Below are 57,671 nucleotides of genomic sequence, written 5' to 3' on the forward strand. Positions count from 1 at the left end.
CGGCGGGGTCGCGCGGGCCCCGGGACGCCACGGCGCGCGCGGCGGCGGCCCTGCGGCGGCGGACCGACAGGTAGGGCAGGCGCAGCGGGACGGCGCGGGTGCCGTAGCTGACGTCGAAGGTCACGGTGGTCATGTCTCAGTCCTCCTGCGGCGGTGCGGCGGGTACGGGGTCGACGGCCATGTCGGGGTTGACCGCGGTGAACATGCGCATCAGGCGGGCCCCGGCGGGGCGCTGCGCGGGGTCGGCGGTGCGCCCGACGAACGGGTCCATCAGCGCGCGCAGCGCGGCGAGCAGCTCGGTCGTCTCGGCCGGGGTGGCCCAGAACGCCGACGTCGTCAGCTGGGTGAGGGAGATGACGCCGGGCTCGATGGCGCCGCTGCCGTCGGCGCGGCGCAGGTGCTCGACGTACCGGTCGGCCTCCCGGCGCAGGGACATCTCCCCGAGCTCGCGCACCGCGCGCACCGACGCGGGGTCCTGCGGGTCGGGCATCATCGTGCGCTCCCGGGTCGCGGGACGCCAGGGGCGCTCGCGGCCGCGGGGTGCGCCGGGCTCGATGTAGCCGGCCTTCGCGAGGGTGCGCAGGTGGAACGAGCAGTTCGCGACGGTCTGCCCGAGGTGGGCGGCGCACTCGGTGGCGGTCGCCTCGCCGGCGTCGTCCAGGTAGGACAGCAGCTCGAGGCGGACCGGGTGCGCGAGCGCGCGGACCCGGGCGGGGTCGGAGACGCGCATCGGGGCGGGCTGCTCGGTGGTCATGACGACACCGTAGGACGCGCAATGGTTCTTGCGCAAGAGATGTTGCGCATCGGGGGGGCTGTGCGCCGGCCGCGCGGACGGGTGGCCCGGCGGGCGAAGAACGGCGCGGATCCTCAGTCCGGCCGTGCCGGCACCGATGACCCCCGCATGCCCCTGTCCCGCCGCGCGTTCCTCGCGATCTCCGCCGCCACGCTCGCGCTGCCCGTCGTGGGCGCCGTGCCCGCCGCGGCCGCCGGGCGCGTCCCCTTCGGCCTGACCGTCCCGTGGGGCCCGTGGGACGCCGCCGCCTGGGCGCGCCGGACCACGACCGTCGGCACCGCCCCGACGTACGCGCTCTGGTACGCCTCGTTCACGGAGGCACCGGACCCCGCGAAGCTCGCGGCGATGTCCGCAGCCGGCGTCGTGCCCGTCCTGACCTGGGAGCCGTGGGACCCCGCGCGCAAGTCCCAGAAGGCGTTCGCGCTCGCACGGTTCCTGGCCGGCGACTTCGACGCGACCGTCCGGCGGTGGGGCGACGCCCTGGCTGCGTACGGCAGACCCGTGCACCTGCGGTTCGCGCACGAGATGAACGCCGGCGGCTACCCCTGGGCCGTGGGCGTCAACGGCAACACCGCGGCCCAGTACGTCGCGGTCTGGCGCCGGGTCCACGACCTGCTCCGCTCCCGCGGCGCGACGCAGGTGGTCCGCGTCTGGTCCCCGAACGTGACGTTCCCCGGGTCCACCCCGCTCGCCGCCGTCTACCCCGGCGTCGAGCACGTCGACGTCGTCGGGATCGACGGCTACAACTGGGGCACCACCCGGCGCGGCGCGACGTGGCAGACCCCGGCCCAGGTGCTCGGACCGACGCTCGCGGAGGTGCGGCGGGTCGCCCCCGGCAAGCGGGTCCTGATCACCGAGACCGCGTCCACCGAGAAGGGCGGCGACAAGGCCCGCTGGGTCACGGACCTGTTCACCTGGGCCGCGGCGCAGGGGGACGTCGGCGGGGTGATCTGGTTCGACGAGAACAAGGAGACCGACTGGCGGGTGGCGAGCTCGCCGGCGTCGCTGGCGGCGTTCCGGGCCGCGGTCGCGGGCTGACCCGAGGGCCGGCCCCGGCGACCGCGACGGTGCACGACGAGCTGCGCCGGGGTTGCCGCGGCGGTCGTCGTCGACTTCAATCCTGGGACACGTGGAGGGGAGTATCCCCCGTCGCGCCGTCGTCACCACGGCTCTCCGACGAGAGCCCGGCGGCCGGGCCCCCGGGCCAGGAGAGACCTCCGGTTACCGAACCGGAGGTGTGCTCGTGGACGTTCCCATCTGGATGTGGCTCGCCGTGCTCGGCGTCATCCTCGCGATGCTGGCCGTGGACCTGTTCGCGCACCGGCGCGCGCACGTCATCGGCGTGCGCGAGGCCGCGACGTGGTCGGCGGTCTGGGTCGCGCTCGGCGTCGGCTTCGGGGCCGTGGTGTGGGCCGCGTACGGCGCTGAGCGTGGCCAGCAGTACCTCGCCGGCTACCTCATCGAGAAGTCGCTCGCCGTCGACAACGTCTTCGTGTGGGCGATCATCTTCACCTACTTCGCGGTGCCCCGGGAGCTCCAGCACCGCGTGCTGTTCCTCGGGGTGCTCGGCGCCCTGGTGTTCCGCGGGGTGTTCATCGCGGCCGGCTCGGTGCTGATCGCGAGCTTCTCGTGGATCCTCTACCTGTTCGCCGCCCTGCTGCTGGTCACCGGCTACCGCATGCTGGCGCAGCGCGACGAGCACATCGACCCGCAGCGGTCCCGCGTCCTGCGGCTGTTCCGCCGGCACGTGCCGATGACGGACGCGTTCCACGGCCAGTGGCTGCTGGTCCGCTCCGGCGGGGTGCTGCTCGCGACGCCGCTGCTCGCCGTGCTCGTGCTGATCGAGGTCACCGACATCGTGTTCGCGGTCGACTCGATCCCCGCGATCTTCGCCGTGACCGACGAGCCGTTCCTCGTGTTCACCGCGAACGCCTTCGCGATCCTCGGGCTGCGGGCGATGTACTTCCTGCTCGCGGACCTGGTGCACCGCTTCGTCTACCTCAAGCTGGGGCTGGCGCTGGTGCTGATCTGGGTGGGGATCAAGATGGCCCTGAAGGTCGACGTCCTCTACATCCCCACGACGATCTCCCTGGCCGTCATCGCGACGATCCTCACCGTCGCGGTCGTCGCCAGCCTCAGGGCGACGCGCGGCACCACACGCCGGGCGGTCGAGAGCCCGGGCGAGCCGCCGTTCCGGGTGGCGTCCGAGGCGGAGACCGCGGCCCTGGAGCCGACCTGGCGGCGCCACGGCCGGGTGCGGGCGCGCGGCTGACGACCGCCGACGGTCCCCGCCCGGTGACCCGGTGCCACCCGGGCGGGGCCCGTCGACCCGCTGGACCGGCGGGTCCCGGAACCGGCGCGTACGGTGAGAGCTCCGCAGCAACGACGCAGGCGTGAAGGAGTGACCGGCATGGACGCATCGACGCCTCAGGACCCCGGGACCAGGACGGGCTCGGCGATCCCGTCCGCGCCGGGCCACCCGGCGAGCCCCGGACCCGACCCGGACGACATCAACCAGTCGGAGCACGACACGCCGCGGGAGGACGACCACGCCGCGGACACCCCGACCGCGAGCCCGACGAGTCCCGGACCGACCCCGGCCGACGTCGACGACCGCCCGTAGTTGCCCGGTCGGGCGCGGCCCGTCCGCTGGTGGGCCCGGCCGTGCCCGTCAGCCGCGCGGACCGGCCGCCCGAGCCGAGGGCGAACCACCGGAAGACGGCGTAGGCCAGTCAGAGGCCACGAGGACGAGCCCCGGGGTCGGCGTACTGCTGCCGCGCGCTCGCCGCGGGGTTGCCCAGAGACGGCGGCAGGCCGCCGGCGCACCCGCGGGCCGGTGCAGCTGGCTGACTACGGATCGCGTGAGATGGCGCGGAAGATCGCCGCGACGTGGCGCAGTCCGTCCCGCACCGGCCGGAGGTGCGAACGTCGACCCGTTGGAGCCGGTCGGAGATCGATGGGCGTCTCGGCGATCCGCAGCCCTGTCTTGTGCGCGTGGGTCACCATCTGGGTCGCGAACTCCATGCCTCCGCCGGCCGCCGGGATGTGAACCAGGGTGTGGCGCGCGAAGCTCCGAAGGCCGCAGTGCACGTCGGTCACGTGCGTGCCGCAGGCCCAGCGGGTGAGCGTGGACAGGACGTGGTTGCCGGCGAGATGGGTCGGCGCCATGGCTGCACGTGATGGACCGGTCACGTCACCAGCTACGGCTACGACGCCGCGGGGCTGCTGACCCAGGTGACGGCGGCGGACGGCGGCGTCACGCAGTTCACGTACACGACGGGTGCCGACGGGGTGCCAGCGAACCTCCTGGCGTCGACGACCGACCCGCTCGGACGGACCACCGTCCACGGGTACGACGCAGCCGGCAACCGGGTCTCCACCACCAGCCCGGGCGGGGGGACGAGCGCGTCCACCTACGACGCCGCGCACCGCGTGCTGTCGCAGACCAGCCCGTCCGGCGCGACCACGGCGTACACCTACGACGCGGCGGGTCGGCTGCTGACGGTGACCGACCCCACCGGGGCGGTCACCGCGCACACGTACGACGCGGCCGGGCACCTCGCCTCCACGACCGACGCGGAGGCCCGGACGACGCTCTACGCGTACGACGCGGCGGGTCGACTCACGACCACCACCGACCCGGCCGGCGGCACCACCACCTCCGCCTACGACGACGCGGGCCGGGTCACCGCCACCACCGACCCGACAGGCGCCACCACCAGCTACGAGTACGACGACGCCGGACGAGTGGCCACGACGACCGACGCGCTCGGCCGCAGCACCACGTCGACCTACGACGAGGCGGGCGACCTGGCGGCGGTCACCGACCCGACAGGCGCGACCACCACGTACGAGCACGACGTGCTGGGCCGGACGACTTCCACCACCGACGCCGACGGCGTGACCACCACGACGGTGTACGACCGGCGAGGCAACGTCGCCGAGACCCGCGACGGCGCGGGAGGCGTGTCGTCGACGGCGTACGACGCGATGAACCGCCCGACCGGTGTCTACGACGCGGACGGGGTCGCCACCTGGTACTCGTACGACCTGGCTGGCCAGGTCGTGGAGGAGCGGCGCAACCGGTCCACCGACACGCACGTCCCGGACTACTGGGAGGACCGCACCACCTACACGTACGACGCCGACGGGCGCCGAACCGGCACCACGGACCCGCGGGGGAACGTGCCCGGCGCCGATCCGGCGGCGTACACCACCACCGTCCAGTACGACGACGACGGTCGGCCTGTGGCGAGCACCGACCCGCTCGGGCGGACCACGGCGGTGACCTACGACGCCGCCGGTCGCCGCCTGACCGCGATGGACCCAGCCGGTGGTGTTACGACGAGCGCCTACGACGCCACCGGGCTGCTCACGTCCGTCACATCCCCCGACGGGTCCACCACGAGCTACGGCTACGACACCGCCGGTCGGCTCGTCGAGCGCACCGACGCGCTCGGGCGCGTCACGAGCTACGCGTACGACGCTGCTGGTCGGGAGACCAGTCGGACCGACCCGCTGGGACGGACGTCGGCAACCGCCTACGACGCCACCGGACAGGTCACCTCGATGGTCGCGCCGTCCGGCACCGAGACGACCGACGACCCCGACGACGGCACGACGGCCTACACCTACGACGACGCCGGGCGGCTGACCGAGCGGTCGTTCTCGGACGGCACGCCGTCGTTCGCGTACACCTACACAGACGCCGGCCGACCCCTCGACGCCGCTCGTGTGCAGTCGGGGGTGACGCTGAGCGCCACCGCGAACCACTACGACGACCTCGGGCGGCTCGTCGGCACGACCCGGACCGGGCCCGGCGCGGTCGACGCCAACTACTCCTACACAGCAGCGGGCCGTCTCGCCGGCGCGTCGTGGTCGTCCGGGATGACGATCTCCTACGGGTACAACTCGGTCGGGCAGCTCATCACCGCCACACCGGGCGGGGTGAGCGGGCTCACCGCGGTCGCCTACGGCTACGACCCCGCCGGCAACCCGATCAGCACGACGCGCGCCGGGTCCAAGAAGACCGTCAGCACGTCCACCTACGACGGGGCGGGCCAGCTCACGGCCCTCACGCACCTCGCCGGCACCACCGTCGTGGCCGACTACGCCCTCGCCTACGACGCACGGGGCAACCCCAGCCACGTCACCGCCTCGGCGGCCGGGCAACCAGCGACCACGTCCTACGCGTACGACGAGGTCAACCGCCTCACGCTGGAGTGCCGGCCCTCCAGCGGCACCGAGTGCACGAGCTCGTCGCCCGCCACCGCGTACGGGTACGACGCGGTCGGCAACCGGATCACGCAGGAGCAGCGGTCGGTGAGCGGGTCGCTGGTGACGACGGACTCGACGACGACGTCGACGTACGACGACGCCGACCAGCTGCTGACGCAGGTGGTGGACGGCGTCACGACCCTGGAGAACACCTGGTCGCAGGACGGGACGCTCGCGTCCAGCGAGACCCATGCCGGGACGCGGACGTTCGGCTTCGACCTGGCTGGCGAGATGGGTGCCGTCGGTCTCGAGGACGGCACCTACGTGGCGTTCACGTACGACGCCCAGGGCAACCGGACCTCGCGCAGCCAGGACGGCGTCCTGGACGTCAGCTGGTCGTGGGACGACGTCGTGGCAGGCGAGTCCGTGCGGGTCGGTGAGGACGCGGCTGCATCCTCGCCGGACAGCGCCTGGCTGCCGGACCCGACCTCGGGCACGGCCGCCCCTCTGGCGGCGAAGCGCGGGTCGACGACGTCGTGGCTGCTGACCGACCCGTTCGGCTCCGCCGCCACCAGCGTGCGGCCGGGTACCACCACCATCACCGGGCGTCAGACCTTCACGGCGTTCGGCCTGGCCCTGGCGCCGGCGACGGGGGAACTGGCCGGGCAGGGCGTGGGGTATCTGGGGCAGTACCTCGACGCGACGGTCGGCGAGTACGACCTGAGGGCTCGGAGCTACGACGCGGCGTCGGGGCGGTTCACGGCGCCCGATCCGGGGGGCGTGCCGACCGGGATGCCGTTCGCGAACGGGTACGCGTACGCGTTCAACAACCCGCTCCTGCTGCACGACATCACGGGCGAGTGGGCCGAGTGCGGGCCCATCGGCAGCGTGTGCGACGGGTCGAACCTCATTCCGGTGTTCAACCGGATGTCGCGGGACTTCGACGACGCCGGCTACCTCGCTCTGCACGCCAGCCTGACGTCGGAGCAGGCCGACGAGATCGGCTACGACGACCTGTCGTACATTCACATCGAGGCGGCGAACCGGCTCGACCATATGCAGGTATGCGCCAACAACCCTGGCCAGTGCGCGGAGCCGTGTCCTGACGAGGGGTATCACGGATGCGTCGCGTGGCGAGCCACGAAGGCCATCGGGTCGTTCGCTCTCGGTCAGTTGGCAGGGGCCGCGTTCGTCGGGCTGGTGGGGCGTGCGTGTGTCGCCGATGCGAGAGCGGCCGCGGGCACGAGTCGAGTGTTCGCTTCTGGGGATGCGCACGTCGGGAGCGCAGCGAATGCAATCGAGGCCGCGCTCCCTGGGCTAGTGGTCAGCGTCAATGGCATGCGCAGGATGTCCGATGGTCTCTCTCGTGAGGTGGACATCGACCTTGGGAACGTCCGGGTGCAAGTCAAGGGGGGCAACGCGCGGGGCCTCTTGGCGCAGATCAACAAGACGCAGAGCACGACCGGGACTCCGACGATCGGATACGCTCCGGAGATCGGGGACGCGGCTTGGCGTAATGCGGCCAACCAGGGCATCGCGATCCTCCGGACTCCAGACGAACTGGTCGCTTACCTTAAGGAGTTTGGATGAAAGGCGGATTCATCATCTCACTAGACCCGAGGCTGTTCAGTCGGAACTCCTCGGTGCTGGCGAGAATTGGTGCGAGGCGGGCTACCGATTACGATGGCGATGATTTCGTTCAACTCGCTGACGAAGAGGGCCGCCTGTTCACGCTGTACGAGCGGGTTCCCCGAGGGGCCGAGTGGGAATTTCGTGAAGGGCCCTTTGTTGCCGCCGCTGGTGTTGAGATTCCGGATATGAAGTTCGTGACCGCCTGCGCGTTCGAGTGCCGCTGGCCCGACCTCGTTGGCCGGGTTGCCAAATTGATCGCTCAAGACGCGGATTCTCCGACCTGGCTTCTAGACGGCGACGGCGTGCTCTGGAATGCCGACGCGGTGGACCCTCGGAAGATGCGCCTGTGACCGTTCTTGCCGAGTGATTGATCGACGATGCGATCTCGCGTGGCCCCAGAGACTCGGCCGGATGCCGCTCGGCCGGCGAGCGCGACCTGAGGCGCGCAACTGCGATCCGGCGTCGGAGCGGTTGACGGCGCCCGATCCTGCGGGCGTGCCGGTCGGGATACCGTTCGGCAACGGGTGCGGGGACTTGTAGAGAACTCCGAAGCACCTGGTCAGAAGCCTCGCAGTCGTGAGAGACGGAACGCACATGGGCGAGATGCGGTTGCGAACACCCCGGCGGGAGGGGTTGGAGACTTGGAGACGACATCTATTCGACGACGCGTGCGGGCAGTTCGCCGTCGTGCTCTGCGGTTCGCGCCCGGTTCTGGAAGAATGAGGCGGTAATCCCGCGATATGTAACATTGTCGGATGAGCAGCTCGCGCATGGCCGCGGGACGGGCGCCTCAGCGGGTCAATCCCGACAAGGGTGGCATTGAGTCGATGGAACTGAGTCATGAGCCGATTCCGCTGAGAGACGGTGGTACGCGCATCGTGCCGCTGTAGGGCCAGTATCGGCATTATCGCCGAGACCGGTGCCGCCGTTCCGCGAAGGAGTAAGTTTCTCGCACATCTTCAGGAGTGCCCGAGGGCACCTCGCCGCGGACACGGCGGCCAACCGGGCACTCATCCAGCGTGTTGCGTCCGAAGGCTACGTCCACGAAGTAAAGAACGGCGTTACGCAGTACCGGCTGATTCTCGAAAGTGGGTCTCAGCGCTGGGCTAAGGTGTACGACGGGCGCATCACCAATGGCGGCGTGAACATCCCGCCTCTTTCTTGAGAGAGTGAGATCAAGATGATTGACGTGCGGCAGGGGTACCTGGCGATGCTCCTATTCGTTTGGGAATATGACGCTCGAAACGAGGGTGCCGCCTCGATATTTGACCTGAAAACAGATAGCATGCTCGATGCGTCCGGCAATAGTTTCGATCCGGCCATGTGGAATGACTGGCTCAACTGCGTATCGAGGGTTCGAGCTGGTGACATACCGGAGGAACTCGCCAGCCGCGGCTAACTCCTTTGCCGGCGTTGCGACCGAAGTCGCGCTCGCCTGCGCGTTCGGCGGGCGGTGGAGGTTCTTGCATGCCAGCCATGCGCCCGAGTCCGATCCTCAACCGGATGTCGCGGGGCTTCGACGACGCCGGGTACCTCGCGTCGCACGCCAGTCTCACGCCGGAGCAGGCCGACGAGATCGGCTACGACGACATCTCGTACATCGGTATCGAGGCGACAACCGGCTAGAGCACATGCAGGTCCGCGCCAGCAACCCCGGGCGGTGCGCGGCCCCCTCTCCCGGTCCTGACGAGGGGTACCAGGCATGCCAGGCGCGCCGCGGAGGGGCGGTCCTGGGCGGGTTCGTGCTGGGCCAGGTGGCTGGAGTTGCGTTGCCCGCGCTCCTCGGGCGGGCCTGCGCCGCCGACACGGGGCGGCCGCAAATAACGGCGTGGCGGTCGTCGCTCGATCGGTGGACGATGTTGTGAGTGGCCTGCCCAGGGGCGCTCAAAGAACGGTGCGCATCGTTCCGGATGAGGCTGTGCTGCGTGCGACATTCGCCGACCTCACAAAGGGTGGCACGCCCGCCGCCTGGAAGAACTACGACGGACAGGGATTTGAGATGACCAACGGCACCCAGATCGGGTTACGCGCGTACTCGCGCTCTGGCGACGCTACTATCGATATCCGCGTACCTGGCCAGAGTGCCATCAAGATTCACATTGGATGAGCAGATGAGAGACCGGTCACCTCAGGAAGACGTCCTCGTGGGAGGGCTCGTTGACTGGGAGTACGCAGCGTCGGTCTACGGCAGCACGAGTCTGAGTGGGCTTCAGAGCCAATCTCTGCGGCGCACGCTGGCGCTGGGGTTGATCGCGGAACTGTTGGTCGACGGGTTGGTCGTGGCCGGGGACGTGGACGAGCAGGGACATCATCCGTGGCCGTGCTCACCCGGTGAGGCGGTCGAGCGGATCACGCGGGAGTGGATGACGGAGTGGAGCAACGACGTCCCGACGCCGGGCGCCATCGTCTGGCTCGCGAACACAGACGAAGGCGACCGCGTCGCCGAGGGTGTGCTAAGACGCGAGGGTCGGTGATCGTTCACCTGGTGTGTCCCGGCTCCACGGAAGCCGGGACACACCAGAGCCTCCACTGAACCCGGGGCGGTTCAGCGCCCGCGGGAAGGCACCCGAAGCGCGGTGGTACGTCGAACTGACACTCCCGTGCGGCCACTCCCACCGGGAGCGGCTCACGTCTTCGGCAACGGACGCGAAGGCCAGCTTCAACCGAGCGGAGCACCTGCGGATGCACCCGCCTGGCAGTCCGGTGTACGACCAGACGTACGCGTGGCGCAACGACGCGGAATCGTCCCACAACGATTTTGTGTCCGAGATCGCCAACAGCAGAAAGGGGACGGTCTGGCGCTCGCCCGGTACGACGGGTAACGCGGGAACTGTTCGCATCATGGATCCGACTCCGCAGTACCCTCATGGGTATGTGAGGTTCTATAATAACTCGAACCAGCCAATCGGGCTGAACGGCAAACCCGGGCCAAATTCGGTCACCCATATACCGCGAAACCCGGACGGTACCTATCCTCTACCGGAGAACTGGGGTCACTGATGGAATTCTCCCTGCAGGGACAGGAGGTGAGTCGACTGTGTTTCGACTACGCAGTTGGAATCGAAACGCTCGAAGGCTCTGAATTGCAAATAGAAACCTCCTTCATGCTGGGCTCCGTCGATTGCGATATGCGTGAAGAAGTGCAGCCGGATCGCCTTGCGGAGACCGGGTTCGCGGTGCTGCGACTGCTACGCCAGCGTGTGACTGCGGCGGATGTCGATGAGACAGGCGCTCTGCGCATACAATTCACTAACGGCCAGGTCCTAGAATGTCCGCCGGATCCGATGTTCGAGGCGTGGACGTACGTATCCGCCTCTGGCGAGCGTAAGATCTGCATGCCCGGTGGTGGAGTCGCAGATTGGCCGGGTGCATCGACGGCCTAGGGGTGGCGCGGCCGGCGAGAGTCGCGAGGGATTCGCTGTCGCTGTCGCTGTCGCTGTCGCTGTCGCTGTCGCTGTCGCTGTCGCTGTCGGCGGGTGGGGGTCCGTACGCGTAGTTCTGCTGCGGGCTTGACGCGACGGGTGACGCCGAGATCGTCGCGGCGCGGGGTGAGGCGGTGTTCGAGATTGTGGGCGCGGGGCAAGGTAATCTGGCGATGCTCCTGTTCGTCGGAAAGTATGACGCGCGGAGTCGTGGCGTTTCTTCGATCTTCGATATGAGAATTGATCTGATGCTCGACTCGTCCTTGCCAAAATCAGTCGTCCTTACGTGTGGGGCTGAACCCGCTCTCCGGCGCCTGAGTCGTCGGCGGTCGCATATGACTCGGAACCTCGCCCGAAGAGCTCGCAATCAACGAGGCGTGGACGTGGCAGGCCATGTCCGAGGCGGCCGCGCAGGCCGGCACGTTGGTCTGCGTTCCTGTTTCCAGGGCAGCGGTTCCGCGGGCGCCCGCTGTGAGCAGCGTGAAGCTGTCGGCCATTGGTGACTCGCGGCTCGTCACCGGTGGGTTCCCGCGAACAGCTGAGCCGCGTGTCATCGCGGTTCGACGAGGCCCATCGGGCGATGTCATGAACTACCAAACCTACGCACCTGACGGCCTGCCACTCAAGCGGGTCGACGTCACCGGGCGATCCCATGGTGGCGTCAAGACTCCGCACGTCGTCGAGTTCGAGCAGCACGTCAACCCAGTTACGGGTGAGGTATTTGAACAACCTCGTTCAACGGTCAGACCGGCCACCCCTGAGGAGCTGATGGGTCTTGAGTGAGTTTGATGCCAATAGTCTGCCCGAGGTCCTGGCGTGGCAATCCAGTTACGACCCGCCTCCGATCGCATCCGCGTTCCTCGAGCAACATTTGTCCGTTGCGTCTGCCGTCTTGTTTGCCGAGCTGATGGCGCCACGGCTGGTCGAGGTCGAGGGTTGCGTGATCATTGCGGCCCTGTACGAGCCAGCCAACCTCGCGCAGTGGCTTGAGTCGGAGGTCGGTGACGTCGCCGCGGTAGAACAGACGATCAACCGTCTGCATCTGTGGGACACGTTCGATCCGAACGGCGAGATCGAGGAGCGGGCGCTCGCGCACCTGGCACGCCTCATAGCCGTGTCGTGGGAGCTCCACGGGCAGAGAGCGTTTCCCGACAGGCACCTGATCGGGCGAGTCGCCGACGACTACGGCCCGACGGTGGTGCTCTACAGCGCATCGCCGAGGGGGTTGGCTCACCCGTAGCGGCTCAAGGCGCGACTACGCGTGGCGCAACGACGCGGAGTCGTCCTACTCCCAGCTCGACGACTGGCTCTACCGCGGGCGCATGGTCGCTCTCACCACCGAGCGTCAGGCGCTGGTGATGCTGTCGTTCGCGGTCACGCACAACGCCGTCGCCGACTGGTACCACCGACGCCGCCAACGCGACGAGACCCCTGGCCTCGCGGCCTGAGGCTCCGAACCGGAGAACGACGACATCAGCCCCCTCGAGGGGCTACCGGCGCATCCCCGCCCCACGCACCGGTAGGCTGAACCCGCGCAGATCGAGCCGTCCGGGCCCGACCCGCGCCGCACGGGGCCGACCAGAACACGCACGGACCTACCCGGGGCGATCCTCGCCGGGTTTCCGACCACGTTTCAGGCCCGGCCCGCGCGCCTGTAGCTCAGGGGATAGAGCACCGCTCTCCTAAAGCGGGTGTCGGCAGTTCGAATCTGCCCAGGCGCACAGCATATTTGCTCAGGTCAGCGCCTGAACCGGTGCGCCGGTGGCGGCTGGGTCGGTGTCCTCTTGGCCGGCCTTGGGTCAGCGTGTGGTCAATGAGCTGTCTCAGCACATGAACGGCCGGCCAAGGACGTGGACGGACGTCCGTGCAAGGCGAGACGCGCGCCCGGTGGCGCGAATCTCTCACAGCGCGGTCGGCCGCTACTGTGGAGTTGCACCCAACCCAGCGCGTCATACAGCTCGGACACGGTGACGACCGCGTGCACCGCTCGCCCGTCGAGGCTCCGAGACGCGCCGCCGGTGATCTTGCTTCACGTCTCGCATCGTCGCGGAAGTTTCATGTGGCGACGATCGCGGGGCGCGGTGACGTAGAGGGCCTGGGATACCGGCGTCGGGGCTTAGTGGTTGCGCCGGCGGAGCATCTCGCAGGCATGCAGTTCGAGAGTGTTCTTGTCGCTGGCGTCCCAGACTTGCGGGTGGCTTCGCACGGTGCGAACGATCGGATGAGGATGCTCTCATTGCTCTATCTGGCTGTGACGAGAGCGCAACACGAGGTGCGCATCTTTGTTCACGAGGACGATGGTGGTGCTCCGGAGGTGCTCGTTCGGGCGGTGGCGATGCGTGTGCTTGAGCAGGATGCTGGCAGTGCGGTCTAGTCGTGCTAGCTGTACTGACCCGGCCGCGTGATCAATCGAGCGGCTATTTTCGTCGCTTCCTGAGTGGCGATCGACAGTGTGAATCCGACGTTCTGTCACAAGTCATGGCCGTAGAGCGGGTTTCTGCCGGGCGGGACTCGCTGGGTCGTGATGCAGCGGGGGCGGACCCGTCGGCGCGGCCGCCGTGCCAGAACCTCATTGCAGGCGGCCCGATCTCGTCCCGAATTTGTGATGGGCGACGGGTGTGAGTAGTTCGAATCTGCCCAGCCGCACAGCGACGGAAGCCCAGGCGGTACGGGCCAGCCCCGCGGTGGGGTTCGCGTCGATCCTGCCGTTCGTCGGTCACCGGATGGTCCGCTGCTGCCCCGGACGTGGACAGGAGCGGCGTCACCCGCCGCGCACGAGGCGCAGCCACCCCCGCCCGCGTCCGGCGGGCGACCCGGCAGACACCTCGCCGCCCCCGGGCGCCCCGTCCTGGTCCACCACGTCGACGCCGGCGTGGAACGCCACCGACCGACGCGTTGGCCCGTCGAGGCCCGCCCGGTCGAGCAGTGCCGCGATCCGCGCCCGCTGGTCGTCCGCGAGCGGTGCCCACGTCCGTGCGGCGCTCACCTCGAGCCAGGTGCTGATCCCGAAGCGCCCGAGCGTGGCCAGCGCCTGGTCGGGGTCAGCCGCGGCGCGCAGGTCTGCCTCGACGCGGTGCCAGCCGCCCGGCGCGCGGTGCACGCGCCACCCGGAGCGCCGGCTCCACACCTGGTCGGACGCCCATGCCGGTTCCGCCGTCGCCGGTGGGGCGCCGAGCCGGGCGAGTGCGCGTGCCGCGGCGGAGCAGATGCGCGTGCTCGGGTCGAGGAGCATCGGCGCCAGGCGCTCGGCGGCGTCGTCGTGCGCAGCGCGGGCGTGGACGGCGGTCACGGCCGCGGCACGCACCCGCGGGCTCGGGTGGCGGAGCCTGGCGACGGCTGCGCGGAGGTCGGCCTCGTTCCCCGTCAGGGCCAGACCGTCCAGGCACGCGGCGGCCATCCGGGGCGACGTGTGCTCGTCCAGCCGACGGCGGTAGTGGTCCGCGACGTCCCAGCCGCGGAGTCGTGCGCGCGACCGGGCCACCTCGCGGACACGGGGCGCCGGGTCGACCAGCGCGACGCGCAGCGCGTCGTCGCCCAGGTCGCGGTCGGGCACGCGGTCGAGGGCGATCAGGCGAGCCTCGACCGACCTGGCACCGAGCAAGCCGGTGAGCACCCCGGGCTCGTCGCGCTCGGACAGCCACTGCGCGCAGCGAGCCTGGAGCCACTGGTCAGGATCGGCCAGGGCGGCGGACAGGAGCACGCCGGTGGTGAGCAGACCCCGGTCGTGCCCCACGTGGAACGCCCACCGTCGGACGCGTCGCCGCCCGGACGCCAGCAGCTCCGGCAGCAGCGCGGGGTCGGTGTCGACAACGGCCACCTCGACCCTCGTCAACGCGTCTGCGGCGTGCTGCCGGTCGGCTCCCGCCAGCAGGACGTCGAGGAGCGCCTCCGCGTCCTCAAGCCGTCGGGGATGCGGCAGCGCCTCCCACGCGCGTGCCCGGACCTCGGGGACGTGGTCGAGCAGCCGCACCGCCAGGGCAGGGACCGCGACGGCGCGTGGGGCGGTGGCGAGGACGTGCACGGCGCGCTCCCGCACCCTGCCGTCCACGTGGAGGCTCGCGACGGCGGCGACGAACCCCGACGGCTCGTTGAGTGCCGCCCGCATCCACCTGCCGTTGCGGCTCACGGGTGCGCTGCCGTCGGGGTGGCGAGCGGTCCGGGCCGCCTGGTCGAGGACGAGCCACGCCGCGCCGTCGAGCCCGGCAAGGGACTCGACACCGGCTTCCCACGCCGCGGCGTCGTCCCGGGAAGCGGCCGCAGCGAGTCCCTGCGCGAGCGCCCGCGCGGCGCAGTGGCTGATCACGGGCTGATCCTGTCAGCAGAAGACCGACCTGTGCGGCCACGCGTCTCGGCTGCGAAGCCCTCGCGGTGCCACACTGCCCGCGTGGTCAACGTCCTGGGTCTCGCCGTCACCGAGTCGTGCGGCGTCTCGGCGCTCGTCCCGACGGTCGACGGCGTGCGGCTCCTCGACAGCGTGGCGGCCTTCGAGGAGAGCCAGGGCTTCACACCCGCCGGGGCGTACGCGGGTCTCGTCCCCGCCCACCTCCGGTGCGGTGACCTGGTCGACTACTACCGCGGCATCGAGCGGGCGCAGGTGCCCGAGGGTGGTCACGTCTGGCTTCTCGGGTGCGACTGCGGTGAGGTGAGCTGCTGGCCGCTGGAGGCCGAGGTGACGCTCACCGAGCAGTCGGTCCGGTGGTCCGGGTTCACCCAGCCGTACCGCCCCGCGTGGTCGTACTCCGGGTTCGGCCCGTTCGTGTTCGACCGGCGGCAGTACGAGCACGCGGTCTCGGAAGCCGCGGCGGCGCTCGGCGCCTGAGCCCGCGGCCCGCACCGGCCACCCCGGCCGCGTCCCGACACCGCACGCACCCCCGCGCGCGATAGGCTCAGCGCTGTCCGGCGGGCGGGCGGTCGTGATGATCGGCCGCGGACCGCCGGGAGCAGGCATGGGCAGCCCGGCGGATCGCCGGAGGCGCCAGGGGGTCGCCGTCGTGGCGGCGCCCGCGTCCGGGCGTGGCGCGCACCTCGGCGGGGTGGGTCCCTCGCGTGGGCGGGTCGCGCGCGGCTCTTCGCTGTGGTCGTGGGACTGGTGGCCGGGAGGTCGCCCAGGCGCGGTGGAGCACGACCGCGGCGCCGGGTCCGTCCCGAGGTCGCCGACGGGGCTCGACGAGCCCGCCGGCCCGGTCGTCGGCGGCTGCGGCGGGCCCACCCGTGTCGCAGGAGCGGCGCGGACGCAGGTGAAGGAGGAGATGTGGCACGAGCAGGTGGACGCCGTTCCGGGCGCGCACGCACCGACGGCGGTGCGGGGCCGAGCTCCGGGGGCGGTGCCCAGCGCAGCCGTGCCGCACGTCCCGCTGCCGGTGGCGGCGGTCAGCGTCGCCGGTCGCCACGGCGGTCCGAGCAGGGGCTGATCCCGGTGCTCGCCCAGGCCGCCAGCGAGGTGGAGCGCGCGGTCCAGCGCCCGCCGATCAAGGCGTCGATGAAGACGATGTTCCAGGTCGTGGCGCTGCTGGTCCGCGAGGAGCGCGCGCGGGTGCAGGCCGACGCCTCGCTGTCGCAGGCGAAGCGGACCGAGGAGGGCAAGCGGCTCGACGGCGTCGCGACGATGCTGGCGAAGATCGCCGCCCGGGAGCCGTCGCTGCTGCAGCTGCTCGCCGAGGACGCGAAGGTCTCCGACGCCGGGCGCGCCCTGAAGGCGACGCTGCTGCGCGAGGCCGGCATCGAGCCCCCCGAGGAGCCGGAGCCCGAGGAGACCGTCGAGGTCGCTCCCGTGGTCGAGCACCGGGTGGTCCCGCAGTCCGTGATCGCGCGGCAGCGCGCGAACCCGTTCCTCGCCCCCGACTTCGAGGCCGCGGCCGAGCGGGCGACGCCGAAGGGTGGCCGGCTGGCCGGCTGGGAGCTGCTGGAGCCGCTGTTCCGGTCGTTCGAGAAGGCCGCGACCGGCAAGCCCGCCTGCATGGAGCTGCCGGAGCCGCGCTTCGTGACGGCGCCGCGGGGCCGGGAGCTGATGCCGCACCAGGCCCGGCTCGTCGCCGCGGCCGCCGCGGGGCACCGCACGTTCCTGCTCGCCGACGAGCCGGGGCTCGGCAAGACCGCGCAGGCGCTGCTCGCCGCCGAGGCCGCGGGCGCGTACCCGCTGCTGGTCGTCACGCCGAACGTCGTCAAGACGAACTGGGCGCACGAGGTCGGGCTGTGGACGCCGCAGCGGCGCGTCACCGTGGTGCACGGCGACGGGGACCGCGTGGACGGGTTCGCCGACGTGGTGGTCGTCAACTACGAGCTGCTGGACCGGCACGTCGGCTGGCTGGGCGACCTGGGCTTCCGCGGGATGGTCGTCGACGAGGCGCACTTCATCAAGAACAAGGGCTCGCAGCGGTCCCAGCACGTCCTGGCGCTGTCGGAGCGGATCCGCTCCCGCACGGCGCGGCCGCTGCTGATGGCGCTGACGGGCACGCCGCTGATCAACGACATCGAGGACTTCCGGGCGATCTGGCAGCTGCTCGGCTGGATCGACGACAAGAAGCCGCTCGGCACGCTGATGACGGCGCTCGAGGCGACCGGCCTCAACCCGGCGGACCCGGGGTTCTCCGCCGCGGCGCGGTCCGCGGTGATCGACATGGGGATCGTGCGCCGCCGCAAGGCCGACGTGGTCGCGGACATCCCGGCCCGCCGGGTCGCGGACCTGCCGGTCGAGCTCGACGGCGCCGCCGGCCGCTCGATCCGCGCCGCGGAGGCCGCGCTCACCGAGCGGCTGGTCGGCCGGTACCGGGCTGCCGTGGAGGCCCGCGGCGGCGACGCGTCCGACGGCCTGGACCTCGAGCTCGCGCGCCGGGTCGCGGCCGCCGAGCTCAAGGACACGACCTCCAAGAAGACCGGCGAGAACGTCTTCACGATGGTCCGCAAGATCGGCCAGGCGAAGGCAGGTCTGGCCGCGGACTACACCGCGCAGCTGGCCCGCAACGTCGGCAAGGTCGTGTTCTTCGCGAAGCACGTGGACGTGATGGACGAGGCCGAGCGCGTCTTCGCGGACCGCGGCATCAAGTTCGCCTCGATCCGGGGCGACCAGACCACCCGGGTGCGCAACAAGAACGTCACCGCGTTCGTCGAGGACCCCGAGGTGCAGGTGGTCGTCTGCTCGCTGACCGCCGCCGGCGTCGGGCTGAACCTGCAGGTCGCGTCCAACCTGGTGCTCGCCGAGCTGTCCTGGACCTACGCCGAGCAGACGCAGGCCATCGACCGGATCCACCGGATCGGGCAGTCCGAGCCGGTCACCGCGTGGCGGGTCATCGCCGCGCAGACCGTCGACGCGCGGATCGCCGGGCTCATCGACAGCAAGTCGGGCCTCGCCGCCCGCGCGCTGGACGGGGCCGGGGACGAGGACGTGGACGCGTCGGCGGACGTGCAGGCCGAGGCGCTGGTCGGGATGCTCGTGGACGCGTTCGGCGGCGCGGGGGCCGGCGCGGCGGGGGTGTGAGGCGGCGGGGACGCGGCGCCTCCTGGCCTTCAGCGCCGCGCCTCGTTGGTGGAGGCTAGGCGCACAGCCTTCACCAAGACGGGTTCTTGTCGAAGACTAGGCCGCACGACGCCACTCCGCCGCGACACGAGGAGACCGCGATGACGCGCTTCACCGGTGACCAGCTGCACGCCGCCGAGGTCGTGGACGCCGACATCCGCGGCGCCCGGTTCGTCCGCGCCGACCTGTCGGGGACCGTGCTGCGCGGCGTGCAGGTCGACGGCGTGGACCTGGACGCCCCGTGGCTGCCCGGCCCCGAGGAGCCGTTCCTGGTGAACGGCGTCGACGTGGCGCCGTACGTCGACGCCGAGCTGGACCGCCGGTTCCCCGGACGGTCGCTGCGCCGGGCGACCGACCCCGAGGGCCTGCGCGAGGCGTGGGCGGCGGTGGAGCGGACCTGGGCGGCGACCATGGACCGGGTCGCGGCGATGCCGCCCGGCACGGCCGACGTGCAGGTGGCGGGGGAGTGGTCGTTCGCGCAGACCCTCCGGCACCTGGTGATGGCGACCGACGTGTGGCTGCGGCGCGCGGTCCTGGGCGTCGAGCAGCCGTTCCACCCGATCGGGCAGCCGAACGCCGAGTACGCGGCCGACGGGAACGACCCCGCCGTGTTCAGCACGCCGGACCCGACGTGGGAGCAGGTGCTGGAGGTCCGGGCCGGGCGGGTCGCGATGGTGCGGGAGCACCTGGCGACGGTCACCGCCGAGGGCCTGGCGGTCGTGCGCGCGAACCCCTGGGCGCCGCAGTACCCGGAGACCACGCTGAGCTGCCTGCACACGATCCTCGAGGAGGAGTGGGAGCACCACCGGTACGCGGTGCGCGACCTGGACGTGATCGCGGCGGGCTGAGCCGCGGCGCCCGGTACCGTCGCGGCGTGACGTCGACCTCCGCGCCCGCTGCCGCCGACCCCGCCCCACCCCTGCGGCGCCGGACGCCGGGGACCGTGTACGTCGCGGCCGCGCTCGCGCTGGGGCTGGCGGCCGTCGGGGCCCTGGTCCTCGCGAACGGCCTGCACCAACCCGGGCTGGTGCTCGTCGGGTCGTTCCTGGTGCTGCTCGGCCTGGCGGTGCTGACCGACGTGGTCGTCACCGCCCGGCAGCGCGCGGGCACGGCCTGGGTCGGCCCGGTGCTGGCCGGGCGGCGCGACGTGCTGCCCGCCACGGTGCTCGTCGAGCACCCCGTGTCCGCGTGGATCGTCGGCGCGCTGGTCGCCCCCGTCGGGGTCCTGCTGACCGGGTGGGGAGTGCTCGTGCTCGTGCTGGAGGCGGACGGCGTCGGGCGGGTGGTCGGCGGCGCGCTGGTGGTCGCGGCGGGGCTCGGGGTGCTCTGGCTCGCGGTGGTGCTGGCCCGTAGGGAACGGGTCGAGGGCATCTGGCTGACGTCCCTCGACCTCACGGTCCGGGACCGGCGCGGCGTGCGCCGCGTCGCGTGGACCGACGTCGTCGCCGTCACCGGCCCGACCCCACCCGGCGCCACGGTCCAGGTGTGGGCGAGGCGCCCGGAGCTGGTCGACGTCCGCCCCGAGCCCCGCGCGGACGACGACCGCCGGATCACCATCGAGACCACCGGCTACGCGCTCGACGCCGACGCCACCGCCCGCGTCCTGCGGCACTACACGCGTCCCGGCGCGGCGCGCGAGCTCGAGCAGCCCGTCACCCTGGCGACCCTGCGGTTGCGCGCGACCCAGGAGGCGCAGGCCGAGCACCGACCCGCGCCCTCGCCGCACGGCCCGCCCCCCGGCACCCGCCCGGTCGACCCGGCCGACCCCCGCGCGGCGCTCGCGGACATCCGCGTCGCCGCCCAGGACATGGGGGCGGTCGAGGGCATGGAGTTCGCGGTCGAGGGGTTCCCCACCATGCTCAGCAGCGAGCACATCGCCCTGGGTCGACAGGGCCGGTTCTTCGAGATCCGGTACTCGGACATGGGCCGCAGCCGGACGGTCACCCGCGTCGCGGACGTCGAGGACGCCCGCCGGGCGTTCCTGCACGAGGTGGCGGACCTCGCGGCGAGCCGCGGGCACGGGCCGCTGCTCGACGTGCGACCGACCCGGTTCGACACCCCCGGTTTGACCGATCAGGACCGGGTGGACGCCTTCACGGCGGAGCTGGACGACCGCCGCGCCCGCGAGGACGACCCGGACGCGGAGCTGTACCCGCACGGCTGGGCGCAGGCCAGGGCCGTCAGTGCCGCCGTCGTCGCGCACCTCGGGCACGCCGGGTCGCCGGAATCCCAGGCGCGCCGGGCCGCCACGCTCGCCACGCTGGCCGCCCACGGCCTGCCGGCGTCCGCGCACGCCTGGGTGGAGCAGCTGGTCGCCGAGGCCGTCGACCTCCCGGCGAACCGGACGACGCCCGACCTCGCCGTGCTCGGCCGGGAGATCGAGGCGGCGATGCTGCTCCGGCACCCGGGGCTGACCGAGGAGGCGGCGCGCGCGCTCGCGCACCACGCGACGTACCAGTGGCGGTGACCCGGCGCGCGTATCTGCCCGCGCCGCTCTACCGTCGCCGTACACCGATCACCGAGGAGGCGACCACATGGGGTTCCTGGGCAAGGCGATGAAGAGCGGGATCGCGCTGCAGGCGGTCCGGATCGCCCAGCGCGAGATGGCGAAGCCGGAGAACCAGCGCCGCGCGAAGGAGCTGTTCCAGAAGGTGACGAAGCGCGGCGGGTCCTCGGGTCACCGCTGACGGACGACGCACGACGCGAGCCACCCCGGTCCCGACCGGGGTGGCTCGCCCTGCGTCCGGGATCGGGGCGTCGGCGCCGGCACGCCAGGGGTCACCGCGGGCATGAGTGCCGGTCCCGGACGCGGCGGGTACGGTGCCGGGCGTGACCCCACCCCCGTCGGACCCCGTCGAGGCGCTCTGGCGCGCGAACCGGAGGGCGCGCCGCCGCGAGCTCCCGACGATCGTCGGACTGGTGGCGTTCGGGCTGCTCGTGGCGGTCGCCGGGCGGGACGAGGCGGGCCCGGTCGGCCTCGGGGTGTGGATCGTCGGCGTGGGAGTCCTGATGCTCGCCGGCCGGGTGCTCCGCGACCGGGAGGTCCGGGGTGCCGGACCGCGCGGCCGGTTCTCGACCCGTGCGCTCGACGGCGAGCCGGCGACCGTGCTGCACCAGCACCCCCTGCGGTGGCTCCTCGGACCGGCACTGAGCACCTGGACGACCGCGGCGTTCGTCGCGCTGGTCCTGGGCGCCACGTCCGGGTCCGCGGCGGACGCCCGGCTCGGCGCGGGGGTGCTGCTCGCGGCGGTGCTGGTCCCGGTCGCGCTCGTCGTCGGCGGCCAGGTGCGCCGCACCCTGCGGGCCGGGGTCTGGCTGACCCCCGGTGCCCTGGTCGTGCGGGAGCGCGACGTGACCAGCCGGGTGCCGTGGGCGGAGGTCCGGCGGGTCGTCGAGCTCGACGGGCGCGCGGCACCGGTGCTCGTGCTCGCTGGGGACGAGGCCGCGGTGTCGGTCGTGGCCCGTCGGCGGAGGGACGCCCGGTTCCGCGCGATGTACGGCGGCGTCCTCGTCCCGGCCGGCGCCCTTCCGCTGGACACCCCCGCCCTGGCGGCGCTGCTGCGGGCCTGCGCAGAGCCCGGTGGAGCCGCCGCGCTGGGGACGGACGCGGGCCTGGCGGTCGTGCGCGGGGCGCGGCACGCGGGACGCTGAGGCCGCGCGGTCAGGTCGCGGGCGGTGCCGTCGAGTCGCGGACGACCAGGCTCGGGCTCACGACCACGCGGTGCACGGGCCGGTCCGGGTCGGCCAGCCGCGCCACCGCCAGGTCGACGGCCGCCCGACCGACCCACGCGCGCGGCGGTCGCACCGCGGTCAGCGCCGGGCTGAACAGGCCCGCGACCTCGTCGTCGTAGGCGACCACCGACAGCGCGCCCGGCACGGGGACGCCGCGGTCCTCGCAGTGCTGCACGACCGCCATCGCCTCGGGGTCCGAGTGCACGACCAGGGCGGTCGTCCCGGTGCGCAGCGCGGCGTCGACGACCTCCTCCATCCGGTCCTGCCAGTCCGGGGACCGGCGGTCCGGCAGGTCGACGTCGACCGCGTCCGACGCGTCCAGCCCGCAGGCCGCGACCGCCCGCGCCCAGCCCGCGCGCAGGTCCGGGGTGTGCGGGCTGTGGCTGCTCAGCGCGATGCCGACCCGGCGGTGACCCAGGTCCGCGAGGTGCCGGACCGCGGCCTCGGCGCCGAGCGCGTGGTCGGTGACGACCGACTCCAGCGCGGCGTGACCGTCGCCCGCGCGGGCGGTGCGCTCGACCAGCACCACCGGCACGTCGAGCCCCGCGAGCCAGTCGAGGACGTCCCCGGCGTGCGGGCTGTCCAGCGCGGGCGCGACCAGCAGCGCCGCGGCGCCGTCCCCGGCGCGCAGCAGCCGCTCGAGCTGCGGGCGCTCGTCCTCGGTGTCGTACGACGAGCCCCGCAGCCGGACCCGCAGCCCGCTCGCCGCGGCACGCTCCTCGGCGCCGCGGGCGACACCGGGCCAGTAGTAGTCGAGCGACGGGACGAGCATCCCGATCGTGCCGCCGGGCGCGTCCGGGACGGGATGCGCCTCGACCGCGGGCTCGGTGCCGGCGAGGGTCGCGCCGCCGTGCACCCGCTGCGCCAGCCCCTCGGCGACGAGCTGCGCGATGTCGCGCCGCACGGTGACCGGGGTGACGTCGAGCTCCGTCGCCAGGTCCGACACCCGTACGGTGCCGAGCCGGTGCAGCGCGTCGAGCACCTGCGCGCGCCTGCTCACGGCCAGGTGCCGGGTGGTCCCGTCGGTCACGCGCCGTCCCCCGTCCGGGTCCGCTGGTCCTGGGCCGCCCCGGCCCGGACCCGACCCTAGCGGTGCCGGGGGCACCCCCACGGCCCCCACGCCACGCACCCACCGCGCCCCCACCCCCACCCCGCCCCCACCCCGGACCGGCCACGAGAGGTCACGACACGCGGACCCGGGTGCGCCCGCACCAGCGTGTCGTGACCTCTCGCCGAGGTGGCACTCCCTGCCTGCGCGGGCGCGGGGGTGTGCAGGCGGGGATTGCGATCTCGACGCAGAGGGGCGTGCGGTGGCGAGGCGACCTCCGGTGTCCGGGTCCCTCCGTCCCGGAGATCGGACGAGAGGTCACGACACGCGGACCCGGGTGCGCGCGCACCAGCGTGTCGTGACCTCTCGCCGAGGCGGCGGCTCGCGCGTGGGTGGCGGCGCGGGGGGTGCAAGTGGGCGGCGCTGGCGTGCGCGGGGCGGCGCGGGCGTGCGCGGAGGCGCGCCGGACGGCGCGGGTGCGTGAGGCGGGGGTCAGCGCGGGGCGGCGGTGCTGTCGCGGATGCGGAGGCTCGGGGTGATCTGGACGCGGTGGGTCGGGCGGTCGGGGTCGGCGAGGCGGGCGGTGAGCAGTGCGACCGCCGCGCGGCCGAGGGCGTGCCGGTGCGGGCGGACGGCGGTGAGCGGCGGGCTGAACAGGCCGGCGACCTCGTCGTCGTAGGCGACCAGCGACAGGTCCCGCGGGACGTCGACGCCGTGCTGCTCGAACGCCTGGACCAGCGCGACCGCGGTGGCGTCGGCGTGCACGAGCAGCGCCGTGGTCCCGGTGGCGCGGCACTGCGCGACGATCCCCGCGACGGCGTCGTCCCAGCCCGGGCGGCCGGGGTCGGGGGTCGCGACGTCGACGGTGCGGGTGACGTCGGCGGTCGCGTCGAGCCAGCCGCGGCGCAGGTTCGGGCCGGTGGGGCTGTGCGCGCTGACCACGAGGCCGAGCCGCCGGTGCCCGAGCCCGACGAGGTGCCGGACCGCGGCCTCGGCGCCCTCGGCGTGGTCGGAGTGGACCGTGTCGAACGCGGCGGTGGGCGCGGCGCGCTCGGCGAGCACCGTCGGCACGCCGGTCGACGCGAGCCACGCCAGGGTCGCGGCGGCGGTGGGGGTGTCGGTGCGGGGTGCGACGACCAGGCCGCCGGACCCGACGAGGTCGACCAGGCGCTCCAGCTGGGGGCGGTCGTCGTCGCTCTCGTAGGAGCTGCCGCGCAGCACGACGCCGAGCCCGTGGGTGCGGGCCGCCGCCTCGACACCGCGGGCGACGCCGGGCCAGTAGTAGTCGAGGGACGGCACGAGCATCCCGACGGTCGACCCCCGGGGTGCGCCGTCGGCGGCGGCCGCGTCGTCCGCGGCCCCGGTCAGCAGCGTCACCCCGCCGTGCACCCGCCGGACGAGGCCCTCGGCCGCGAGCTGCGCGATGTCCCGGCGGACGGTGACGGCGGTGACGCCGAGGGCCTCGGTGAGCTCGGAGACGCGCGCGGACCCGGTGCGCTGCAGGACGTCGAGCACCTGCGCGCGCCGGTCGACGGCCAGGGGTCCGGGGGCCTCGGCGGTCACGCGACCTCCTCGAACGTGACCTCGACGGTCCCGGCGGCGGCCGGCGCCAGCGTGAGGGTGAGCCGGGTCAGCGCGTCGCCCCAGACGTCGGACAGCATCGGGTCGTCGAGCGTGCGCACCTCCAGCTCGGCGCCGGTGACGTCCCCGGACCAGCGGACCCGCACCGTCCCGGCGCCGTCCAGCGCGGCCACGAGCAGCCCGCCGGCGTCCTCGACCCCGGCGTCCTCGACCACGGTGCCGGCGAGCAGCACCCGCACCCGCGAGACGCGATCGCCCCCGCCGTCCCACGCGTCCCGGACGGTGACCACCCCCGACGCCCCCGCCCCCCGCGCCAGCCGCGCGGACCGCCGCCACGACCGCACCCCGGACCCGGGGTAGGCGTCCGCGAGCTCCATCTCGAGCCCGCTGCCGGCGTCGGCGACGTCCGCCCGCACGTCCCGTGCCGCCGCGGACCGCAGCGCGGGCTGCCCGACGCCGGCGACCTCGGGGACGTTGTGCCACGCGGACTGCATCGTCCAGATCGCGTACCGGTCGTCGGAGAAGGTCTGCCGCGTGTAGGTGGGTCGGCCGGCGTCGACCGCGACGGGCACCCCGCCGAGCGCGACGACGAACGAGCCGACGTCGTTGTGGTTGTGGTGCTCGTCGTCGTGCCCGCCCTTGGCGGCGAGGGTCAGCCCGTCGGCGGACCCGGCGGACCCGCGGGCCACCAGCACCTCGACCGACGGCAGCCACACGTCCCGCGGCAGGGGTGACGACCCGGGCTCCGCGGCGCCCCAGACCGGGTCGGTCAGCGCCCGGACCAGCAGCCCGAGCCCGTGGTCGACGTCCGCGACCGGCCCGCCCGGGACGCGGTGCGCGGCGGCGTGCGCCTGCGCGTCGACGTCGCCGTACGTGCGGGCGTACCGGTGCAGCGCGGCCCAGGGCTGCGCGACCGGGGGTCTCGCCTGGCCGTCGGCGACGTTGAGGTACCAGGGCCCGCCGAGGTGCACCCGGTGCGGGAACGCGACCGTGGCGGCCAGTGCCGGGACCCCGGTGGCGTCCAGCGCACCGCCTGTGGCGTGCCGCAGCAGGTCCAGCGCCTCGAGCGCCCGCGCCGCGCCGTTCCACCAGTACGCGTAGCCTTCGTCGATCGCCCCGTCGGCGGGCAGCACCGCGACGTACCGGTCGAGCCCTTCGACGACCCGGGCCACGAGGCGTGCGCGCCGGGCGGGGTCGTCGACCAGGGCGAGCGTCGCGACCAGCACGTTGCCGTGGATCCACGGGTTCCAGTTGTGCACGTCGCCGTCGAGCCCGAGCCAGTGCCAGTCGGGGACCTCCTCGAAGGGCCGCAGCACCCGGGTGCCGACCTCGTGCCGGATGCGTTCGCGCAGGCCGGGCCACCGCTCGTCGAGCCGGTCGCCGAGCAGGTGGTCCAGCCAGGCGAGCCGCCCAGCGACCTCCCCGGCGCCGAGGTCGAGGAACGGCCGGGTCACGTCGGGCAGGACGCCGGGGCTGGTGCGGTCGTGCGCGGGCCAGCACCAGGACGACTGCTCGCAGTGCAGCAGCGCCCCGTCGGCGACCTCGTCCAGGCGCGCGTCGCTCGGGTCGGCGGCGGCGAGCACGACGGCCCGGGTCAGCCGGTGCTGCCGGGCGAACACCCGCTGCTCGTGGTCGTCGCGGTCGCCGTCGCGGTGGATCCGGGCGAAGGACGTCGCGGTGGTCGCGGGCCAGGGGGTGCCGGCCTCGGCGTCGCCGGGGCCGCGCAGCGCGGCGACCGTGGCGGGGTCGACGGCTGCCCAGGTGCCGCGGTCGTCGGCGGGCGGCACGGGCAGCGCCGACCCCGGCGGCAGGAGCGTCGCGGACAGCCGGTCGGCGAGCGCGGCATCACCCCAGGCGGCGGCCAGCGGGCCGGTGAACCGTCCCGCGTCGTCTGTCGTCCCCATGTCTCCCCATCGAGCCGTCGGGTCGCGCCGGGAGCCCTGGTCAGGGCCTCGATCGCATCTGTTGTGATCGTATCAGTTCGGTTACGCCCTTGACATGATCGTTTCTGAACGATTCACTCGGTCCCGTTCGGATCGATCGTGACCCGGACCACACCACGAGCCTTCGACGGAGAAGACCACCGTGACCACCAGCATCCCCGCCCCGAGCGACCACCGGGCATCGCACAGCGCCCGGACCAGCAGCGCCCGGACCCGGCAGGACTGGCTGGCGCTCGCGGACCGGCTCCTCGACGGCGCCCGCCCCTACGCCTCCCCGGGGCGCGCGCGGATCACCCCGCCCGGACCGGCCGGCGGGTACGGGCGCGACGTCGACGGCCTCGAGGGGTTCGCCCGCACGTTCCTGCTCGCCGGGTTCCGGCTGGCGGGGGAGCGCGGCGCCGACCCCACGCACCTCGCGCAGTGGTACGCCGAGGGCCTGGCCGCCGGCACCGACCCGCACGCCCCCGACCGCTGGGTGCGGCTCGAGGAGCACCCGCAGGCCAAGGTCGAGGCCGCGTCGATCGCCCTGGTGCTGGACCTGACGCGCCCGTGGATCTGGGACCGGCTGAGCCCGCGCGTGCAGGAGCAGGTCGTCGACTACCTCGCGCCCGCGGTCGGCGACGACACCTACCCGCGGATCAACTGGGTGTGGTTCCGCACCGTCGTCCAGACCTTCCTGCGCTCGGTCGGCGGCCCCTGGTCGGCGGACGACGTCGCCGCGGACCTCGCGACGCACGACACGTTCGCCCGCCCGGACGGCTGGATGTCCGACGGCGCCGAGCGGTCCTACGACCACTACGTCGGCTGGGCGCTGCACCTGTACCCGGTGCTCTGGGCGCGGATGGCCGGCGCCGAGGGCCTGCGCCCCGAGGCCGCGCGCCGCGCCGACGTCGCGCACCTCGACCGCTACCTGACCGACGCCGTGCACCTGGTCGGCGCCGACGGGTCGCCGCTGCTCCAGGGCCGCAGCCTCGTCTACCGGTTCGCCGCGGCGGCCCCGTTCTGGGTCGGCGCGATGGCCGAGGTGCCGTCGGTGTCCCCGGGCCTGCTGCGCCGCGCCGCGTCCGGGGTCGTCGGGCACTTCACCGACGCGGGCGCCCCCGACGACCGCGGGCTGCTGACCCTCGGCTGGCACGACGCCTGGCCCCGGCTCGCGCAGTCCTACTCCGGCCCGGGCTCGCCGTACTGGGCCAGCAAGGGGCTGCTCGGCCTCGCGCTGCCCGCCGACCACCCGGTGTGGACCGCCCCCGAGGAGCCGCTCCCGGTCGAGCAGGCCGACACGCTGCGCGCCGTCCGCGCCCCCGGCTGGCTCGTCGCCGGCACCCGCGCCGACGGCATCGTCCGCGTCGTCAACCACGGGACCGACCACGCCCTGCCCGGCAGCACCGCCGGCGACTCGCCGCTGTACGCGCGGATCGGCTACTCGACCGCGACCGCCCCGCTGCTGGACGACGCCGCGTGGACCGACCCGCTGGACGGGTCGGTCGTGCTGCTGGACGCCGCCGGGCGGGCGAGCCACCGGACCGGCTTCGACGTCGTGGGCGAGCCGCGGACCGCGGACGGCGTCGGTGTCGCGGCGTCCCGGGCCCGCGCGCACTGGCTGACCCCCGCGGCGAGCCAGGAGCAGCACGGCTCCGGTCTCGCGGGCGCCGCGTCGCCCGCCGGGACGCTGTTCGTCGTCTCGCTGGTCCGGGGCCCGTGGGAGCTGCGCCTGGTCCGGGTCGAGGACGCCGTGCCCGCGGCGGTGCGGCTGCGGGTCGGCGGCTGGCCGGTGACCGGCGCGCTGGTGTCCGCGGTCGACGTCCTGCGCGGCGGCCCGGCGACCTCCGGCGTCGACCGCCGCACCGACGCGGGACCGCTCGGCGACCCCGTGCACGTCCCGTGGGCCGAGGTCGCCGTCGACCCCGGCACCTGGGTCGCGGCGCTGGTCACCCTCGCGGGCACGCCCGTCCCGTCGACCGCCACCCTCGCGGTCGACGCCGCCACCGCCACCAGCACCGCCGCCGTGACCTGGCCCGACGGCCTCGTCACCCGCACCGACCTGCCCGACTGAGCACCTCCCGGCCCGCCACCGGCGCGCCGGCCACCCCCGCGGGACCCAGAGCCGGGCCCCGGACCCCCTGAAGGAGCAACGATGCAGCGTTCGACGACGACCGCTCTCAGCCTGGCCGCCGCGGCCGCGCTCGCCCTGTCCGCGTGCGGCAGCGGCGGGTCGGGCGGGGGTGGCGACCAGACGGCCGACGGCCCCGTGACCCTCACGCTCGCCGGCTGGAGCCTGGCGAGCACCCCGGAGTTCCAGACGCTCGCCGACGGGTTCCACGAGGAGCACCCGGACGTCACGGTCGAGGTGCTGGAGTACGACGCGACCAACTACGACACCCAGATGGTCGCGGACCTGTCCGCGGGTTCGGCCCCGGACCTGTACGTCCAGAAGAACCTGAAGAACTTCATCACGTACCAGGCCGGCGGCCAGCTGCTCGACGTGTCGGACGTCGCCGAGGGCCTGGACGACGACGTCAACGGCGTCGGCGCGTACGAGGTCGACGGCAAGACCTGGGCGATCCCGTACCGGCAGGACTCCTGGGTCCTCTACTACAACCAGGACCTGTTCGACGCGGCCGGGGTCGAGTACCCCGACGGGTCCTGGACCTGGGACGACTACGACGCCGCGGCCGAGCACCTGACCGCCGCGCTCGGTGACCAGGGCGCGAAGGGGACCTACCAGCACTCGTGGCAGTCGACGGTCCAGGGCTTCGCGCTCGCGCAGACCGAGGGCGCCGACCTGCTGAGCGGCGACTACTCCTACCTGGAGCCGTTCTACGAGCGGGCGCTGGCCCTGCAGGACGCGGGCGCGCAGGAGTCGCTGGGCACCGTGACCACGAACTCGCTGACCTACCAGTCGCAGTTCGGCACCCAGAAGGCCGCGATGATGCCGATGGGCTCCTGGTACGTCGCGACGCTGATCGCCCAGCAGGCCAGCGGCGAGGCCGACGACTTCGCGTGGAGCTTCGCCCCGGCCCCGCAGCTCGACGACAGCACCACGGGCCTGGACAGCACGCCCGTGACGTTCGCCGACCCGACCGGCATCGGCATCAACCCGGCCATCGACGAGGACAAGATCCAGGCCGCGAAGGACTTCCTCGCGTACGCCGCCGGTGAGGCCGGCTCGACCGCGCTGACCGCCATCGGCATCACCCCGGCGACCGTGAACGACGCCGTCACCGACGCGTACTTCTCCCTGGAGGGCGTCCCGACGGACGACCTGGCGAAGTTCGCGTTCAGCACCCACGACGTGCACCCGGAGAACCCGGCGAACGCGTCGACCGCCGCGATCCAGAACATCCTCAACGACGCGCACACGGCGATCCTGTCCGGCAGCACGTCGGTCCGCGACGGCCTCGAGGAGGCCGGGAAGCGCGCCGCCTCCGAGGCGGGCGTGCAGTGACGTCGACGACCCCCGAGGTCGCCCGTCGGCCGGGGCGCACCGAGCGCCCCGGCCGGCGGCTGGCCCGCCGGAACGCGCTGATCGGCTGGAGCTTCATCCTGCCGAACTTCGTCGGGTTCGGCGTGCTCACCCTCATCCCGGTGATCGCGCTGTTCTACCTGGCCTTCACCAGCTGGAACGCCTTCGGCACCGCGCCGTGGGTCGGGCTGGACAACTTCACGCGGATGATCGGCGACTCGTCCTTCTACACGTCGCTGACGAACACGCTGTACTACACGGCGCTGCACATCCCGCTCACGCTCGGCGCCGCCCTCGGGCTCGCCCTGCTGCTGAACAAGAAGCTGCGCGGCGTCGCGTTCTTCCGCACCGCGGCGTTCTTCCCGTACATCACGTCGATCGTCGCGATCGCCGTCGTCTGGAACATGCTGTTCAGCCCCGAGTACGGGCCGATCAACCAGCTGCTCACCGCCGTCGGGGTGGACAACCCGCCCGGGTGGACCACGTCGTCCGACTGGTCGATGCCCGCCGTCATCATCGTCGGCACCTGGCGCGAGATGGGCTACTACATGCTGCTGTTCCTCGCGGGGCTGCAGACCATCCCGCCGGAGCTCTACGAGGCCGCCCGGATGGACGGCGCCGGCCCGTGGCAGCGGTTCCGGAACGTCACCCTGCCGAGCCTGCGGCCGACGACGTTCCTCGTCACCGTGCTGCTCACCATCGGCAGCTTCAAGGTGTTCGACCTGATCCTCGTGATGACCAACGGCGGCCCGGGCCAGTCGACGCTCGTGCTGTCGCAGTTCATCTACCAGAAGGGCTTCGTCGAGAACCAGTTCGGCTACGCGTCGGCGGTCTCGATCGTCCTGTTCCTGATCTGCATCGCCGTCACGGTCGTGCAGTTCCTCGTCAACAAGCGGAGGGACGCCTGATGGCCACCACCCTCGACGCCGCGCCCGTGCGTCCCGCCGGTGCGCCGGCCCCGCTGCGCACCCCGCCCCGGCGGCCCGTCGGCACCGTCGGCAAGGCGCTCGGGTACGTCACGCTGATCGTCTGCGCGGCCGCGATCCTGCTGCCGTTCTACTGGATGGTGATGTCGTCGCTGAAGACGAACAACACCGTCTTCACGGTGCCCATCCAGTGGGTGCCGGAGGTGTTCCAGTGGCACAACTACGTGGACATCTTCACGCGGTCCGACATGACCACCTGGCTGAAGAACACGATGATCCTGTCGGTCACCGTGACCGTGCTCCAGGTGCTCACCGGCAGCTTCGCGGCGTACGGGTTCGCCAAGACGCGGTTCCGCGGCCGGGACCTGCTGTTCCTCACGTACATCGGCACCATCGCCGTGCCGTGGCAGGCGTACATGATCCCGCAGTTCGTGCTGCTGTCGAAGATGGGGCTGACCAACAGCCTCCTGGCGATCATCGCGCTGCAGGCGTTCGGGGCGTTCGGCGTGTTCCTGATGAAGCAGTTCTACGAGACCGTCCCCGAGGAGCTCTCCGAGGCCGCCCGCATCGACGGCCTCACCGAGTACGGCATCTGGCGGCGGATCATGCTGCCGCTGTCCGTGCCCGCGCTGGCCTCGCTGACGCTGCTCACGTTCGTCAACACCTGGAACGACTACCTCGGGCCGCTGATCTACCTGCGCAGCCCCGACCTGTGGACGATCCAGCTGGGCCTGCGGACGTTCATCTCGCAGTACAACGCCGAGCACGCGCTCATCATGACGGGCTCCGTGCTGTCGGTGCTGCCGATCGCGATCATCTTCCTGCTCGGCCAGCGGTACTTCGTGCAGGGCATCGCGACGTCCGGGCTGAAGGGCTGAGGACGATGCGGCTGCGGATCTCCCACGACACCCTCGGCACCGTGCTCGGTGCCGTGCACCTGGGGCTGATGACCAACCTGCTGCTCGTCGTCGCGACGGCGCCGCTGATGGTCGTGCTGGTCGCGACCGACCTCACGCGGTCCTGGCCGCTGCTGGTGCTGCTCGCGCCCCTGGCGTTCCCGGCGCTGGTCGCCGCGGCGGCGGGGTTCGCGGACAGCACCGACGGCGTCGTCCGCACGTTCGCCCGGGCCTGGCGCCGGGCGCTCGGCAAGGGCCTGCTGCTCGGCGTGCTGGTCACCGCGGTGCTCGCGGTGCTGGTCGTCGACGTCCGGTACCTGTTCGGGCACACCGCCGGCGCGGTCGCGATCCCCGTGCTCGTGACCCTCGGCGTGCTGGTGGCCGTGACCGCGGTGCACGCCGTCGTCGGCCTGGCCGAGCAGCCCGCCGCCCGGCTGCGGGACCTGCTGCGCTGGTCCGCCTACCTCGGGGTGCGGCGCTGGTACCTCAGCGCGGTGTCCCTGGTGGTGCTCGCGCTGCTCGGCGGCGTCGTGCTCTCCCGCCCCGCGATCGGCCTCGGGCTCGCCGCCGCCCCGCTGCTCTACGCCGTGTGGGGCAACACCCGGTTCGCCCTGCGCCCGGCGTTCGAGCCCGTCGCCGCCTGACCCCCGCACACCCCCGACCTGCTCTGGAGACACCCCCATGACGACGACCGACGCCACGGCGTCCTCGACGCGCGCCGCAGCCGCCACCGCGCTGCGCACGGTCGACGCGAACATCGCGTCGTTCGGCACCCGCTACCCGGCCGACACCACCACCGACGACCGGTACCCGCTGCGCCCCGCCCGCGCCGACCTGCCCGACACCGCCCCCGGCGCGAACTACGGCTGGACGACGAGCTTCTGGCCCGGTCAGCTCTGGCTCGCCCACGAGCTCACCGGCGACGACCGCTACCGGGATGCCGCGCAGGCGCACGTCGCCTCGTACGCCCGGCGCGTGCACGGCGGGGTGGACCTCGACACGCACGACCTCGGGTTCCTCTACACGCTGTCCTGCGTCACCGCGTGGCGCCGGACCGGCTCGGTCGAGGCCCGGGACGCGGCGCTCGCCGCTGCGGACGCGCTGATGCTCCGGTTCCTCGAGCCCGCCGGGATCATCCAGGCGTGGGGCGACCTCGCCGACCCCGCGCAGCGCGGCCGCACGATCATCGACAGCCTGATGAACATGCCGCTGCTGCGCTGGGCGACCGCCGAGACCGGCGACCCCCGGTACGCGACCGCCGCCGACCGGCACACCGCGGCGCTGCGCGACCACATCCTGCGGGCCGACGACACGACGTTCCACACCTTCTACTGGGACGCCGTCACCGGGTCGCCGCTGCGCGGCGCGACGGAGCAGGGCTACTCCGACGGGTCCTGCTGGGCGCGCGGGCAGGCGTGGGGGATCTTCGGGTTCGCGCTCGCGGCCCGCGAGACGGGCGACGGCACGTTCCTCGACGCCGCGCTGCGGTGCGCCGACTACTTCCTCGCGCACCTGCCCGCCGACCACGTCGTCTACTGGGACCTGGTCCTCACCGACGGGTCCGGCGCGGCCCGGGACTCGTCGTCGGCGGCCATCGCGGCGTGCGGCCTCGACGAGCTCGCTCGGCTGCTGCCCGGCGACGTCGGTGACCGGTACCGCGCGGCGGCCGCGTCGATGATCGACTCCCTGGCCGCCGGGTACGCGCCCGCCGGTGGCGAGCCCGGCGACCCGCTGCTGCTGCACGGCGTCTACGACATGCCGAAGTCCGTCGGCGTCGACGAGGGCAACCTCTGGGGCGACTACTACTACCTGGAGGCGCTGACCCGGCGGCTCGTGCCGGGGTGGGAGTCTCCCTGGTGGGTGGCCCCGGCACCGGGCGCGGTGCGCTGATGCGGCTCGTGACGTTCGCCGGGCCCGGGGGTGCGCCGCGGCCGGGCGCGCTGGTCCCCGGCGGGGTGCTCGACCTGGTCGCTGCCGTCCCCGACGGCCCGGCGACGCTGGTCGAGGCCCTGGACGCCGGTCCGGAGGTCCGCGCGGCGGTCGCCGACCCCGACCCCGCGCACGTCCGGCCCCGGGAGGCCGTCCGGCTGCTGGCTCCCGTGCGCCCCGGCTCGCTGCTGTGCGTCGGGTACAACTACCGCGGCCACACCGCGCAGGACGACCCCGAGCACCCCGACGTGTTCGCCAAGGCGACGTCGGCGGTGGTCGGCCCCGAGGACGACGTGCTGCTGCCTCGGGCCGGCGCCGAGGTCGACTACGAGGCCGAGCTCGCGGTCGTCATCGGCCGCACCGCCCACGACGTCACCGAGGCCGACGCGCTCGCCCACGTCGGCGGCTACACGGTGCTGAACGACGTCAGCGCCCGCGACTGGCAGCGCCGCAGCAGCCAGTGGGTGCTGAGCAAGTCCTTCGACACGTTCGCCCCGCTCGGCCCGGCGGTCGTCACCCCCGACGAGGTCCCCGACCCCCAGGACCTCACCGTCGAGGCCCGCGTCAACGGCTCGCTCACGCTGAGTGGATCCACCCGGGACCAGGTGTTCGGGGTCGCCCGCCTCGTCTCCTACGTCAGCCAGGTCGTCACGCTCCGGCCCGGCGACGTCATCGCCACCGGCACCCCGCAGAAGCTCCCGCACGTCCTCGACCGCGGACCCCGCTGGCTCCGGCCCGGCGACGTCGTCGACATCACCGTCGGCGGCGTCGGCACCCTGCGCAGCCGGGTGTCCGCCCCCACGACCTCGTCCTCGCACTGAAGGAGAACCACCATGTCCGTCACCCGCCTCTGGAGCACCCACCCCGACGACGTCGGAGCCCTGTCCGGCCAGCAGCTCCGCGACCGGTTCGTGCTGTCCGGCCTGTTCACCCCCGGCACCGTCACCTGGGGCTACGCCCACGACGACCGGCTGCTGGTCGGTGGCGTCGCGCTCTCCGGTGAGTCCGTGGCCCTGACCGCGCCCGAGGAGATCGCCGCGGAGTTCCTGCTGGAGCGCCGGGAGCTCGGCGTCGTCGGCCTCGCCGGGTCCGTCACGGTCACCGCCGACGGCGACCGCTGGGAGGTCGGCCCGCAGGACGTCCTCTACCTGCCGCTGGGCACCCGCGACATCGTGCTCGACGGCACCGGCACCGTGTACCTGGTGTCGGCGCCGGCCCACCGCCGCACCGTCGCGGCGCTCGCGTCGCGCGACGGCGTCGAGGCCCTGGTGCTGGGCTCCGCGGAGCAGTCGAACCACCGCACGATCCGCAAGTACGTCCACGCCGACGGCATCGAGTCGAACCAGCTCGTCCTCGGCATCACGACCCTCGAGGCCGGTTCCGTCTGGAACACCATGCCGCCGCACGTCCACGACCGGCGCACGGAGATCTACCTGTACGACGGCCTCGGCTCCGACGTGGCCGTGCACCTCATGGGCCGGCCCGACCAGACCCGGCAGCTGCTGCTGCACGACCGCGACGTGGTGGTCTCGCCCCCGTGGTCGATCCACTGCGCGTCCGCGACCGGGGCGTACTCGTTCGTGTGGGCGATGGCCGGGGAGAACATCGACTACACCGACGTCGTGTCGGTCGACCCGGCGGACCTGCGGTGACCGGGGTGCTCGACCTGTTCCGGCTGGACGGGAAGGTCGCGGTGGTCACCGGCGGCGGCCGTGGCCTGGGCCGCGGCATCGCGACCGCCCTCGCCGAGGCGGGTGCCGACGTCGTCATCGTCGGCCAGAGCGTGTCCCCGGACGCGGTCGCCGCGATCGAGGCCACCGGCCGCCGGGCCTGGGACGTGCCGACGGACCTCCTCGCCGCGACGCCCGCGGACCTGACCGCGCTCGTCGCGACGATCGTGGGACTGGCCGGACGCATCGACATCCTCGTGAACAACGCCGGGATCATCCGCCGGCAGCCCGCCCTGGAGTTCTCCGTCGAGAACTGGGAGGACGTCATCGACCTCAACCTGTCGACGGTGTTCTACCTGACGCAGGCCGTCGCCCGCGTCCTCGTCGAGCAGGGCGACGGCGGGAAGATCATCAACATCGCGTCGATGCTGTCGTTCCAGGGCGGGAAGATCGTGCCCTCCTACACCGCCTCCAAGAGCGCCGTCGCCGGGCTGACGAAGGCCCTCGCCAGCGAGTGGGCGGGACTCGGCATCAACGTCAACGCCATCGCCCCCGGGTACTTCGCGACGGACAACACCGCGCAGCTGCGGGCGGACGAGGGGCGGTCGGCGGAGATCCTCGGGCGGATCCCTGCCGGGCGGTGGGGGACGCCCGAGGACCTGCGGGGGGCTGCCGTGTTCCTCGCGTCGCCCGCCGCCGCGTACGTGCACGGTTCCGTCCTGGCCGTCGACGGGGGGTGGCTCACCCGCTGACCTCCGCGCCCGACGGGCGGTGCCGTGCAGACGGGATCCGGCACCGCCCCGGGACCCGTCGTACCCGGCCGCACCGGCCGGAGCTCGACCCGGCAGGGATCGGACCCCGGTTCGACGTCGAACCGCGGGCCGTCACCCTGGGCGCATGACGGAGCGCCTACGGTGAGCGGCGTGCGCTTCCTCACGAGACCCTGGTCGGCCGGTCCGCGCGTCGGTGGCGCAGGCCGGACGGCAGTGCTCCTGCTGGTCGCGGTCATCGGGCTGTCGGGCTGTGCGACCGGTCCGAGCGAGGACGAGCGTGAAGCCGCGTCGGACCTGGCGTGGCGGACGTCGGTCGGGACGGCGGAGCAGGCGATCGGACGGCTGCCGGCGTTGTTCCCGGAGGTCGAGTTCACGCGGAACGACTTCCCGGAGGACTTCGACCACTGGGCGGACTGCTCGTCGTCGTCTCCGGGGAGTGCGACCGACCCGACGGCGATCCAGTGGTTGTCGTTGCGGCAGGTCCTGGTCGACCCGCCTCGGGAGACGGAGACCTTCGGGCGGGCTCTCGTCGAGGCCTACGTGGCGGAGGGGTGGACGCTCCCGGAGGAGCGGCCGGCGAGAGAGGACGACCCGAGCGTCGAGGTCGACCTCCGTCGCGACGGGTACGTGCTCACCGTCCTGTGGGTGACGACCCCGGATGCGGGCCTGGCGCCGCTCGTGCGTGTGTCGACGGTCTCGCCGTGCCTCGACGCGCCCGAGCGGATGGGCGACTGGCAGTGGCGGCCCGGCCCCACGGCACCGCCGGCCGCCGGCTGACCGCCGTTCGGGTGACCCGCGACGGCCGTCCGCGTGGTCGTCCACAGGCGCGGGTGACACTGGCGGACCCGTCGTGACCTGTGGGTTAACCTTCGACCGGTTCCGGACCGCGTGCAGGTCCGGGCGGCGTCGCAGGGGGCGACACACGGATGCTGAGGCGGAGGACGACGTGGCCGGCGAGGTCGACTACCAGTACGAGGAGCTGCAGGGCAGCGTGAGCCGGTTGCTCACGATGCACGACGACGTGGCGACGCTCCGGTCCCAGCTCGAGGCGCGGGCGGCGGACGCCGCTCCGGGGTCGTGGCCCGACATCCCCGGCGTGCAGGCGTTCGCCGGGCGCTACTACCACGCGGTGTCCTCGGTCGGCGGCCGGATCGCGAGCATCGAGCAGTCGTTGGAGTCCGCGCGGCTCGCGCTCGCCGAGAGCATCCGCGCGATGCGGGACGTCGACGCCGCGCAGCAGGAGGCGCTCAACCGGATCGCGGCCCAGCTCGACGTGGTGCCGTCGGCCGTGCCCGTCAGCGCGGAGAGCTCCGTGCACAGGTCGATCTCGTGACCCGCGGACGCCGCCGGTCGCTGCGGTGGGTGCTCGCCGCGGCGGTCGCCCCCCTGATGGCGCTGGCGCCGGGCGCCGCGCAGGCCGCCACCGACCCGTCCGACGGCGGGCTCTGGTACTACTCGGCGACGGGCATCGAGCAGCTGCACCAGGCATCGACCGGGTCGGGCATCACGATCGCCCTCATCGACACGTCGGTGAACCTCGCCGCCCCGGACCTCGTCGGGGCGAACGTCTCCGTCCGCGAGCCCGGCTACTGCACGGACGGCGAGACAGCGCCCGCCGACTCCACGCACGAGCGCGCCCGGCACGGCACGCAGATGGCCTCGCTGATCGTGGGCACCGGTGCGGGAACGGACGGCGAACCGGGCGTCAAGGGTGTCGCCCCCGGCGCTGAGGTCGAGGTGTTCACGCTCGGGCTCGACGAGAACTTCGCGTCGTGCAGCCCCGCGGACAGCTCCCGGGCGTTCCAGGACGCCGCGGCGAGCGGGGCCGACATCATCAGCGTCTCGGCATCCCTCGACCTCACCGGTGAGGACATGCTCGCGGCCCTGCGAGCGGGCGCGGTGGTCGTCGCCTCGGCGGGGAACGAGGGCTACGTGGACGGGACGCCCGCCCTGTTCAACGGGGTGGTCACCGTCGGTACGTTGACGCCCGACCTGCAGCTGGCGGACGGGAGCCCGCGAGGCGGTGGCGTCGACGTCGTCGCACCGGGCGCGGAGATCCGTTCGATCGCCGGCGACTGGCGCCGCTACGGGCGGGGGACGGGCTCCTCGGACGCGGCGGCATTCACCTCAGCCGCCCTCGCACTGGCCATGTCCCGCTACCCGGACGCGACGCCGAACCAGATCCTCCAGTCCCTCGTGCGGACGACCGACGGGACGCTGCACGAGCCCGTCGTCGCCGACGTGGCCTGGGGCTACGGCACGGTCAACGTCCGGCAGCTGCTCGAGACCGACCCGAGCGCCTTCCCGGACGTGAACCCCTTCATCGACGACGGTGTGGACGCCTGGCCGTCGGTCGCCGAGATCGACGAGGCCGTCGCAGGTGTCCCCGCGACCGCTTCGCCGGCGCCGTCGTCGACCTCCGAGCCGGTCGGCGAGGCCGAGCCGCCCGTGGCAGACGCCGGCGAGGAGCCCGCGGGCTCGGTGTCACGCCTGCCGGTGATCCTCGGCGCCGTCATCGCGGTCCTCGTCCTCGGCGCGGGAGCTGCGGTGGTGCTGGCCCGGCGCCGTCCGGGTGCGCACCCCCCGGCGGCACCGGACCTCGACGAAGGAGGACACCGTGGGTGAGTACGCAGCCCAGCTCGGTCGCACGCTCGACGCCGACCTGAGCGCCGTGCAGCGGCAGCACGACACGTTCGGCGCGGGTCACATCGCGACCGGCGAGACCGCGTCGCAGCTCGGGGACGTCTCGACCGGCCTGGAGTACCTGATGCGCGGGGCGGCAGGGGAGGCGGCGCACGCGACGTTGTCCGGGCTCGCCGGTGACATCGAGTCACTCGCGCACGACCTGGCGATGCTCGCGTCGGCCGCCGAGCAGGCGCGCTCCGCCATCGCCGACGCCAAGGAGGACTACCACTCCCTTCCGCGCGGCACGGTCACCCCGGCCGAGCGGCGCGAGCTCACCCAGGCAGGCCTGTTCGAGGCGCCGGGGTCCGCGACCGGGCTCACTCCCGAGCTGCTGGCGGCGCAACGCGAGCGCGCCCGCGAGCAGGCGGCGTCGGCGGCGCTCTCCGCGCTCGACGGCAGGCTCGGTGTGATCGACCTCCGGCTGCAGGTCGAGGAGGAGCAGTTCGTCACATCGCCTCGGAGACGGCGCAGACCACGGGCGTCTGCGCGCCGGACCACTGCGTGCCGGAGATGACGGCGATCTGGAGCAGGCCCGTCTGCGGGATGCCCCGTTCCCGGGCGTAGTCGACGACGGCGCCCGAGCACGAGGCGGACGCGTAGCCGTGGACGACCTGCTCGGCGGGCCGAGCCTCCGGGGCGCCCGCGCCCACCGTCGTCACCTGCTGCACCGGCACGCTGCCCGGCACGTCGCACGCCGCGACCGCGACCAGCCCGTCCTCGGTGCTGGTGCCGGCGATGCAGTGGTCGGTCGTCACGTCGCCGAACGGCACCCGCTCGACCAACGCCGGGTCGCTGACGCCGACGGGCATCTCGGTGCTGTGGTCCTGGGCGGCGCCGCAGCCGGCCAGCACCACGCACAGGCCGATGCCGACGGTGACGCGTCGCGCGACGGACGCGCGGGCGCCAGGTGCCATGTCTGTCCCCGTCCGTCCTGCCGCGACCGGTGCGCGACGTGCTCAGCCGGAGGCTAGGTGGAGCGCGCCGGCCCTCAGCAGTCGTCCGCTGCGCGCGGCGCACCTCCGGCCAGGACCGGCGGTCTCGCGGCGCCCGTCTGCGTAGCCGAGCCCCGGCTGCTCCGTGGCGAGAGGTCACGACTCGCGGGCGCGCCGGCGCTGCGGCCAGCGAGTCGTGACCTCTCGACGCCGGGGCGGAGTGAGCGGCGGGGGGTGGCGTGGGCAGCGTGGGCGGCGCGGGGACAGCGCGCGCGCCGGCACCTACCCGGGCGCGTCGGCGCTCCTGTCCCGTAGCGGCTGAGTGGTCGTCCGCGTGCCAGCGTGGCTCGCGTCTCGTCCGGCGAAGGGGTGTCCCGCGTGTTCCAGATCGGTGTGGTCGACGACCAGCAGCAGGCCCGTGACCAGCTCACCTCGCACCTGCGGCGGTTCCAGCAGGAGCAGGGGGTGGCGCTCGGGGTGCGGACGTGGTCCGACGGCGCGGACCTCGTCGAGGGGTACCGGCCGGAGCTCGACGTGCTGTTCCTGGACGTGGAGATGCCGCGCACGGGCGGGTTCGCGGCGGCGCACGCGGTCCGGGCGGTGGACCGGCGGGTGGCGATCGTGTTCGTGACGCGGATGGCGCAGCTCGCGATCCGGGGCTACGAGGTCGAGGCCCTGAGCTACCTGGTCAAGCCGGTGCCGTACGGGGCGTTCGCGCAGGAGCTGGGGCGGGCGCTGCGGCGGGTCCGGCGGGCGCCCGCGACGGACATCCTGCTGCCGACGTCGCGGGGGATCGCCCGGGTCGACCCGGCGGACATCGTCTACGTGAGCAGCAGCCGGCACCGGATCACCGTGCAGGCGGTGGGGCGCCGCCACGTGTTCTCGGGGACGTTGACCGGGATGGAGCAGCAGCTCGCGGGGCGGGGGTTCGTGCGCTGCCACACGAGCTTCCTGGTGAACCTGCGGCACGTGCACGCGATCCACCGGGCGACCTGCGTGGTGCTCGGGGGCGAGGAGCTGCCGGTCAGCCGGGGGCGGCGGCGCGCGTTCCTGGAGGCGATGACCGACCAGGTGGGTGCGGGCGGCTGACCGTCCGTGCGCGCAGTTCGACCGTTCGTGCCGACGGGCGTCGCCGTGTCGGACCCCGTCGCTACTTTTGAGTAGCAGCCGCGGGCCACCTGGACCGGGGCGGCGACCGGTTCGTGAAGTGCGCGACGTGGCGCACGGACCGGTGCGTGTCCCCGGATCGGCACAGGGGGACGCGCGCCGGGGCAGCGGACCGGGTCGGACGGTGACACGGGAGAGTCGATGACGACGACAGCAGGACGGATCCGCGGCGGGTCGGCGGGGGCGAGGTCCACGGCGGCGTTCGCCGGCCTGGCGGTGCTCGCGCTGGCGGGATGCACCGCCGGCACCCCGGAGGACGACAGCACCGGGAACGCGTTCACCACCCGCGAGGTGACCGACGGCACGACGGCGTTCGTGGTCGTCGACAACCCCGGCGACGGGCCGACGCTGTCCTACGGCGCGGACAGCGGCGTGGAGCTGCTGACCGAGGAGGTCGACGGCGCCGAGCAGGCCTTCAAGGACATGAACGCCAACGGCACGCTCGACGTCTGGGAGGACTGGCGCGAGACCCCGCAGGTCCGCGCGGCGGCGCTCGCGCAGGACCTGTCGATCGAGCAGATCGCCGGGCTGATGCTGTTCAGCTCGCACGAGCGGTCCCCGGCGGACGGCCTCACCGCGGCGCAGAAGACGTACCTCGAGGACTCGCGCCTGCGCAACGTGCTCAACGCCGGCCCGAACGACGTGGACGCCAACGTCACCTGGTCCAACGCGATGCAGGCGCACGCCGAGTCGCTGGCCAGCGAGGACGAGCCCTACGTCCCGGTGAACTTCAGCTCGGACCCGCGCTCGACCGCCGGGTCCGGCGGCTACAACTCCGAGGGCGACGACATCTCGCGGTGGCCGTCCAACCTGGGCCTCGCGGCGACGTTCGACGACGCGACGATGGCCGCGTTCGCGACGATGTCCTCGGCGGAGTACCGGGCGCTCGGCATCGCGACGGCGCTCAGCCCGCAGATCGACCTGGCGACCGAGCCGCGTTGGCTGCGGGTCGACGGGACGTTCGGGGAGAACGTCGAGCTGACCAGCGCGATGGCCGCGGGCTACGTGGACGGCTTCCAGAGCTCCACGGGCGTCGACGGATGGGGCCCGGAGTCGGTCAACGCGATGATCAAGCACTGGGCGGGCGACGGACCGGGCGAGGGCGGCCGCGAGTCGCACCGGAACTCCGGCAAGTACGGCGTCTACCCGGGCGACAACTTCGACGCGCACACGCAGGCGTTCCTCGGGTCGCTGGACTCCGCGGCGGTCATGTCGGCGTACTCGGTGGCGCTCGACGCGAACGGCGACGCGCTGTTCGAGGACCGCACCGGCGCCGCGTACGACACCACCCGGATGGGCCTGCTGCGGGACGCCTACGACGGCGTCGTCGTCACCGACTGGGGTGTGACCGCGGGCGGCGCGACCGACCCGGACGCGACGTTCGGCATGGCGTGGGGCGTCGACGACCTCACCGTCGACGAGCGGCACTACGCGATCCTGCGCACCGGGCACGACATGTTCGGCGGCAACAACGACGTCGAGCCCGTGCTCGCGGCGCACGCCCTGTGGCAGGCGGACTTCGAGGCCGGCGAGAACGACGTCGACGCCGACACCCGGTTCCGCCAGACCGGCACCCGGGTGCTCACGATGATGTTCCAGCCAGGCCTGTACGAGAACGCCTACCTCGACCTCGACGAGTCGCGGGCGGTCGTCGCCAGCGCGGACAAGGTCGACGCGGGGCTGCAGGCGCAGCGGGACTCGGTCGTGCTCCTGAAGAACGCTGCCGGCACCGTCGCGCCCACCGAGGACGCGCAGTGGGCCGACGCCACGGCGTACGTCCCGCGCTCTTACAGCACCGGGTTCGACGGGGTGTTCGGCCCGGCCGAGTACGTCGAGGGCCCCGGGCTGGACCTGGAGGTCGCCGAGCAGGTGTTCGGCACCGTCGTCACCGACGAAGCGGTCACCGACGCGGACGGCCGGGTCACCGGCTACACCGCGCCGGACCTCAGCGACGTGGACGTTGTCCTGGTCGGCATGAGCAGCCCGAACAACGGTGGCACGTTCACGTCGGCCGGCGAGGACACCGCGACCGGCGAGTGGTACCCGCTGTCGCTGCAGTACCGCCCGTACACCGCGGACGGCGAGCACGTCCGGCCGGTGTCCATCTCCGGCGACGTCGCCGCCGACGGCACCCGCGAGAACCGGTCGTACCTCGGCCGCACCTCGCGGATCGCCAACGAGGCCGACCTCGACGCGTTCGAGCGCGCCGTCGCGGCCGTCGAGGCCAGCGGCCGGGACATCCCGGTCATCACCGTCCTGAAGGCCAACAACCCGACGGTGCCGACCGAGTTCGAGGCCGCGTCCGACGCGATCGTCGTCGGGTTCGGCGTCGGTGATCGGGCGCTGATCGAGGTCGCGCTCGGCCTGCACGAGCCGCAGGGCCGGCTGCCGATCGGGTTCCCCGCGTCGATGGACGCCGTCGAGGCGCAGCTCGAGGACGTCGGCGAGGACACGGAGCCCTACGTCGACTCCGCCGGCCACGCGTACGCGTTCGGCTTCGGGCTCGACTTCTCCGGCCCGATCACGGGCTGACCCCCCGCCGGCGGACCGCGGGGCACCACCCCGCGGCCCGCCGGCACCACCGACCCCCAGCAGGACCAGAACCACGAGGAGCAGGCATGAGGACCACGGGTGTGCGGAAGAACAGGGCGATCGGCGCGGCCGTCGGGCTGCTGATCGCGGTCACCGGCGCGGCGGCGCTGACCGCGTGCGGCGGAGGCGGCGACGGGTCCGGCGGTGCGTCGACCGGCGCGTCCGACAGCACGACGGTGGACGTCGACGTCGCCGAGGACCTGCAGAACGCGCGGACGGCCGTGGCCGACGCGCTCGCCGAGGACGACAGCTGGGCGCAGATCATGCTGGCCAGCGACGTCGACGCGCCGACGGTGAAGTACGGCCTGCTGGTCGTGCCGTACACGTTCTCGGACGCGGCGTCCCGCGTGCAGGGCACGGTCACGATCACCGACGGCGCGTACACGATCGAGGCCGACTCGGCCGCCACCGACCGGACCTGGCAGATCGACCAGGACGGCGCCATCACCGAGGTCACGGGGTAACCGGCCCCGCCCTCGCCCGTCCCGATCCCGCACGCCAGCCCCAGGAGGACCGCAGTGAAGCGCCCGGCGCCGTCGAAGAACCCGATGTCGAACAAGAAGTACCTGCTCATCTGGGTGCCCGTGCTGGCCACGGTCACCGCGCTGACGGTCGTCGCGAACGTGGCGCTCGACGTCGCCGGCGGGTGGGTGGCGTCCCAGCTCGGGTCGGGCACCTACGCGTTCACGAACGCGCCCGAGGCCGCCGGCTGGGACACCACCTACTCGGCGTCCCGGTACGGCAGCCTCGACGAGGTCGACGCCGCCGCGGAGGCGCTGGTCGAGGAGATCGCGGCCGGCGGCATCGTGCTCGCGAAGAACGCGGGCGGCGCGCTGCCGCTGGACGCCGGGGCGCGGGTGACCCTGCTGGGTCGCGCGGCCGCGGACCCGGTGTTCGGCGGCTCGGGCTCCGGGTCGGTGGACACCAACTCCGCGGTGACCGCCCGGGCCGGGCTGGAGAACGCCGGGTTCGCGGTCAACGGCACCGTGCTGGACGCCGTCGCGGCGTTCGCGGACCAGCACCCGCGCGGCTACATCGAGATGGACAACCCGGAGGCGTCGACCTACCTGGTCGGCGAGCTGCCGGTCGCGCAGTACGAGGCGCACGCGGGCACGTTCGCGGACTACGGGGACGCGGCCGTCGTGCACATCGGCCGCCCCGGCGGCGAGGGCGGCGACCTGACCCAGGACATGACGGACTGGGACGAGAACGCCGTGCCCGGGCAGCACCAGCTGGAGCTCAACCAGGACGAGCGCGACCTCGTCGCCCTCGCGACCGCGCGCTTCGACACGGTGGTGGTCGTGGTCAACGCCTCCACCACCCTCGAGCTCGGCGACCTCCAGGACGACCCGGGCGTCGACGCGATCCTGCTCGCCGGCTCCCCGGGCGCGACCGGGCTGAACGCGCTGGGCAGCATCCTGTCCGGCGAGGTCAACCCGTCGGGCCGTACCGCGGACCTGTGGGCCGCCGACTTCACCGCGGACCCCACGTACCCGAACTTCGGCGACTTCGTCTACGAGAACGTCCAGGCGTCCTACCCGGTGTCGTCGCTGGAGACCGCCACGTCGAACGCGACCATCACGACCGACGCCCCGTTCGTGCACTACGCGGAGGGCCTCTACATCGGCTACCGCTACTACGAGACCGCCGCGGCCGAGGGGTTCCTCGACTACGACGAGGCGGTCGTCTACCCGTTCGGGCACGGGCTGAGCTACACGGACTTCGCCTGGCGCGTCGTCGACACGCAGCCCGGGGAGGTCGACGGCACGATCGCCGTGACCGTCGAGGTCACCAACACCGGTGCCGTCGCCGGCCGGGACGTCGTCGAGCTGTACGTCTCCGCCCCCTACACGCGGGGCGGCATCGAGAAGGCCGAGGTCGTGCTCGGCGACTTCGCCAAGACCGGCGTCATCCCGCCCGGCGGCAGCGAGACCGTCACGCTCGAGCTCGCCGTCGAGGACATGGCGTCCTACGACCACCAGGAGCACCGCGCCTACGTGCTCGAGGCCGGCGACTACGTGCTGACCGTGCGCACCGACTCGCACACGGTCGCGCCGGGCACCGAGCCGATCACCTACACGGTGGACGCCGACGTCGTGTACGCGGGCGACGACCACCGGGCGAGCGACCGCGCGCCGGTCACCAACCACTTCGACGACGTCTCCGCCGCGTTCGCCGCGGAGGCCGCCGGGGGCACCGTCCGGCCGATGTCCCGCGCGGACTTCGCGGGGACGTTCCCGACCGCGCCCACCCCGGAGCAGCACGTCGCGTCCCCGGAGGTCGTCGCGGGCTTCGCCGCCTGGGACGACGCCGCGGCCGCGGGGGAGCTCGACGGCGACGCGCCCACCACCGACGCCCGGTCGGAGATCGCGCTCATCGACCTGCGCGGCGCCCCCAAGGACGACCCGCGCTGGGACGACCTGCTCGACTCCCTGTCCGTCGGCGACATGACGGACATGCTGCTCAACGGCGCGTACCAGACCGCCGCGATCGGCTCGATCGCCAAGCCGCAGACCGTCGAGCCCGACGGCCCCGCCGGGTTCTCGTCGTTCATCAACTCGTCCATCAACGGCGTCGCCTACCCGTCCGAGGTGCTGATCGCGCAGACCTGGGACGCCGACCTCGGTGCCGCGATGGGCCGGACCCTCGGCGAGGAGGCCCTGCACAAGGGCATCAACGGCTGGTACGCCCCCGCGGTGAACCTGCACCGCTCCCCGTTCGGCGGCCGGAACTTCGAGTACTACTCCGAGGACCCGGTGCTGTCCGGCGTGCTCGCCACCGCCGTCGCGAACGGTGCCGCGGAGAAGGGCGTCTACACGTTCCTCAAGCACTTCGCGCTCAACGAGCAGGAGACCAACCGGGTCAACAACGGCGTCGCCACCTGGGCGACCGAGCAGACCATCCGCGAGCTCTACCTCAAGCCGTTCGAGATGGTCGTCAAGGGCGTCACCACCGACGTCCGCTACCTCGCCGACGACGAGGGCACCCTCGCGGAGACCACCGTCGGCGCCGGCGGCGTGATGAGCTCGTTCAACCGGATCGGCGCGACCTGGGCGGGTGGCTCCGAGGCCCTGATGACCACGGTGCTCCGCGAGGAGTGGGGCTTCGAGGGCTTCGCGATCTCCGACTTCAACCTGTACCCGTACATGAACCCGAACCAGGGGGTCAGCGCCGGGACCGACCTCACGCTGACGTTCCAGCCCTCGAAGTCGTTCAGCGACACCACGTCGGCCAAGGCGGTGTCCGACATCCGGCAGGCCACGCACAACATCCTGTTCACGGTCGTCAACTCCAACGCCATGAACGGCCTGGCCCCGGGTGCGACCGTCGACTACACGCCGCCGACCTGGGTGGTCGCGCAGATCGTCGGCACCGCGGTGGTCGGGCTGCTCGTGCTCGGCGGGACCGTGATGGTGGTCCGGCGGGTCCGCCGCACCCGGTCGATCGCGGGCTGAGCGCGTGCTCACCCGGGTCACCGAGGCCTGGGGGCGGTTCGCCGCCCGACGGCCGAGCACCGCGCAGTTCGTGGTGTTCCTCGTGGTCAGCAACGGCATCACGGTCCTGCAGCTCGCGCTGATGCCCGCGCTGCGCTGGGTGTTCGCCGGGACGTCCCTGGTGTCGACCACGTTCCAGGTCTGGTCCGTCGGCACCAACCCCGACGGCACCCCCTACTACGTGTTCGACTACGCCGCCGGGGCCCTCCCCGGCGGCGGGGGTGGCCTGGCGTACTTCCTCGCCGTGCAGATCACGCTGCTCATCGCGCAGGTGATCAACTTCTTCGCCCAGCGCCGGATCACGTTCCGGTCGAACTCGTCGGTGCTCCGCGCGGCGTGCTGGTACGCCATCGCGTACGTCGTCATCACGCTGGTCGCCGCCGCGCTGCAGGGCGTCTACAAGGCGCCCGTGTACGCGCTGTTCATCGACACCTGGGGGCTCGGCGCCACGGGGGAGACCCTCGCGGACTTCGCGACGATGATCGTGAACGCGGCGGTGTCGTTCTGGGTGTTCTTCCCGATCTTCAAGGTGATCTTCCGGGTGGTGCCGGAGGAGGTGGGGCCGGAGTGAGGACCGGGTCGTCTTCCTCGAACGGGGGTTCGCGTGTCAGTCCGAACCGCTACTGTCGATCCGTCAGCCACGATCGCGCGCAGCGAGGAGGAGGTGCTCCGGTGACCACGGCGATGCAGATCGCGAACTGGATGTTCGCCCGGGCGGCCGCCTCCGGTGTCCGCAACATGAGCAACATGAAGCTCAACAAGATGCTGTACTTCGCTCAAGCGCACCACCTCGCCGCCACCGGTACCGCACTGTTCGACGACGACGTCGAGGCGTGGGACCACGGGCCGGTCGTCTACGACGTGTACTCCCGGTTCAGCCGGTTCAAGAGCGACCCGATCCAGATGGACGACGTCCCGGCGGCGCCGGAGCTGGGCGAGGTCGCCGAGGACGTGCTGTCGCAGGTGTGGGCCATCTACGCGGACAAGACGGCCTCCCAGCTGCGGGCCATGTCGCACGACGACCCGCCTTACGTCGACCACTACACGGGCACGCACCGCACCGTGATGCCGGTGAAGGAGATCCGCGACTACTACCACCGGGGCGCGCCCGCCGGGGAGCACGTCATCTCGGCGCACGTCGACTACGTCGACGAGCAGGACGTCGCGGCGCTCGACCGTGCGTCGACACCTGAGGCCGTCGCGAAGGCCGTGGCCTACCTCCTCGCATGACCGACACCATGCGCACCGGCGTCTCGTCGGCGTGCCCGTGGGAGGCGGGCGTCCCGTGGGACGACGGCGGCGGCATGGAGGCGTTCGACTCCGGACTCGCCTCCGCGAACGTGTGGCTCACGAAGGCGGGGGCCGCGCACCGGACAGGCAGGGTCCGCACCCACGTCCTCGTGCGCGGCGCAGCCTGCTGCGGGTTCTTCTCGATGCGGCAGATCACCGTCCGCGGTGCCTCGGAGGAGAAGGACGAGGTGGCGAGTCACCTGGTGTGGGTCGCGCTGGACGTCTCCCACCACGGCGCGAGACTCGGCAAGCGACTCGTGCTGGAGTCGCTCGCCGCGTCGGTGCGGATCGCCGATCAGAGCCCGTTCCGCTACATCGTCCTCGACGTGGCCGTGGACGCCTCCGCGCATGTCCGCGCGATGTACACCCGGATGGGTTTCGTCGAGGCCGGCGCGGGTTCGCCGCGGCTGCGGATGAAGGTCTCGACGGCGCGCCGACTCGTGGAGGCCGCGTGCGCGGCGGGACTGGTTCCCGTGACGTGGGCGCCAGCGGCGCCGCCGATCGGCGCCTGACGCCGAGCGGCGCGCTCCGGCGGGGAACGCGCCGAGGGCGGGCCCGGCGCTCCCGGACCCGCCCTCGGCGTGCGTGCGCCTGCCCCCGGGGCGTCAGCCCTGGGTCAGCGGGAACAGCGTCTCGTCGTCCTTGTAGACGTCGGCCGCGTTCTCCTTCGTGACGATCACCGGCGTCAGCAGGTACGACGGGACGACCTTGACCCCGTTGTCGTAGGACTCGGTGTCGTTGATCTCCGGCTCCTCGCCCTTCTGGAGCGCCTGGATCTGCTTGATGGTCTGGGCGACCAGCTCGCGGGTGTCCTTGTAGATGGTCGAGTACTGCTCGCCCATCATGATCGACTTCACCGACTCGACCTCGGAGTCCTGGCCCGTGACGACGGGGGTGTCCTTGCCGGCCTGGGCGACGGCGGTCAGCGCCGCGCGGCCGAGGGTGTCGTTCGGGGACAGGACGCCGTGCAGCTCCACGTCGCCGTAGGTGCCGGACAGGATCGTGTCCATGCGCTTCTGCGCGTTCTCGGCCTTCCAGCCCTGGGTCGCGACCTGCTCGAACGACGTCTGGCCGGAGACGACCACGAGGGTGCCGTCGTCGATCTTCGGCTGCAGGACGCTCATCGCACCGTCGAAGAACGGCGTCGAGTTCGCGTCGTCCGGCGACCCGGCGATCAGCTCGATGTTGTACGGGCCCTCGCCCTTGCGCTCGGCGAGGCCCTGGAGCAGCGCCTCACCCTGCAGGACGCCGACCTGGTAGTTGTCGAACGCCACGTACATGTCGACGGCCTCGGTGTTCTTCACCAGGCGGTCGTACGCGATGATGCTGGCGCCGGAGTCGGCCGCCGCCTCGAGCTGGGAGCCGAGCTGCGAGCCGTCGATGGCGCCGACCACGATGACGCTGGCGCCCTGCTCGGTCATCGCCTGGATCTGGTTCTGCTGCTCGGTGACGCCGCTGTTGGCGAACTGGACGATCGGGTCGAAGCCCGCCTCGGTGAGGCCGTCCTTGAACAGCTGCTCGGCGAGCACCCAGTTCTCGGACGTCTTCTGCGGCAGGGCCACCCCGATGGTGGCGTCGGCCGCGAAGCCCCCGCCCGCCTCGGAGGTGGAGTCGGTCGGGTCGGTGGTGGACCCGGCGCGCTCGGACGAGCAGCCGGTGAGCAGCAGCGCTCCGGCGGCTCCGGCGGCGACCAGCGCCGCAGTCAGCTTCTTCATGGGTGGTGTCACTCTTCCTGGTCGGGCACCCGCCGTTGGGTGCGGTCGAGCGCCGTGCCGGGGGTCGGCACGGGTCAGAACGGGATGAGGTCAGCCGCGGGCGAGGGTCTCGTTCTGCGACACGGGCACGGCGCCGGTGCCGGCCCCGCTGTCGTCGCTGCCCGGCAGCTCGGGGCCGCCGCGTCGGGCGCCCTTCATCAGCAGCCCGATGATCGACGGGCGGCCCTGGACCTTGTTGTAGACGTCGAACGCGACGGCGGCGAGCAGCACCAGGCCCTTGATCATCTGGGTGCTGTCGGAGCCGACGCCCATCAGCTGCAGGCCGTTGTTCAGCACGGCCATCACCAGGCCGCCGATCAGCGACCCGACGACCGTGCCCACGCCGCCGGAGACCGCCGCGCCGCCGATGAACACCGCGGCGATCGCGTCGAGCTCCCAGTTGGTGCCGTCGAACGGGCCGGAGGCGGTCGACCGCCCGATGAACACGATCCCGGCGAGGGCCGCCAGCACGGACATGTTCATCATGACGAAGAAGTTCGTCCGCCGGATGTTGACGCCCGACAGCGCCGCCGCGACCTTGTTGCCGCCGACCGCGTAGACGTGCCGGCCGGTGATCGTGCGGCTCGAGATGAACCCGTAGAGCAGCACGAGGACCCCGAGGATCACGCCGGACACCGGGAACGACGTGCCGACGCGACCGCTGCCGAACAGCCACGTCGCGTAGGCGATGACGAGCGCCAGCGCGCCGACCCGGACCACGGACACCCAGGTCTCGACGGGTGTGCCGCCGAGCTTGCGGGCCGAGCGCCGCCGGCGGGTCTCGCCGTAGACGACGCCCGCGACCGCGAGGATCCCGAGCAGCAGCGTCCAGTTGTTCAGGCCGGTCGCGGGGCCCCACTCGGGCAGGTAGCCGGCGCCGAGCGTCTGGATCTCCTCGGGCACGGGCACGGTGTTGGACTTGCCGATGTACTGGTTCGCGCCGCGGAAGAACATCATCCCGGCGAGGGTGGTGATGAACCCGGGGATCCCCACGTACGCGACCCAGAACCCCTGCCAGGCGCCGATCACGGCGCCCACCGCGAGGCCGAGCACGATGCCGAGCCACCAGGGGATCCCCCAGTCGCGGATCGCCAGCGCCACGATGATGCCGACGACCGCGGCGACCGACCCGACCGACAGGTCGATGTGCCCGGCGATGATGACCAGCACCATCCCGATGGCCAGGATCAGCACGTACGAGTTGCCGTTGATGATGTTCTGCGCGTTCGTCGGCGTGAGCACCTTCCCGCCGGTGGCGATCTGGAACACGAGCACGAGCGCGATCAGCGCGAACACCATGCCGAACTGGCGGGCGCCGCCGCCGAACAGCTGCTTGAGAGACGTCATCGTCCGGTCGTCCTTCGCTGGTTCTCGGTCAGGTGGTGAGTCGTCAGGTGGTGAGGGCGGGGGTGGTGCCGGTCATCAGCCGCATCAGGGACTCCTGGTCGGCGTGCGCCCGGTCGAGCTCCCCGGTGATCCGGCCCTCGAAGATCGTGTAGATCCGGTCGCACAGGCCGAGCAGCTCGGGCAGCTCGGAGGAGATGACGACGACGCCCTTGCCGGCGTCGGCGAGGCGCTGCACGAGCCCGTAGATCTCGTACTTCGCGCCGACGTCCACGCCGCGGGTCGGCTCGTCGAGGATCAGCAGGTCCGGCTCGGGGAACATCCACTTGCCGAGCAGCGCCTTCTGCTGGTTGCCGCCGGACAGCTTGGCCACGCCCTGCCGGACCGACGGCGTGCGGATGTTCAACGACTTCCGGTAGTGCTCGGACGCGAGGAACGCCTTGTCCGTGTCGAGCACCCGGTTCCGCGTGATCCGCCGCAGGTCCGCGGACACGATGGTGTCGAGGATGCTGTCCAGCAGGTTGAGGCCCTGGACCTTGCGGTCCTCGGGGACGTAGGCGATGCCGTGGTCGATGGCCTGCTGGACGGTGTGCAGCTCGACCGGGGTGCCGTCGACCAGGATCTCCCCGCGGCGGAACCGCCCGTAGGACCGGCCGAAGACCGACCGCGCGAGCTCGGTGCGCCCGGCGCCCATGATCCCCGCGAACCCGACGATCTCCCCGTGCCGGACCTGGAAGGCCGACCCCTTGCAGACCATGCGGCCGGCGACCTGCGGGTGCTCGACCCACCAGTCCCGGACCTCGAAGAACGTCTCGCCGATCTGCGGGGTGTGGTCGGGGAACCGGTGGTCCAGCGACCGGCCGACCATGCCGCGGATGATCCGGTCCTCGTCGACCTCGCCCGCGGCGGCGTCCAGCGTCTCGACGGTCTTCCCGTCCCGGATGATCGTGATCGAGTCGGCGATGGCCGCGATCTCGCCCAGCTTGTGGCTGATCATGATGCTCGTCATGCCCTGTGCCCGGAGGTCGCGCAACAGGTCCAGCAGGTGCGCGGAGTCCTCCTCGTTGAGCGCGGACGTGGGCTCGTCGAGGATCAGCAGCCGCACGTCCTTGGACAGCGCCCGGGCGATCTCGACGAGCTGCTGCTGGCCGACGCCGATGTTCTTGACGAGCTCGTCGGGGGACAGGGTCAGGTCGACGCGCTTCATCAGCTCCGCGGCGCGCTCGCGGGTGGTGTCCCAGTCGATGCCGAGCGGCCCGGAGACCTCGTTGCCGAGGAAGATGTTCTCCGCGATCGACAGCTCGCCGATGAGCGCGAGCTCCTGGTGGATGATGACGATGCCTGCGCGCTCGCTGGACTTGATGTCCTTGAACCGGACCTCCTCGCCGCCGTAGACGATCGCGCCGTCGTAGGTGCCGTGCGGGTAGACGCCGGACAGGATCTTCATCAGCGTCGACTTGCCGGCGCCGTTCTCCCCGCAGATCGCGTGGATCTCGCCCTGACGCACGACCATCCGGACGTCGTCCAGGGCCTTCACTCCCGGGAAGGTCTTGGTGATCGACCTCATCTCGAGGACGACGGGGCTGTCCGCCATCGGTGCTGCTCCCTGTGCCGCGCTGCACGGCCGGCGTCGTCGCCGGTCTTGTCGAGCTCGGTTGGACGCTAGGACCGCCGCAGGCTACGCGTCAACCTCTGAAGGCAACCGGCGTGGTCGGCGTTATCGATTCGCAACCTGGGGGTCGTCGGCGGTCCGGATGTGGTCAATGCGGGCGGTCGCGACTGGTTGCCGACAACTTCTGAAGGCAAATGCCGGCCGCGGTTGAAGCCAGTCAGCGCGTCGCCCACGCCGGACGGACCGGTCGGGTGGCCCCGGCGATGGCGCCGATGATCTCCTCCGGCGCCGACGTGCCCGCGTCGAACGACCCGTTGTTCCGGCCGTGCCGCAGCACCTCGATCCGGTCCGCGACGGCCCGCAGGTCGGCCAGGTTGTGGCTGATGATGACCACGCCCAGCCCCATCGCCCGCAGCCGCTCGACCAGCATCAGCACCTCGGCGGTCTGCACCACCGAGAGCGCGGCCGTCGGCTCGTCCAGCACGAGGATGCGGGGCCGGGTCGTCAGGGTGCGCGCGATGGCGACCGCCTGCCGCTGCCCGCCCGACAGCTCGCGCACCGGCGTCCGCACCGACGGCACGGTGATCGTCAGGTCCCGCAGGATCTGCGCGGAGGCGAGCTCCATCCCGTCGATGTCCATCGGGCTGTGCCGCGAGGCGCGCAGCTCGCGGCCGAGGAAGATGTTCGCCGCCACGCTGAGGTTCTCGCAGAGCGCGAGGTCCTGGAACACCGTCGAGATGCCGAGCGCGTGCGCGGCCGCGGGGTTCGGGATCGACGCCGGCTCGCCCTCGAGCACCACGGCGCCGCTGTCCGGCTGCAGCACCCCGGAGACGATCTTCGCGAGCGTCGACTTGCCCGCGCCGTTGTCCCCGACCAGCGCGACGACCTCGTGCGCGTGCACCCGCAGGTCCACCTCGGTCAGCGCCTCCACGGCACCGAACCGCTTGGTCACCCGCCGCACGTCGAGCAGCGGCGGGCCGCCCGCCCGGGGCCGGTCCTGCGTCGTCGTCCACTCCACGTCGAGTGCCACGGTCTCAGTCTCCGTCCGGCCGGCCGTGCGGTGACAGGGTCGTCCGGGTGCTCTCCAGGGCGAGGAGCACCGCGCCCATCGCCTCCGCCCGGGGGCCGAGCTCCGCGGCCACCACCTCGAGCGGGGCGATGTGGTTCAGCGGCACGCGCCGCCGGATCGCCTCCCGCATCGGGCCGATCAGCAGCTCCCCGGTCTCCGCGAGCTCCCCGCCGACCACGACGCACTGCGGGTTCACGGCGATCGCCAGCCCCGCGACCACGGCGCCGATCGTGGCGCCCGCGTCCTCGACCACCTGCCGGCACCCCGGGTCGCCGTCGTTGGCGAGCGCGACGATGTCCCGCAGCGTGAGGCTGCCGCGGCTCGCCCGGAGCACCTCGATCAGCGCGGGCGCGCCGACGACGGTGTTGAGGCAGCCGCGGCTCCCGCACAGGCAGACGACGCCCTGCGCGTCGACCTGGACGTGGCCGATCTCGCCCGCCGTCCCCGCGAAGCCGCGGTGCAGGTTCTTGTTCAACGACACCCCGGCGCCGGTGCCGTGCGACGCGCGCACGTACACGGAGTCGCGGAAGTGCCGGCTCGCGCCCAGGCGGCTCTCGGCGAGCGCGCCGAGGTTCGCGTCGTTGTCGACGAACACGGGCACGCCCAGCCGCTTCGCCATCACCTGCGCGACCGGCGCGTCGTCCCAGCCGCGCAGGATGCCCGGGACCGAGACGGTGCCGGTCTTCGCGTCCACCGGGGCGGGCAGGCCGATGCCGATGCCGAGCAGCTCGTCCAGCCCGGAGCCCACCCGCTCCAGCAGCTCCACCAGCAGCAGGGCCGCCCGGTCGAGGCTGGTGTCCGCGCGGTGCTCGTGGGGGAGGGGGAGCGCCTGCTCGACCAGGACCTCGTGCGCCGAGTCCGTCAGGGTGATGCTCATGTGCCGGGTGCCGACGTGGACCCCCGCGGCCAGGCCGGTGCGGTGCACCATCGTGACCTGCATGGCGCGGCGGCCGTTGTAGACCGTCGCGCGGACGTCGACCTCACCGGCCTGCTGGAGCTCGCGGACGATGTTGCTGACCGTCGCGGCGCTGAGCCCGGTGGTCGCCGCCAGCTCGACCTGGGTGAGGCCGCCGTAGCGGCGGATCGTGTCGACGACCGTGGCGCGGTTGGCCTCGCGCAGGGCGGTCTGGGAGCCGGCCATGTGTGGGGCCTCCCGTCTGTGCCTCGATACTGTGACGGAGGATACCCGCGCTGCGACCGTAGACGACCGCACCCTCGGGCTCGAACGCTAGAGGCGCGCCCTCGAATGGGGCCCGGTGCGCCTTCGCTGCCTGAGGCGATGGGCCGGAGCTCAAGCCGACAGATGCGTCACCAAGGCTGGCGTGGAAGGTGACGTGGGAGAGCGGACACCTCGTAAGCACTCGCGTTCCCGCAACCTGTGGGACGTCGTGCACGAGATCGCCTGTGGAGCACACATCGCATGGCGTACGCTCCTGGCACGTCCGTTCGCCAGGGCTCGAGAGGACCCGGAATGAGTTCTGCCGAAGTTCTGGAAGTGCGTTCCTATTTTTCTATGTTGGGTATCTGGCCCGCAACACCTCGAATCGTACGGCCCGACGAGTGGCTCAACAACTTCGAGGCAGCGGAGCAGGCGCGAGCCGTAGCGCTGCTAGACGCCTTCGTGTTCTTGAACGAAGACCTGACGGAACACCTATTTCGCGCCGCGGTTCGCACCGCCTTTGCGCGTCTAATTGGTCCCGGAGTGGCATATAGTGCCGCGAAGGTCGCTTGGCGGAAGTTTCTCGAAGAGATAATCGTCACGTTCCCTACCGGTGAAAAGCCGAACCCTGCTGATTCTGGTAGAGCATACGTTCGGCGAGTTCGCCGAACGTTCGGAGTGCGCGAGAACCAGCTGATGGAGCCCGAAGCGGCGGTGTACGCGGCCAGGGACTCGGCTCGGCCGGTGATGTTCGTCGATGACTTTGCAGGCTCCGGAACCCAGTTCCTAGAGACATGGCATCGACCCGCGCCTCGGAGCGGCTCGTCCTTGAGCTTCTCGGACCTGGACGAACCGAGGGGCGCGCCAGTGTTCTACGCACCCAGCATTTGCACCCAATTGGCGAAAGACAAGATCAGCGACAAAGCGCCAATGGTTCAAGTGGTTGCCGCCCACCTACTCCCGCACCGAGCATCGCTTCTACACCCGGAATCCCCGAGTATCCCCGAGGAGTTGCGTCCTGGGATGGAGGACTTCGTTCTGAAGGTAAGCGAGCGGGCAGGAATTCCGTCGAGCGAGGCGCGAGGTTTCGCGAACCTGGGCCTGGGTGTAGCTTTCAACGACTCAATACCGGATGCCACTTTGCCCATCTTTCGTGCAAGTACCGATACTTGGCGGCCACTCTTCCCGGGGGTGCGACTCGCGTGACTGAACTTCTGACCGAAATCAGCAGCCACTTCGGAGCGGCTCGCGCTGAGTACTTTGAGGGCGACGCTCTCTACGACCAGTTTACGCGGCCGAGTTATTGGCCGGAGCTCCGAACGCCACGGCCATGTTTCCTGGTTGGGGGTCGAGGAACCGGGAAGACCACAGTGCTAAGAAGCCTGTCTTATGAGGGTCAGAGCAGAATGGAAGGACCCGATGTCGGGGCGTGGGATCACATCGGCCTCTATTGGCGTATCGACACAAATGTGGTCGCGGCCTTCGCTGGCGGCCGGGTAGAGCGCGACGAGTGGTCACGCATGTTCGGACACTACATCAACCTGTCCTTGGTTAGTCAACTGTTGGACTTCTTGTCGTGGGCTCGCAGCCAGGACAGCATCGATTACTCTGGCTCCGAGATTGAACTTTCCGGAACAGCGCTCGCGCTGCAATTGAAGGATACGCCGGGTGACCTTGAGGACTTCAGGAGGAAACTCAAGGAAAACCTGGTGGCATTCGAGGCGGACGTCAACAATATCGACGACGGCAAGGTGCCGCGCCTGTCGATCCAGGGTCGTCCCATCGTCGAACTTGTGCGCAGCATCACAACGATCGCTCCCTTCAAAGGCAAGACGGTGTACTTCCTTCTTGACGAGTTTGAGAATCTTAGCGATTACCAGCAGCGGTGCTTCAACACGCTCATCAAACACTCAGGCGACGCCCCGTACACATTCAAGGTGGGCGTGAAGGAGACTGGTCACCGCGAAGTCGGCGTAGCACACTCGAGCGAGACGCTGATCGAGCCTTCAGACTTTGTCACGATCGACATCAGTGA

General features: G+C 72.3%; 52 protein-coding genes, 1 tRNA gene and 1 pseudogene (1 of these 54 running past the window's edge). 42 read left to right on the top strand and 12 right to left on the bottom strand.

The window, feature by feature from the left end; genetic code table 11:
* Positions 1–136: 136 nt before the first annotated feature.
* Entirely contained in the window at positions 137–754 is a 618-nt protein-coding gene (locus tag ACFVXN_RS00005) for an ArsR/SmtB family transcription factor (protein WP_389225332.1), read from the bottom strand.
* 147 nt (positions 755–901) lie between these two features.
* Between ACFVXN_RS00005 and ACFVXN_RS00010 the strand changes: the two genes are divergently transcribed.
* From ACFVXN_RS00010 to ACFVXN_RS00020, 3 genes are all read left to right on the top strand, one after another.
* Positions 902–1,831 carry a glycoside hydrolase family 26 protein gene (locus tag ACFVXN_RS00010; protein ID WP_389225335.1) on the top strand — a complete coding sequence of 310 codons (930 nt, stop codon included), beginning with the start codon at positions 902–904 and terminating at the stop codon, positions 1,829–1,831.
* A 205-nt stretch (positions 1,832–2,036) separates the two neighbouring features.
* Positions 2,037–3,065, top strand: a complete 1,029-nt coding sequence (locus ACFVXN_RS00015; RefSeq protein WP_389225338.1) for a TerC family protein — start codon at positions 2,037–2,039, stop codon at positions 3,063–3,065.
* Between the two features lie 138 nt (positions 3,066–3,203).
* The gene (locus ACFVXN_RS00020; protein ID WP_389225341.1) at positions 3,204–3,416 is read left to right on the top strand and encodes a hypothetical protein; all 213 of its coding nucleotides are present in this window, start codon (positions 3,204–3,206) and stop codon (positions 3,414–3,416) included.
* Positions 3,417–3,643: 227 nt separating this feature from the next.
* Here ACFVXN_RS00020 and ACFVXN_RS00025 read toward each other — a convergent pair whose 3' ends face one another.
* Positions 3,644–3,961, bottom strand: a complete 318-nt coding sequence (locus ACFVXN_RS00025) for a hypothetical protein (RefSeq protein ID WP_389225344.1) — start codon at positions 3,959–3,961, stop codon at positions 3,644–3,646.
* Positions 3,962–3,991: 30 nt separating this feature from the next.
* Here ACFVXN_RS00025 and ACFVXN_RS00030 point away from each other — a divergent pair.
* The 12 genes and pseudogenes from ACFVXN_RS00030 to ACFVXN_RS00085 form a co-directional block, all read left to right on the top strand.
* Positions 3,992–4,567, top strand: a pseudogene (locus ACFVXN_RS00030) (hypothetical protein); the annotation flags it as partial.
* Positions 4,541–7,600, top strand: coding sequence for an RHS repeat-associated core domain-containing protein (locus ACFVXN_RS00035; RefSeq protein WP_389227789.1), 3,060 nt, complete (start codon positions 4,541–4,543; stop codon positions 7,598–7,600). The pseudogene ACFVXN_RS00030 and the gene ACFVXN_RS00035, both read left to right, overlap by 27 nt.
* Positions 7,597–7,992 carry a hypothetical protein gene (locus ACFVXN_RS00040; protein ID WP_389225347.1) on the top strand — a complete coding sequence of 132 codons (396 nt, stop codon included), beginning with the start codon at positions 7,597–7,599 and terminating at the stop codon, positions 7,990–7,992. Before ACFVXN_RS00035 ends, ACFVXN_RS00040 begins: the two co-directional genes overlap by 4 nt.
* A gap of 405 nt (positions 7,993–8,397) precedes the next feature.
* The gene (locus ACFVXN_RS00045) at positions 8,398–8,532 is read left to right on the top strand and encodes a hypothetical protein (protein ID WP_389225350.1); all 135 of its coding nucleotides are present in this window, start codon (positions 8,398–8,400) and stop codon (positions 8,530–8,532) included.
* A gap of 577 nt (positions 8,533–9,109) precedes the next feature.
* Positions 9,110–9,268, top strand: a complete 159-nt coding sequence (locus tag ACFVXN_RS00050) for a hypothetical protein (RefSeq protein WP_389225353.1) — start codon at positions 9,110–9,112, stop codon at positions 9,266–9,268.
* A gap of 202 nt (positions 9,269–9,470) precedes the next feature.
* Entirely contained in the window at positions 9,471–9,749 is a 279-nt protein-coding gene (locus ACFVXN_RS00055) for a hypothetical protein (RefSeq protein ID WP_389225356.1), read from the top strand.
* Positions 9,742–10,116, top strand: a complete 375-nt coding sequence (locus tag ACFVXN_RS00060) for a hypothetical protein (protein WP_389225359.1) — start codon at positions 9,742–9,744, stop codon at positions 10,114–10,116. Before ACFVXN_RS00055 ends, ACFVXN_RS00060 begins: the two co-directional genes overlap by 8 nt.
* Before the next feature lie 525 nt (positions 10,117–10,641).
* Entirely contained in the window at positions 10,642–11,025 is a 384-nt protein-coding gene (locus tag ACFVXN_RS00065; RefSeq protein ID WP_389225362.1) for a DUF6188 family protein, read from the top strand.
* 510 nt (positions 11,026–11,535) lie between these two features.
* Positions 11,536–11,847 carry a polymorphic toxin type 24 domain-containing protein gene (locus ACFVXN_RS00070; protein WP_389225365.1) on the top strand — a complete coding sequence of 104 codons (312 nt, stop codon included), beginning with the start codon at positions 11,536–11,538 and terminating at the stop codon, positions 11,845–11,847.
* Entirely contained in the window at positions 11,840–12,304 is a 465-nt protein-coding gene (locus tag ACFVXN_RS00075) for a hypothetical protein (RefSeq protein WP_389225368.1), read from the top strand. The genes ACFVXN_RS00070 and ACFVXN_RS00075 overlap by 8 nt, the downstream gene beginning before the upstream one ends.
* A gap of 82 nt (positions 12,305–12,386) precedes the next feature.
* Positions 12,387–12,512: a hypothetical protein gene (locus tag ACFVXN_RS00080; protein WP_389225370.1), complete on the top strand. Its 126-nt coding sequence runs from the start codon at positions 12,387–12,389 to the stop codon at positions 12,510–12,512.
* A 200-nt stretch (positions 12,513–12,712) separates the two neighbouring features.
* A tRNA-Arg gene (locus tag ACFVXN_RS00085) sits at positions 12,713–12,785 on the top strand.
* 1,040 nt (positions 12,786–13,825) lie between these two features.
* Here the strand turns inward: ACFVXN_RS00085 and ACFVXN_RS00090 are convergent.
* Positions 13,826–15,367 (bottom strand): HEAT repeat domain-containing protein, encoded by a 1,542-nt coding sequence (locus ACFVXN_RS00090; RefSeq protein WP_389225373.1) that lies wholly within the window; start codon positions 15,365–15,367, stop codon positions 13,826–13,828.
* A gap of 81 nt (positions 15,368–15,448) precedes the next feature.
* Between ACFVXN_RS00090 and ACFVXN_RS00095 the strand changes: the two genes are divergently transcribed.
* The 6 genes from ACFVXN_RS00095 to ACFVXN_RS00120 all read left to right on the top strand — a co-directional run bounded on the left by ACFVXN_RS00095 (position 15,449) and on the right by ACFVXN_RS00120 (position 22,228).
* Positions 15,449–15,883 carry a hypothetical protein gene (locus ACFVXN_RS00095; RefSeq protein WP_389225376.1) on the top strand — a complete coding sequence of 145 codons (435 nt, stop codon included), beginning with the start codon at positions 15,449–15,451 and terminating at the stop codon, positions 15,881–15,883.
* 597 nt (positions 15,884–16,480) lie between these two features.
* Positions 16,481–18,538: a DEAD/DEAH box helicase gene (locus ACFVXN_RS00100; RefSeq protein WP_389225378.1), complete on the top strand. Its 2,058-nt coding sequence runs from the start codon at positions 16,481–16,483 to the stop codon at positions 18,536–18,538.
* A 140-nt stretch (positions 18,539–18,678) separates the two neighbouring features.
* Entirely contained in the window at positions 18,679–19,425 is a 747-nt protein-coding gene (locus ACFVXN_RS00105; protein WP_389225381.1) for a DinB family protein, read from the top strand.
* Positions 19,426–19,451: 26 nt separating this feature from the next.
* Positions 19,452–21,044 carry a hypothetical protein gene (locus ACFVXN_RS00110; protein ID WP_389225384.1) on the top strand — a complete coding sequence of 531 codons (1,593 nt, stop codon included), beginning with the start codon at positions 19,452–19,454 and terminating at the stop codon, positions 21,042–21,044.
* Positions 21,045–21,111: 67 nt separating this feature from the next.
* On the top strand, positions 21,112–21,264 hold the full coding sequence (locus tag ACFVXN_RS00115; protein ID WP_389225387.1) for a hypothetical protein: 153 nt from the start codon (positions 21,112–21,114) through the stop codon (positions 21,262–21,264).
* 142 nt (positions 21,265–21,406) lie between these two features.
* Positions 21,407–22,228, top strand: coding sequence for a hypothetical protein (locus tag ACFVXN_RS00120; RefSeq protein WP_389225390.1), 822 nt, complete (start codon positions 21,407–21,409; stop codon positions 22,226–22,228).
* Positions 22,229–22,238: 10 nt separating this feature from the next.
* Here ACFVXN_RS00120 and ACFVXN_RS00125 read toward each other — a convergent pair whose 3' ends face one another.
* The 3 genes from ACFVXN_RS00125 to ACFVXN_RS00135 form a co-directional block, all read right to left on the bottom strand.
* Entirely contained in the window at positions 22,239–23,339 is a 1,101-nt protein-coding gene (locus tag ACFVXN_RS00125) for a substrate-binding domain-containing protein (RefSeq protein ID WP_389225393.1), read from the bottom strand.
* A 510-nt stretch (positions 23,340–23,849) separates the two neighbouring features.
* On the bottom strand, positions 23,850–24,920 hold the full coding sequence (locus tag ACFVXN_RS00130; protein ID WP_389225396.1) for a substrate-binding domain-containing protein: 1,071 nt from the start codon (positions 24,918–24,920) through the stop codon (positions 23,850–23,852).
* Positions 24,917–26,842 carry a heparinase II/III family protein gene (locus tag ACFVXN_RS00135; RefSeq protein ID WP_389225399.1) on the bottom strand — a complete coding sequence of 642 codons (1,926 nt, stop codon included), beginning with the start codon at positions 26,840–26,842 and terminating at the stop codon, positions 24,917–24,919. The genes ACFVXN_RS00130 and ACFVXN_RS00135 overlap by 4 nt, the downstream gene beginning before the upstream one ends.
* Positions 26,843–27,023: 181 nt before the next feature.
* Between ACFVXN_RS00135 and ACFVXN_RS00140 the strand changes: the two genes are divergently transcribed.
* The 13 genes from ACFVXN_RS00140 (at position 27,024) to ACFVXN_RS00200 (ending at position 39,737) form a co-directional block, all read left to right on the top strand.
* Positions 27,024–28,934: a DUF2264 domain-containing protein gene (locus ACFVXN_RS00140; RefSeq protein ID WP_389225402.1), complete on the top strand. Its 1,911-nt coding sequence runs from the start codon at positions 27,024–27,026 to the stop codon at positions 28,932–28,934.
* 81 nt (positions 28,935–29,015) lie between these two features.
* Positions 29,016–30,326 carry an extracellular solute-binding protein gene (locus ACFVXN_RS00145; RefSeq protein ID WP_389225405.1) on the top strand — a complete coding sequence of 437 codons (1,311 nt, stop codon included), beginning with the start codon at positions 29,016–29,018 and terminating at the stop codon, positions 30,324–30,326.
* Positions 30,323–31,252 (top strand): carbohydrate ABC transporter permease, encoded by a 930-nt coding sequence (locus tag ACFVXN_RS00150; protein WP_389225408.1) that lies wholly within the window; start codon positions 30,323–30,325, stop codon positions 31,250–31,252. Before ACFVXN_RS00145 ends, ACFVXN_RS00150 begins: the two co-directional genes overlap by 4 nt.
* Entirely contained in the window at positions 31,252–32,148 is an 897-nt protein-coding gene (locus ACFVXN_RS00155; protein ID WP_389225411.1) for a carbohydrate ABC transporter permease, read from the top strand. Before ACFVXN_RS00150 ends, ACFVXN_RS00155 begins: the two co-directional genes overlap by 1 nt.
* A gap of 5 nt (positions 32,149–32,153) precedes the next feature.
* Positions 32,154–32,810 (top strand): ferredoxin-NADPH reductase, encoded by a 657-nt coding sequence (locus tag ACFVXN_RS00160; protein ID WP_389225413.1) that lies wholly within the window; start codon positions 32,154–32,156, stop codon positions 32,808–32,810.
* Between the two features lie 37 nt (positions 32,811–32,847).
* Positions 32,848–34,056: a glycoside hydrolase family 88 protein gene (locus tag ACFVXN_RS00165; protein ID WP_389225416.1), complete on the top strand. Its 1,209-nt coding sequence runs from the start codon at positions 32,848–32,850 to the stop codon at positions 34,054–34,056.
* Positions 34,056–34,916 carry a fumarylacetoacetate hydrolase family protein gene (locus tag ACFVXN_RS00170; protein WP_389225419.1) on the top strand — a complete coding sequence of 287 codons (861 nt, stop codon included), beginning with the start codon at positions 34,056–34,058 and terminating at the stop codon, positions 34,914–34,916. Before ACFVXN_RS00165 ends, ACFVXN_RS00170 begins: the two co-directional genes overlap by 1 nt.
* 12 nt (positions 34,917–34,928) lie before the next feature.
* The gene (gene kduI / locus ACFVXN_RS00175) at positions 34,929–35,747 is read left to right on the top strand and encodes a 5-dehydro-4-deoxy-D-glucuronate isomerase (protein ID WP_389225422.1); all 819 of its coding nucleotides are present in this window, start codon (positions 34,929–34,931) and stop codon (positions 35,745–35,747) included.
* Positions 35,744–36,517 carry a 2-dehydro-3-deoxy-D-gluconate 5-dehydrogenase KduD gene (kduD, locus tag ACFVXN_RS00180; protein WP_389225425.1) on the top strand — a complete coding sequence of 258 codons (774 nt, stop codon included), beginning with the start codon at positions 35,744–35,746 and terminating at the stop codon, positions 36,515–36,517. Before kduI ends, kduD begins: the two co-directional genes overlap by 4 nt.
* A 234-nt stretch (positions 36,518–36,751) precedes the next feature.
* Positions 36,752–37,315, top strand: a complete 564-nt coding sequence (locus tag ACFVXN_RS00185; RefSeq protein WP_389225428.1) for a hypothetical protein — start codon at positions 36,752–36,754, stop codon at positions 37,313–37,315.
* 169 nt (positions 37,316–37,484) lie between these two features.
* On the top strand, positions 37,485–37,871 hold the full coding sequence (locus ACFVXN_RS00190) for a hypothetical protein (protein ID WP_389225431.1): 387 nt from the start codon (positions 37,485–37,487) through the stop codon (positions 37,869–37,871).
* Entirely contained in the window at positions 37,868–39,163 is a 1,296-nt protein-coding gene (locus ACFVXN_RS00195; RefSeq protein WP_389225434.1) for a S8 family serine peptidase, read from the top strand. The genes ACFVXN_RS00190 and ACFVXN_RS00195 overlap by 4 nt, the downstream gene beginning before the upstream one ends.
* Positions 39,156–39,737, top strand: a complete 582-nt coding sequence (locus tag ACFVXN_RS00200) for a hypothetical protein (protein WP_389225437.1) — start codon at positions 39,156–39,158, stop codon at positions 39,735–39,737. Before ACFVXN_RS00195 ends, ACFVXN_RS00200 begins: the two co-directional genes overlap by 8 nt.
* On the opposite strand, the gene ACFVXN_RS00205 is transcribed toward ACFVXN_RS00200, so the two are convergent.
* Entirely contained in the window at positions 39,670–40,137 is a 468-nt protein-coding gene (locus tag ACFVXN_RS00205) for a hypothetical protein (protein ID WP_389225440.1), read from the bottom strand. The two genes, ACFVXN_RS00200 and ACFVXN_RS00205, sit on opposite strands and share 68 nt — an antisense overlap.
* Before the next feature lie 396 nt (positions 40,138–40,533).
* Here ACFVXN_RS00205 and ACFVXN_RS00210 point away from each other — a divergent pair, with 396 nt between their 5' ends.
* The 7 genes from ACFVXN_RS00210 (at position 40,534) to ACFVXN_RS00240 (ending at position 49,210) form a co-directional block, all read left to right on the top strand.
* The gene (locus ACFVXN_RS00210) at positions 40,534–41,244 is read left to right on the top strand and encodes a LytR/AlgR family response regulator transcription factor (RefSeq protein WP_389225442.1); all 711 of its coding nucleotides are present in this window, start codon (positions 40,534–40,536) and stop codon (positions 41,242–41,244) included.
* A gap of 219 nt (positions 41,245–41,463) precedes the next feature.
* A complete protein-coding gene (locus tag ACFVXN_RS00215; protein WP_389225444.1) occupies positions 41,464–43,854 on the top strand; it encodes a glycoside hydrolase family 3 N-terminal domain-containing protein in 2,391 nt (796 codons plus the stop codon).
* Between the two features lie 86 nt (positions 43,855–43,940).
* Positions 43,941–44,378, top strand: a complete 438-nt coding sequence (locus ACFVXN_RS00220) for a hypothetical protein (RefSeq protein ID WP_389225447.1) — start codon at positions 43,941–43,943, stop codon at positions 44,376–44,378.
* 54 nt (positions 44,379–44,432) lie between these two features.
* On the top strand, positions 44,433–47,369 hold the full coding sequence (locus ACFVXN_RS00225; RefSeq protein WP_389225450.1) for a glycoside hydrolase family 3 C-terminal domain-containing protein: 2,937 nt from the start codon (positions 44,433–44,435) through the stop codon (positions 47,367–47,369).
* Positions 47,370–47,373: 4 nt separating this feature from the next.
* Complete coding sequence (locus ACFVXN_RS00230; protein ID WP_389225453.1) at positions 47,374–47,979, top strand: hypothetical protein; 606 nt, start codon at positions 47,374–47,376, stop codon at positions 47,977–47,979.
* 101 nt (positions 47,980–48,080) lie between these two features.
* Positions 48,081–48,638, top strand: coding sequence for a Panacea domain-containing protein (locus ACFVXN_RS00235; RefSeq protein WP_389225456.1), 558 nt, complete (start codon positions 48,081–48,083; stop codon positions 48,636–48,638).
* A complete protein-coding gene (locus tag ACFVXN_RS00240) occupies positions 48,635–49,210 on the top strand; it encodes a hypothetical protein (protein ID WP_389225459.1) in 576 nt (191 codons plus the stop codon). Before ACFVXN_RS00235 ends, ACFVXN_RS00240 begins: the two co-directional genes overlap by 4 nt.
* A gap of 93 nt (positions 49,211–49,303) precedes the next feature.
* On the opposite strand, the gene ACFVXN_RS00245 is transcribed toward ACFVXN_RS00240, so the two are convergent.
* The 5 genes from ACFVXN_RS00245 to ACFVXN_RS00265 all read right to left on the bottom strand — a co-directional run bounded on the left by ACFVXN_RS00245 (position 49,304) and on the right by ACFVXN_RS00265 (position 55,618).
* Positions 49,304–50,413, bottom strand: a complete 1,110-nt coding sequence (locus ACFVXN_RS00245; RefSeq protein WP_389225462.1) for a substrate-binding domain-containing protein — start codon at positions 50,411–50,413, stop codon at positions 49,304–49,306.
* Between the two features lie 90 nt (positions 50,414–50,503).
* Positions 50,504–51,799, bottom strand: a complete 1,296-nt coding sequence (gene mmsB / locus ACFVXN_RS00250) for a multiple monosaccharide ABC transporter permease (protein ID WP_389225465.1) — start codon at positions 51,797–51,799, stop codon at positions 50,504–50,506.
* Positions 51,800–51,842: 43 nt separating this feature from the next.
* Positions 51,843–53,390: a multiple monosaccharide ABC transporter ATP-binding protein gene (mmsA, locus tag ACFVXN_RS00255; protein ID WP_389225468.1), complete on the bottom strand. Its 1,548-nt coding sequence runs from the start codon at positions 53,388–53,390 to the stop codon at positions 51,843–51,845.
* Between the two features lie 235 nt (positions 53,391–53,625).
* On the bottom strand, positions 53,626–54,438 hold the full coding sequence (locus ACFVXN_RS00260; protein WP_389225471.1) for an ATP-binding cassette domain-containing protein: 813 nt from the start codon (positions 54,436–54,438) through the stop codon (positions 53,626–53,628).
* Positions 54,439–54,442: 4 nt separating this feature from the next.
* On the bottom strand, positions 54,443–55,618 hold the full coding sequence (locus tag ACFVXN_RS00265) for an ROK family transcriptional regulator (protein ID WP_389225474.1): 1,176 nt from the start codon (positions 55,616–55,618) through the stop codon (positions 54,443–54,445).
* A 1,424-nt stretch (positions 55,619–57,042) separates the two neighbouring features.
* On the opposite strand from ACFVXN_RS00265, the gene ACFVXN_RS00270 reads away from it, so the two are divergent.
* Positions 57,043–57,671 carry the start of a hypothetical protein gene (locus tag ACFVXN_RS00270; RefSeq protein ID WP_389225477.1) on the top strand. Its footprint extends 1,018 nt past the window's final position, so 629 of the gene's 1,647 nt are visible here — the first part of the coding sequence; its start codon is at positions 57,043–57,045; the stop codon falls past the right edge of the window.

The organism is Cellulomonas sp. NPDC058312, from assembly GCF_042880135.1.
Taxonomy (GTDB): domain Bacteria; phylum Actinomycetota; class Actinomycetes; order Actinomycetales; family Cellulomonadaceae; genus Cellulomonas.

Excerpts from the sequence above, each read along its gene's own strand:
- ACFVXN_RS00005 (WP_389225332.1), bottom strand. The coding sequence starts at position 754 with ATGACCACCGAGCAGCCCGCCCCGATGCGCGTCTCCGACCCCGCCCGG.
- ACFVXN_RS00010 (WP_389225335.1), top strand. The coding sequence starts at position 902 with ATGCCCCTGTCCCGCCGCGCGTTCCTCGCGATCTCCGCCGCCACGCTC.
- ACFVXN_RS00020 (WP_389225341.1), top strand. The coding sequence starts at position 3,204 with ATGGACGCATCGACGCCTCAGGACCCCGGGACCAGGACGGGCTCGGCG.
- ACFVXN_RS00025 (WP_389225344.1), bottom strand. The coding sequence starts at position 3,961 with ATGGCGCCGACCCATCTCGCCGGCAACCACGTCCTGTCCACGCTCACC.
- ACFVXN_RS00040 (WP_389225347.1), top strand. The coding sequence starts at position 7,597 with ATGAAAGGCGGATTCATCATCTCACTAGACCCGAGGCTGTTCAGTCGG.
- ACFVXN_RS00045 (WP_389225350.1), top strand. The coding sequence starts at position 8,398 with ATGAGCAGCTCGCGCATGGCCGCGGGACGGGCGCCTCAGCGGGTCAAT.
- ACFVXN_RS00050 (WP_389225353.1), top strand. The coding sequence starts at position 9,110 with ATGCCAGCCATGCGCCCGAGTCCGATCCTCAACCGGATGTCGCGGGGC.
- ACFVXN_RS00065 (WP_389225362.1), top strand. The coding sequence starts at position 10,642 with ATGGAATTCTCCCTGCAGGGACAGGAGGTGAGTCGACTGTGTTTCGAC.
- ACFVXN_RS00080 (WP_389225370.1), top strand. The coding sequence starts at position 12,387 with ATGGTCGCTCTCACCACCGAGCGTCAGGCGCTGGTGATGCTGTCGTTC.
- ACFVXN_RS00105 (WP_389225381.1), top strand. The coding sequence starts at position 18,679 with ATGACGCGCTTCACCGGTGACCAGCTGCACGCCGCCGAGGTCGTGGAC.
- ACFVXN_RS00115 (WP_389225387.1), top strand. The coding sequence starts at position 21,112 with ATGGGGTTCCTGGGCAAGGCGATGAAGAGCGGGATCGCGCTGCAGGCG.
- ACFVXN_RS00135 (WP_389225399.1), bottom strand. The coding sequence starts at position 26,842 with ATGGGGACGACAGACGACGCGGGACGGTTCACCGGCCCGCTGGCCGCC.
- ACFVXN_RS00145 (WP_389225405.1), top strand. The coding sequence starts at position 29,016 with ATGCAGCGTTCGACGACGACCGCTCTCAGCCTGGCCGCCGCGGCCGCG.
- ACFVXN_RS00155 (WP_389225411.1), top strand. The coding sequence starts at position 31,252 with ATGGCCACCACCCTCGACGCCGCGCCCGTGCGTCCCGCCGGTGCGCCG.
- ACFVXN_RS00160 (WP_389225413.1), top strand. The coding sequence starts at position 32,154 with ATGCGGCTGCGGATCTCCCACGACACCCTCGGCACCGTGCTCGGTGCC.
- ACFVXN_RS00165 (WP_389225416.1), top strand. The coding sequence starts at position 32,848 with ATGACGACGACCGACGCCACGGCGTCCTCGACGCGCGCCGCAGCCGCC.
- ACFVXN_RS00170 (WP_389225419.1), top strand. The coding sequence starts at position 34,056 with ATGCGGCTCGTGACGTTCGCCGGGCCCGGGGGTGCGCCGCGGCCGGGC.
- kduI (WP_389225422.1), top strand. The coding sequence starts at position 34,929 with ATGTCCGTCACCCGCCTCTGGAGCACCCACCCCGACGACGTCGGAGCC.
- ACFVXN_RS00205 (WP_389225440.1), bottom strand. The coding sequence starts at position 40,137 with ATGGCACCTGGCGCCCGCGCGTCCGTCGCGCGACGCGTCACCGTCGGC.
- ACFVXN_RS00215 (WP_389225444.1), top strand. The coding sequence starts at position 41,464 with ATGACGACGACAGCAGGACGGATCCGCGGCGGGTCGGCGGGGGCGAGG.
- ACFVXN_RS00220 (WP_389225447.1), top strand. The coding sequence starts at position 43,941 with ATGAGGACCACGGGTGTGCGGAAGAACAGGGCGATCGGCGCGGCCGTC.
- ACFVXN_RS00240 (WP_389225459.1), top strand. The coding sequence starts at position 48,635 with ATGACCGACACCATGCGCACCGGCGTCTCGTCGGCGTGCCCGTGGGAG.
- ACFVXN_RS00245 (WP_389225462.1), bottom strand. The coding sequence starts at position 50,413 with ATGAAGAAGCTGACTGCGGCGCTGGTCGCCGCCGGAGCCGCCGGAGCG.
- mmsB (WP_389225465.1), bottom strand. The coding sequence starts at position 51,799 with ATGACGTCTCTCAAGCAGCTGTTCGGCGGCGGCGCCCGCCAGTTCGGC.
- mmsA (WP_389225468.1), bottom strand. The coding sequence starts at position 53,390 with ATGGCGGACAGCCCCGTCGTCCTCGAGATGAGGTCGATCACCAAGACC.
- ACFVXN_RS00265 (WP_389225474.1), bottom strand. The coding sequence starts at position 55,618 with ATGGCCGGCTCCCAGACCGCCCTGCGCGAGGCCAACCGCGCCACGGTC.